The following is a 57,671-nucleotide window of genomic DNA, read 5'->3' on the forward strand; positions in this document are numbered from 1 at the left end:
GGCAGCACCGCACCCGTCGCCGCCGACTTGCGCTGATTCGCCACATCCAGCAGCGTCTTCAGGAAGTCCACCGTCGAGGCCGGGGCGTCCTTGCCTACCGCGAACCCGTTGCCGCCACCGAACGCCTCCGCCACGGACCCCTTGCCGCCGTCGACCGCCGGGAACGCGAAGAAGCCCAGCTTGTCGCCCAGACCCTTCTTGCTCGTCGAACTCGAGTTCTGCACCGCCGGAGCCCACTGGCCCATCAGCTCCATCGCCGCCCCGCCGTTGCCCATCGTCGCGGCCTGACCGTCCGGCGAGCCGTACTCCGCCCCCAGGAAACCCTTCTGGAACGGCTGCAGATCGACGAGTTCCTTCAACCGCTGACCTGCGGCGACGAAGTCCGGGGTGTCGAAGTTGTTGTCCTTGGCCGCCTGCTGAAGCGCTCCCAACCCGCCGATGCGCATGGCCAGATACGCCCAGTAGAAGTGCCCCGGCCACTTCTCCTTGCCGGCGAGGGCGACCGGCACGATCCCCTTCGACTTGATCGTGCTGACCGTGGTCAGCAGCTCGGCCCACGTCGTCGGCGGCTTGGCGATACCCGCCTTGGCGAAAAGGTCCTTGTTGTACCAGAAACCGACCATGCCCACGTCGAACGGAATCCCGTAGATCTTCCCGTCGATCGTGAACGGCTGCACCGACGCCGGCAGCAGCGTGCCGATCCACGGCTGCACCTCCGCGGTGATGTCCTTGACCAGACCGGCATCGACCTGCTGCTTGAGCACACCACCACCCCACGACTGGAACAGATCCGGCGGCGAACCCGCCTGCGTGGCCGTGGTGAGCTTGGCCTTGAACGCCTCGTTCTCCAGCGGCTGGATCACGACCTTGACGTTGGTGTGCGCGGTCTCGTACTCCTTGGCCATCGCCGCCCAGACCGGCAGCATCGGCTCGGTGTTCTGAATGTGCCACCAGTTGATGGTCTGCGGACCGTCGGGCGTGGTCGGCTCGTCGCCGCCGCAGGCGCTGAGCAGGTAGGCGCCGGCGCCCGCACCGGCGATGCCCAGCAGCGTTCTGCGGGAGAGGTGCGCTGTCATGAGGCGTCCCTTCGCGATACAAATCAGGTGCTCGGGTATGCCGAACGAGTCGGCGGGAGGTGCCCGGAGCCGGCCCGAAAGTTTCTGCCCGGGGGCCGGTATTTTCGCTTGATGGCGCGCACGTTACGACGTGTCTACGCGGTAGGTCAAGGGCTGTCGCATCTCGGTCCGAACCGTTACCGTGAGCGAGAATCCCGCCATCCTCGGACCTGATATTCCGGTCTGTTTCCGGAAGATCGGCGGGCGACCGGCCGTCAGGCGCTGCAGAGGAGAACACATGTCGACGGAGATCGCAGACGTGGCCACCGCCGCCCGGTCGATCCGCAACCCCGTCCTGCCCGGGTTCCACCCCGACCCCTCGATCCTGCGCGTCGGCGACGACTACTACCTCGCCACCTCCACCTTCGAGTGGTACCCCGGAGTCCGCGTCCACCACTCCCGCGACCTCGTCCACTGGCGCCCCATCGGCGGCATCGTCACCGAACGCCGCCTACTCGACCTACGCGGCTGCGGCGACTCCAACGGCATCTGGGCACCCGACCTCACCTGGCACGACGGACTCTTCCACCTCGTCTACAGCGACGTCGCCAGCTTCGCCAGCGGCTACTGGGACCCCCAGAACTACCTGATCACCGCCCCCGACATCACCGGCCCCTGGTCCGACCCCGTTCGGCTGCACGCCCACGGGTTCGACGCGTCCCTGTTCCACGACGAGGACGGCACGACCTGGCTGCTCAACATGAGCGCCGACTGGCGGCCGGGCCGCAATCGCTTCGGCGGCATCGAGATCCAGCAGTACGACCGCGAGCAGCGCCGGTTGGTCGGCGAGCGGCGCATCATCTTCACCGGCACCGCGGCCGGCCTGACCGAGGGCCCGCACCTGTACCGCCACGACGGCTGGTACTGGCTGGTCACCGCCGAGGGCGGCACGAGCTGGGACCACCAGGTGACGGTGGCGCGTTCGCGGGACCTGTTCGGTCCGTACGAGGTGGACCCGGTCGGGCCGCTGCTCACCTCGGTCGGACGGCCCGACCTGACGCTGCAGAAGGCCGGACACGGCAGCCTGGTGCGGACCCAGCACGGCGACTGGTACCTCGCGCACCTGGTCGGGCGGCCCTACACCCCGCTCGGCAACTGCGTGCTCGGCCGCGAGACCGCCATCCAGAAAGTCGACTGGACCCCCGGCGGCTGGCCGGCCGTCCCCGGCGGCATCCCCGCCGACGAGATCGCCGCACCCGGCCTGCCGGAGCACCCGTGGCCCGCCGAACCCGCCACCGACCACTTCGACGCGACCGAACTCGGCACCGCCTGGTCGACGCTGCGCCGTCCGGCCACGCCGGACTGGGTGGACCTGCGCGCACGCCCCTCGCACCTGCGCATCCGCGGCGGGCAGTCGCCGGTCGGCAAGCAGACCCCGAGCCTGGTCGCCCGCCGCGTCGGCGCTACCCACTGCTCCCTGGAGACCGTCGTCGAGTTCGACCCCGCCGACCACCGGCAGCTCGCCGGGATCACCGGTTACTACAACACCCAGAACTGGTACTACGCGTACCTGACCCGGGCCGACGACGGCCGCCGCCTGCTGGAGGTGCTCAGCTCGAACAGCGGCAAGCGCACCGCCCACCCGGAACTGTCCGTCGACGTGACCGGGGTGGACCGGGTCGGCCTGCGGGTGGTGTTCGACGGTCCGGCGCTGCGGTTCGCGTACCACACGGGGGTCGGCTGGCAGGAGATCCCGGCGACGTTCGACGCGACGATCCTGTCCGACGAGCACGCCGCCCGCGAGGTCGACGGCGAGCCCGCCGCGTGGGGCTTCACCGGCGCGTTCCTCGGCCTCTGGGTCCAGGACCTCGGCGCCGACGGCGCCTACGCCGACTACGACCACGCCACCTATCTGGAGCCCTGACCGCTCCCCCACCCGCAGGTGAAGGAAGGGCACCTTCATAACGCACGTCCGTGTAGAAGGTGCCCTTCCTATCAGCCGATGCGGAGGCCGAGAGCCTGCGCGAGGGTGATGGCCTGCGGGGCGTCGATGACGGCGTCGCGGAGTTCGACCTCGTTGGGGTGCAGGGCGGTGAGGTCGCTGCCGCGCAGGTCGCAGCGGTTGAGCTTGGCCTTGGCCAGGTGCGCGCCGGACAGGTCCACGGCGGTGATCGTCGCGCCGTCGCACTGGGCGGAGGTCAGGTCGGCTTCGCGCATGCGTACGCCGGCGAAGGTGACGCCGCGCAGGTCGGCGTCGGACAGGTTGACGAACGACCAGTCGCCGCCGGTCACCCGCAGCGGCCGCAGCGTGCACTGCTCGAACACGCTGCCGGTCAGCTTGCACCCGGTGAACTCGGCCTCGAACAGGTTGCAGCGCAGGAACTGGCAGCGCAGGAACGCGCTGTCGGCGTGCCGTGAGGCGTTGAACTTGACGTTGCCGAACACGCACTCCTCGAACACGGCGTTCCGGCTGGACAGTTCGGTCATGTCGACGTCGCGGAAGGTGCAGCGCACGAAGTGCCGCTCCACCAGCTCGTCGCCGTACCAGTCCTCGCCGGAGAAGCTCGCGTCCGCTGTCACCTCAGCCATCCGGCCAGCCTATGCCGCTACGGGAGCCGACGCCGCGACGGGCTGCGTGGCCGCTTCGGGGGCGCGCATACGCCGCACCGCGGGGACGGCGAGCAGCGCGAGCGCGGCGGGCACGCCGAGCAGCGTCATGCCGTACAGCGTCGGGCGCAGGCCGAACTCCTGCGCGACCGGGCCGGCGACCGCCAGGCCCAGCGGCATCAGGCCCGCGGTGAGCAGGTAGTCATAAGAGGTGACTCGTGACAGCGCCGCCTGCGGCACGTTGGCCTGCAGCGACGTCTCCCACATCGTGAACGCCAGCGACACCGCGACACCCGTGACGGCCTCCAGCGCCGCGATCACCGGGATCGTCGGCCCGGCCCCGATGATCAGCGCCTGGCAGGACGCGACGGCCAGCGCCGCCGCGGCGATCACCAGCGGCCGGCTGAACCGCACCCGCAGCGCGACCACGTCACCGACGATGGAGCCGACGCCGAACGCCGCCACCACCACCGACCAGGCCGCCGCACCGCCGAACTCCTGCTCGGACAGCACCGGCCCGAGCACGAACACCGACGGCAGCACCACCACGTGGTACGCCGACAGTGCGGCGAGCGTCGACCAGACCCAGGTCCGCGACATCACCTCCGTGAAGCCCTCGCGCAGCTGGGCGAAGAAGCCGCCCTGCGGCGCGTCCGCGGGGTCGGCGGCGCGCGGCCGGAGCCGGGCCAGGAACGCGGCGCTGACCGCGAAGCTCAGCGCGTCGAGGGCGATCGCGCCGCCCGGCCCGACCAGGAAGATCAGTACTCCGGCCAGTGCCGGACCGGCGACCAGGCCGGTCGACATCACCAGGCCGCGCAGCGCGTTGGCCTCCTGCAGCCGCTCCGGACCGACGATCAGCGGCATCAGGCCGCCGGCCGCCGGCGCGAAGAAGGCGTCGGCGGTGCCGAACACCGCCATCAGCACGACCAGGTGCCAGATCTGCGCGGTCCCGGCCAGCAGCAGCGCCGCGACCAGCGCCTGGCTCACGAAGCGGACCAGGTCGGAGACGAGCATCACCCGCTGCCGGGGCAGCCGGTCCGCCCATACGCCACCGGCCAGCGCGAACACCAGGAACGGGACGAGCGTGGCCGCGCTGACCAGGCCCACGTCGGCCGCGCCCGCGCCGTCGATGGACAGCACGGCGAACGGCATGATGACGAAGCTGATCCGGTCGCCGACCATGGACAGCGCCTGGCCGTAGAAGTAGCGGGCGAACTGGCGTTCCTCGCGCAGCACGGCCGGAAGCAGCGACCTCATGACTACCCTCTTCTCAGCTTTCGAGGACGGGCGGAAGCGGCCGCGTTCCTGCTGGTGACAGCCCAGGCTAGGAGGCCGGGCGGTCGCCCGGCAACGCATTTCCGCCGGTCGACCCCGGCCGGTGCGCGGTCTACGATGCGACGATGCCGCCCACTCGACCTGCCCCGCGCCGCCCGGTGCTCAGCGTCACGCTGGTCCTCGCCGCCGCCGTCGGCCTGGCCTGCGGGGTCAAGCCGCAGCAGTCGAACGTCACCGGTGCGGGCACGCCGGCCGCATCCGCGCCGACTGCCTCGGCGGAGTCCGCGCCGACCGCGAAACTCGGGCAGAGCATCGAGACCAGCGGCGGGCTGGGCGACAACCGGGTGGCGTACACGGTCAGCAAGCTGACCCGGCACACGGTCGCGCCGGACAGCGCGCTGGTGCGGCCCAAGAAGGGTGTGTTCGTCGCGATCACGGTCGAGGTGAAGGTGAGCGCGGGCAAGACGTACGCCTGCTTCTGCGACTTCGCGCTGGTCGCCGCGGACGGCACGCTGTTCGAGCCGGTGCTGCCGTTCGGCTTCGACACCGGCATGCAGTCGGTCACCCTCAACACCGGCGAGAAGGCGGGCGGGGTGGTCGTGTTCGATGTGCCGAAGGACGCCGCCGACGGGCTGCGGGTGCAGTTGCGGCCCGACATCACCAACGACGTACGCGGCTACTGGGCCGCCTGATCGTCTCTGCGCCGCCAGAACTGGCGCGGGGCGTAGCCGTCGCGGCGCAGCCAGTGCTCCGTGTACACGATGCGCTCCGCCTCGATGACCACCAGCGGACCCGCCGGCGGCTCGTCCAGCGGGCGGGACCGCTCGACGTGGTCGCTCTGCCAGCGGAACGCCTCCCAGTGGTGGTCGAACTCCGCGTCGCCGGACTCCAGCGTGCGCGCCTTGCCGAACAGCTGCGCGCCCCGGCTGCTGGCCTGCCCCACCAGCGGCGCGAACACGCCGATGGAGATCCGCGGGTCGGCGGCGAGGTTGCGCATCTTCGGCGAGGTCGCCATGGCCGTGAACATCACCGCGAAGTCGAGGTGGTAGTAGCGCACCGGGGTGGCCAGCGGGCCGTCCGGGCCGGTGGTGGCGAGCACGCACATGTTCTGCGAGGACAGCAGGTTGAGGATGCGTTCTTCGAGCCGTTCGCGCGGCAGCCGCCGGGTCGGCGACGGCCCGGCCAGCCAGGGGTTCGTCACAGCCATGATCGAGTCTCGCACGGCCGCGTGCTGTGCCGGGACACGGGTGCGGCCGCATTTGCTCTGCACCCAAAAGCTTGCTCTGCACCCACGGACGCAACAGCACTGACCCGTTGCGCCGATGGGTGCAGAGCAAGGGAAGGGGTGCAGAGCAAATGCGCTGCGGGAGGTATCCCCCTTCGGCCGCGCCGCGGCGGGCGGGTCGTACCGCGCCAGGAATCGAGTCAGACGCCGGAGAACAACGGCGACTCCAGGATGATCAGCAGGCCGATGGCGATGAAGACGGCCGGAACCAGCCAGTGGCCATGGCGCTCGATGAAGGCCACGACGCGGGGGTGCGCGCCGAGCCAGGCCGCGGCGGCGCACCAGACAGCGACGAGGACCAGGAAGACGGCGATGGTGACGAGGCTGTCGGTGACGCCGATGGTGCGGAACACGGGTGTGTAGACGGCGATGTTGTCGGCGCCGTTGGCGACGGTGAGCCCGGCGACGGCCGGCGCGGTGGTGGCCACGGCGGGCGGCGGGCCGCCGTCGCCGCGGGAGCGCAGCGTCTGGATCAGGGCGCGTACGCCGAGCAGCAGCGGGATGAGGCCGAGCAGGCCGATCCAGCGGTCGGGCACCACGGCCAGACCGGCGGCGGCGAGAGCCGATGCCGCGATCAGGGCGGCTATGCCGGCGTACTGGCCGGTCCAGATCTCCCAGCGGCGCGGGCGGCCGGTGGTGCGGCTGCTCAGGAACAGCACCGTCAGCACGATCAGGTCGTCGACGTTCGTGCCCGCGAACAGCGCGACGGCGGCGGCGACGGTTCCGGCCAGGTGATCCACGACCGGTAGCCTACGGCCACCGTCGGGCCGGGCCCCAGCGTGTCGGGTTCCACCTATTCAAATCTATCTACTTGACGTTCTATCCTCCTCAGGACCGGCAACCCCGGCGCACTCGACCCCGAGGAGTACGGCGTGAGAAGAAACCCCATCATCCGCGGCATTCTCGTCTTGTCCATGGCACTGGCCGGAGCCGTGGCCATCCCGGCCGCCCCGGCGCTCGCCCTGGCCCCGCCCGACATCTCGCTCACCGACATCCGCACCCACCTGCAGCAGTTCCAGACGATCGCGAGCAGCAACGGCGGCAACCGCCGCTCCACCACGGCGGGCTACACCGCGTCGGTGAACTACGTGTTCAACGCGCTGACCGCGGCCGGGTACAGCGTCGTCAAGCAGAACTGCACCTCGGGCTGCACCAGCGGCGCCGGGCCGAACATCATCGCGGACTGGCCGGGCGGCGACACCAACCAGGTGCTCATGCTGGGCGCGCACCTCGACGGCGTGTCCGCCGGTCCGGGCATCAACGACAACGCCTCGGGCTCCTCGATGCTGCTGGAGCTGGCCCTGACGCTGGCCGAGCAGAACCCGACCATGGTCAAGCACGTGCGCTTCGGCTGGTGGACCGACGAGGAGCAGGGCCTCAACGGGTCCGAGTTCTACGTCAACTCGCTGTCGTCGGCCGACCGCGCGAAGATCACCGGGTACCTGAACTTCGACATGATCGCCTCCACCAACGGCGGCTACTTCATCAACCGCATCACGTCCAGCCTGGGCCAGACCATCAAGGCCTACTACGACGCGAACTTCCCGGGCCTGGCCCCGGAGGAGAACGTCGAGGGCGCGGGGCGTTCCGACGACGCGTCGTTCAACTCGGCGGGCATCCAGACCAGCGGCATCGCGGCCGGCGCGAGCGCCAACAAGACCTCGGCGCAGGTGACCAAGTGGGGCGGCACGACCGGGGACTACGACCCCTGCTACCACGCCTCGTGCGACACGTTCCCGAGCAACATCAACGACACGGTGCTGAACCGGGCGGCCGACGCGGCCGCGTACGCGCTGTGGACGCTCGCCGTGGGCACGCCTGCGGGCAACGACTTCTCGATGGCCGCCAGCCCCGCCTCGGGCAGCACCACCGCCGGCGGTTCGGTGACCTCCACCATCGGCACCACCGTCACCAACGGCAGCGCCCAGTCGGTCGCCCTGTCCGCGTCCGGCCTGCCCAGCGGCACGACCGCGACGTTCAGCCCGTCGACGATCACCTCGGGCGGCTCGTCGACGCTGACCATCGCGACCAGCGCGAGCACGCCGGTCGGCACGTACACGGTGACCGTCACCGGCACCGGCAGCGCCGCGACCCGGACCACGACGTTCTCGCTGACGATCGCCGGGCCGCCCGGCTGCTCGGCCACCAACCCGACCGATGTCACCATCATCGACCAGGGCACCGTGGAGTCGTCGATCGCGATCACCGGCTGCACCGGCAACGCGGGCTCGGCCAGCACCGTCGAGGTGCACATCGTGCACACGTACGTCGGTGACCTGATCGTGAGCCTGGTCGCGCCCGACGGCACGCTCTACACACTGCGCAACAAGACCGGCGGCAGCGCGGACAACATCGACCAGACGTTCACCGTCAACCTGTCGAGCGAGGTCGCCAACGGCACCTGGAAGCTGCGGGTGCAGGACGCGGGCCCGTCGGATGTCGGGTACATCAACAGCTGGACGCTGAACCTGGGCGGGGCGCTCCCGCCGGGCTGCGGCGGCACCAACGCCACCGATGTGACCATCGTGGACCTGGGCACCGTCAACAGCCCGATCACCGTCTCGGGCTGCACCGGCAACGCCTCGTCGACGTCGACCGCCGAGGTGCACATCGTGCACACGTACAAGGGCGACCTGGTGGTGACCCTGGTGGCCCCGGACGGCAGCACCTACGTGCTGCACAACCGGAGCGGCGGCAGCACCGACAACATCGACCAGACGTACACCGTCAACCTGTCGACCGAGGTGCGCAACGGCACCTGGAACCTGCGGGTCCAGGACGCCGCGTCCAACGACGTCGGCTACATCAACAGCTGGACGCTGACCCTGTGAGTGCGAGGAGCGCAACGAAGTGGAGCACCGCAAGCCGCGAACCAAAGGCAGCCCTGTGACCGGCTGACCGGAACTCCGCTGCCCCGGGCCCGCACCGCCCGGGGCAGCGGCGCCCTCCGACGGGGAACGGCGTCACCCCCCAGGCGCCGCCGTCCCCCGTCACCGCGGGCGTCACGGGTGTCTGCCCGGCGCGCCGCCCCTCCTGCGGCACGGCGGGCAGCTCCCCGCGCCGTCCTAGCCCACGGCGTGTGCCCCCTGTGCCATCACCTGCTCCAGCAGGGTGACCAGGACTTCCTTGACCGACTCGCGGCGTCGCGCGTCGCACAGCCGCACCGGCACGTGCGGGTCGAGGTTGAGCGCCTGCTCGACCTCCTGCACCTGGTACACCCGCGCCCCGTCGAAGCAGTTGACCGCCACCACGAACGGGGTGCCGCGCTGCTCGAAGTAGTCGATGGAGCCGAACGCGTCCTCCAGCCGCCGGGTGTCGGCCAGCACCACCGCGCCGATCGCGCCGTACGCCAGCTCGTCCCAGACGAACATGAAACGCTCCTGCCCGGGCGTGCCGAACAGGTAGAGCACCATGTCGTCGTTGATGGTGATGCGGCCGAAGTCGAGCGCGACCGTGGTGGTGGACTTGGCCTCCACACCGGCGGTGTCGTCCACGCCGATGCTCTCGTCGGTGAGCAGCTCCTCGGTGAGCAGCGGCGAGATCTCGCTGACCGCACCGACCAGCGTGGTCTTGCCTACGCCGAACCCGCCCGCCACCAAGATCTTGAAGGCGGCCGGGATGCCGCCCTCGTCGTCATAGGGCTCGGATGCCATCGATGACCGCCTTGAGAATGTCCGCGCTGGGGAGCTGGTTGACGTTGACGGGGGCGCGCCGCCGGACGAGTCGGCGTTCGAGCAGGTCGCTGAGCAGCACACGCACCGTGCCGGCGGGCAGCCGCAGGTACGAGGCGATCTCCGCGACCGACACGGGGCGCTGGCACACCGCCATGATCTCGGCGTACACCGAGCCCAGGCCCCCGTCGGAGGGCAGCGTCGGCCGGGTGGCCACGACGACCGCGATCAGGTCGAGGTCGCCGTGGCGCGGGCGGGTCCGGCCGGAGGTCATCGCGTACGGGCGGATCAGCGGTCCGGCCTCCTCGTCGACCCACAGCAGCCCGTCGCCGGGCATGCCGTCGGACGGCAACGGCTGTGCCACGTTCACGGGTGGCTGCCGCGGGCCGGTGCGGTCAGGTACTGGCCCACCCGCACCACGAGCATCGCCATCTCGTATGCCACCAGGCCCGCGTCGGCGTCCTTGCCCGCGACCACGGCCAGGCAGGCGCCGTTGCCCGCGGCCGTGACGAACAGGAAACCGCTGTCCATCTCGATGATCGCCTGGCGGGCCTTGCCCTTGCCGAAGCGCCGTCCCGCCCCGCGGGCCAGGCCGAACAGGCTCGCCGCGACGGCGGCGAGGTGCTCGGCGTCCTCCCGGCTCAGCTCCGCGGACGCGGCCATGAGCAGGCCGTCGGCGGACAGCACGATGGCCTTCTGGGCCTGCGCCACCCGTTCGACGAAATCGTCGGCGAGCCAGGCCAGGTCGGACGCTGCTCTCGTCTTCTGCTCCACGGTCATTCCCCTCCGCCTTGCCCTTCCTCGTGCCGCGGCGCTGTGCGCGGGTTCGGCCGTCGCGGCAGTGCGGGCCGGTCCTCGGACTCCGGCTCGCCCAGGCCGGGTTCGGTGGCGATCTGTTCGGCGGCGAGCCGGCCCCGCCGGCTGCCCTGCTGGTAGGCCGCGATCAGGCTGTACACCTGGGACGCAGGGCGCTCGCCGGGTCCCGCGACGACGTCGCCGGACACCGGTTGCTGCGGTGCTCCTGCGGTCAGCCGTAACTCGACCCCCGGCGGCGACTCCGGTCGATCCCCCACCACCCGTTCGGCCTCGGCCCGCTGCTCCGCCAGCGGCACCGCGGGCACCGCCGGGCGGGCCCGCACCGGCAGGCCCGACGGGGTGTACACGGTGCCCTCGACCGGGCCGCGCGGGGCGGGCACCACGCTGTCGACGGCCAGGGCGGCATCCGACGTGGAGCCGTTGACCCGGGCGGCGGCGGTGGTGGCGGGGGCGGCGGCGGTCGCGGCGACGGCGGTCGCGGGAACGGCGGTCGGGCCGGTCGCGGGCGGCGCGGTCTCGCCCCCTGCCACCGGGTCCGCGGGAGACTTCCCCGCAGGTGCCGCGGAAACCGGCACGCCGGGCGGCACGGCCGTGGCCGGCTCGCCCGCGGCAGGGGCGGCCGCCACCGGCTCGCGCTGGGGCCGCTCGGCCGCGGGGCGGGGCGTGCGCACCGGTAGCGCGCCCGCGGGCTGCGCCGACAGGGAGGCGCGGCGGTCGCCGTCGTCGGCGCTGACCGCGAGTTCGGCCACCGGCTGCGGCGACGTGCCGGTGACGAGGCGGTGCTCGCCGCTGTCGTGGCCGGGCACGGGCGTCCAGGCGTCCGAGACCAGGCTCGACGGCAGCAGCACGATCGCGGTGGTGCCGCCGCCCGGCGAGGGCTGCAGGCGGACCTTGACGTGGTGGCGCTCGGCGAGCCGGCCGACGACGTACAGGCCGAGCCGGGGTGTGCCGGTGAGCAGGAACTCGGCGGGTTCGTGCAGCTGCGCATTGGCCTGTTCCAGGTCGGCGGCGGTCATTCCCAGGCCGTGGTCCTCGATCTCGATCACGTATCCGGCGCCCACCGCAGAGCCGCCGACGTTGACCAGGGTGTGCCGGGGCGAGAACGCCAGCGCGTTCTCCATCAGCTCGGCCAGCAGGTGCACCACGTCGCCGACGGCGTGCCCGGCGAGCCCGGCGGCCTCGCTGGACAGCACGTTGACCCGCGGATACTCCTCCACCTCGGCGACCGCGGCGCGGATCACGTCGACGACGGGGATGGTGCGCCGCCAGCCGCGGCCGGGCACCGCCCCGGCGAGCACGATCAGGTTCTCGGCGTTGCGGCGCATGCGGGTGGCCAGGTGGTCGACCCGGAACAGCTCGTCGAGTTCGGCGGCGTCGGTGGCCCGGCGCTCCATCGCGTCGAGCATGGTGAGCTGGCGGTGCACCAGGGTCTGGCTGCGCCGGGCCAGGCTCAGGAACAGGTCGCGCACACTGCGGCGCAGCTCGGCCTGCTCGACGGTGGCCCGGATCGCGGTCTCCTGCACGGCGTTGAACGCCTGGCCGACCTGGCCGATCTCGTCGTCGCCGAAGGCCAGCGGGGGCGCTTCGGCGATCACGTCGACCTCCTCGCCGGCCCGCAGCCGCTGCACCACCCGGGGCAGCCGCTGCCCGGCCAGCTCGTCGGCGGCGTCGCGCAGCCGCCGCAGCTGGGTGACGATGGCCCGCGCGGTGGTGATCGACAGCACGATGGAGGCGACGACGGCGATGAGGCCGAGGCCGGCGGCCAGCACCAGCCGCACGATGACCAGGATGGTCGGGCCCTTCGCGCGGGCGATGGTCGCCTCGGCGAGGTCGATGTCGAGCTGTGCCAGCGCGGTCAGCGCCGGGTCGAACGCGGTCCGCCAGTCGGCGGCGGTGACCGGCGGCGCCTCGTTCGGCCGGGCGCGGGCGACGATCAGGTCCTCGATCTCGGTCAGCCGGGTCAGCGCGGGACCTTCCAGCACGGGGTTGTAGATGGCGGTGTCGTCGGGCAGGCCCTCCAGGCCGGTGGCGCGGATGTTGCGCTGCGCGCCGACGAGCTGGGCGAACTCGGCCGCGTCGGTGGCCGAGAACCGGCCCGCGGCGAGCACGCCCGACATCAGGGCGTCCTCCTGCGACAGCAGCTCCCGGCCCCGGGACATGATCAGCAGGTGGCTGAGCTGGTCGTTGATGGCCTGGTCGTCGAAGCTGGCGATGGTCGCGAAGATGCGGTATCCGGCGCCGATGGTCTCGGTGTAGTAGGCGACCGCGGCACTGCGCTCGCCGGTGCGCTGGTCGACGTCGGCGCGCGCGGGGCCGAGGCCGTCGAGCATCCGGCCCAGGTCGGCGATGTTGCGCTCGGCGATGGGCGTGGCGGCCCAGCCGGCGGTAGTGCCGCGCACCGATTCGCGGAAGCGCGCCGCGGCGGCGTCGGTGGCGGCGCGGGAGGTGGCCAGCTCGGCGCGGTGGGCGCTGTCGTCGGCGGCCAGCACGACGGCGGAGATGCGGCGCTCGGCCTGCAGCGCGGCGACCAGCGAGTCGGTGGGGCGGCCCACCTCCTGGTCGAGTGTGCTGATCCAGAAGAGGTTGAGGCCCTCGCGCATGGTCACGAACGCGGCGAAGGCCCACAGCGCGGCGAGGGAGGCGAGCAGAAAGGCGATCTTCGCCCGCAGGTTCGAGGTCCGGGAGCTCATCACTTTCCCACCGACGCTAGAGGGCCGACCGCGACGGTCCGCGCCTGTCGGTGCTATGACCGCCACGCAAGGTGACTGACAACCAGCACTCAACACGACGCGGCCGCCCCGGCGTCGCACCCCCTGTGCGACACGTCCGGACAGGTGCGCAAAGCTCCTAAGCGGACGTCCTAACGCGACAGACGTCGCCAGGCGAGCTCGGCGAGCAGCACCGCCCCGTCGGGCACCACCGCGTCGTCGTAGCGGGCCTCGGGCGCGTGGTTGAGCGGCGCGGTCATCGGGTCGAGGCCGGGCGGGCACGCCCCGAGGTAGACGAACGCGCCGGGCACCCGCTCCAGCACGTACGACATGTCCTCGGCCCCCGCCACCGGGTTGGCCGTCCACGCGAAGCGGTCCTCGCCGAACAGCTCGGCGGCGGTGCGCGCGGCGAACTCGGCCTCGCCGCCGTCGTTCATCGTCACCGGGTAACCGGGCACGTATTCGGCATCGGCCGTCAGGCCGTGCGCGGCGGCGATGCCGTGCACCACGTCCAGCACGCCCTGGCGCACCCGTTCCCGGGTGGCCGGTGAGAACGAGCGCAGCGTGGCGCCGAACTCGGCCTGCGCGGGGATGACGTTCTCGACGGTGCCCGCGTGGAAGGTGCCGACCGTGATGACGGCGGGGTCGAAGATGTCGATGCCGCGGGTGACGAAGGTCTGCAGCGCGGTCACCATCTCGCACGCGGCGGGGATGGGGTCCTTGGCGAACTGGGGCGCGGACCCGTGGCCGCCCGCGCCGCGCACGGTCACCTTCAGCGTGTCCGCGGCCGCCAGCATGGGCCCGCGCCGGGTGGAGAAGCGCCCGAACGGCTCCAGCGCCGACAGCACGTGCAGGCAGTACGCCGCGACCGGGTGCTCGCCCGCGGCCTCCAGCAGGCCCTCGGCGATCATCGGCTCGGCCCCGCCGGGCCCCTCCTCGCCGGGCTGGAACATGAACACCACGCTGCCGGGCAGCCGGTCGCGCACCGCGGACAGCAGCCGGGCCGCGCCGGCCAGCATCGCCACGTGCAGGTCGTGCCCGCAGGCGTGCATGGCGCCGGGCACCTCGGAGGCGTACTCCAGCCCGGTCAGCTCGGTGACCGGCAGCGCGTCCATGTCGCCGCGCAGCAGCACCACCGGCCCGGGAAGCCCGCCGCGCAGCACCGCGACCACGGAGTTGAGCGAGCGCCCCGTGGTGATCTCCAGTGGGAGCCCGTCGAGTGCCTGGAGCACGGCGGCCTGGGTGCGCGGCAGGTGCAGCCCGATCTCGGGGTGGCGGTGCACGGCTCGGCGGAGCGCGATCAGGTCCGCGGCGTGGTCCTGCACCGCGGCCCGGAATCCGGAGTCGGCGGGGGCGGCGTCGGCGGGGGCGGGCGAGGCGAGGGTCGACATGGCGGCACGTTATCCGAACCGGGCCGCCCGCGACAGACCTCACACCCGGTCACCCGTCAAGCGGGCTTGAAGTAGACATGAACTGACCTGCGGCTATGCCGACCTCGACCTGGTAACGGGCTATCCGCCAGTAGACCAGTTACCTATCAGTTCGGTAGGGTTACCTCAGTCGATCACGCACAGGAGGTTTGAGCCTTGGACGTCGAGAAGACCGCGTTACCGGGCATCGGGCTGCGGCACGAGTTCCAGACCAAACGGGGACAGCACGCGGCCGTGGTGTCGCACGTCTCGGGACGGCGGGACATCGTGATCTACCACCCTGATGATCCTGATACCGCCGTCGCGACGTTGTCGCTCAACACCGACGAGGCCAACGGCATAGCCGAGCTGCTGGGCACCTCCCGCATCGTGGAGCGGCTGGCCGATCTGCGCCGCCAGGTCGTCGGCCTGCTGACCGTGCAGGTGCCGGTCATCGCCGGGTCGCCGTTCGACGGGCGCAGCCTCGGCGACACCCAGGCCCGCACCCGGACCGGCGCGTCCATCGTCGCGGTCATCCGCGGCGGCGAGATCCTCGCCAGCCCCCGCCCCGACTTCGTGTTCCAGCCCGGCGACCTCGCGGTCGCGGTGGGCACGGCCGAGGGCACCGCCGCCGTCACCGACATCCTCAACAACGGCTGACGCGTATGCACGGAGCCCTCGTACTGATCGAAATCGGCGCGGTCATCCTCGCCCTGGGCCTGCTCGGCGCGGTGTCGCTGCGGGTCGGCATCTCCCCCATCCCCCTCTACCTGCTCGCCGGTCTCGCCTTCGGCAAGGGCGGCCTGCTGCCCATTGACGAGGCGGGCGACTTCGCCGCGACCGGCGCCGAGATCGGCGTCATCCTGCTGCTGTTCACCATGGGCCTGGAGTACACCGCGCCCGAACTGGTCAGCACGCTGCGCCACAACGCCCCCGCGGGTCTGGTCGACCTGGTGCTGAACTCGGCGCCCGGCGTCATCATCGCGCTGATCCTCGGCTGGGGCCCGGTGGCGGCCGTCGCGCTGGGCGGCATCACGTACGTCACCTCGTCCGGCATCACCGCGAAGGTCCTGTCCGACCTGAACTGGCTGGGCAACCGCGAGGTGCCCATCGTGCTGTCGCTGCTGGTCTTCGAAGACCTGACCATGGCGATGTACCTGCCGATCCTGACCGCGATGCTGGCCGGCGCGAGCTTCGCCACCGGCCTGACCACGCTGGGCATCGCGGGCCTCACCATCACGGTCATCCTCGTCGTCGCGCTGAAGTTCGGCCGGTACGTGGAGAAGTTCGTCGCCTCGCCCAGCTCGGAGGTGCTGCTGCTCAAGGTGCTGGGCCTGACCGTGCTGGTCGCGGGCATCGCCCAGGAGCTGCAGGTCTCCGCCGCGGTGGGCGCGTTCCTGGTCGGCATCGCGCTGTCCGGGCCGCTCGCGCACACCGCCCGGGAGCTGCTCACGCCCCTGCGGGACGTGTTCGCGGCGGTGTTCTTCGTCTTCTTCGGCCTGCAGACCGACCCGACGGCGCTGCCGCCGGTCGCCGGCATCGCCATCCTGCTGGCGCTGGCGGGCATCGCGACGAAGATGGCCACCGGCTGGTGGGCCGCCAAGCGGGCGCACATCAGCGTCGCGGGCCGGCTGCGCGCGGGCGTGGCGCTGCTGCCGCGCGGCGAGTTCAACATCGTCATCGCCGGGCTGGCCGTCGCGGCGGGCATCGAACCGCAGCTCGGTCCGCTGGCCGCGGCGTACGTGCTGATGCTGGCCGTGCTCGGCCCGCTCACCGCCCGCGGCGTCGAGCCGCTGATCAACCGGATCAGCCGCCGTCGCCGCATCACCGAACCGGCCACCGCCGCGCAACCCGACCGCGTCGAACTCCCCTCCCAGCGGGGCCCCGACCCCGACGCCTCCCCCGCCCAGGCCTGACCGGCCCGGCAACCCGGCGGCGCGACCCGCCTTCCCACAGACGTCGGCCTATCTCATCGACTCCGAACCCCCCGGATCTTTCGATGAGATAGGCCAACGTCGTTCTCAAGCGCGGCGCGGCTGGGCGGCACGAGGCAGGGGCGGTCACTCCCAGAGGTAGGCGTGCCAGGGGCCGACCTCGGTGGTGTAGCGGGTGGCCAGGGCCTGGGTGACCTGGCCCAGGTGGACGTGGTCGTGGGTGGTCCAGGTGGCCAGGAGCTGGCCGAGGGTGACCCGGCCGAACGCCGGGTGGGTGCCCTCCCGGTCGAGGTCGTCGGCGGTCAGCTCGAAGCCGCGCAGCGCGGCGAGGTTCTCCGCGCGCAGGGTGCGGAAGAGGTCGAGCAGCTCGGCGGTGGAGCGGTCGGCCGCGATCGCGACGTGGCCGTCGCGGTCGAACGGGGTGAACGGCACCGACGTGCCGTGGTCGAGGATGATGCGGGCTCGCGGGATCCAGTCGGTACGCTCGCCGTGGATGAAATGGCTGAGCACGTCGTGCGCGCTCCACTCGCCCTCGGCCGGCCGCTGCCGCGTCCATCCGTCGTCCAGATCACCGAGCAGGGCGTCGAGCACATCGGGCGTACGGCTCAGCGCGGCGATCGCGTCAGGCAGCTGGAACGTCATGGTGATCAGACTAGGGCGATCGAACCCGGTCCCGCAGTTCTGCCCGGTAGGCAGGTGCGGCCGCCGCCCCGCCCTCCGCTGCCCCCGGGTCTCCCCGCCGAGCAGGGCGTGACACGCACCAAGACCACTCGACTTGCCAGGCACATGGGCGAATGCGCGCTCAAGATACGCACAGGTGCCCGGCAAGTCGGACGATCATGGGCGGTTGCCGCCAGCGGCGTCAGTCGACCGAGGCCAGCACCTTCTCGATCTTCGCGACGCGGGCCTGGAGGTCGGTCAGCTGGGCGGCGATCGCGGTCAGCTGGTCTGCGCCCGGCGACAGTGCCGCCTTGGCCTTCGCGTTCTGCTGGCGGTGCCAGAGCACCATGCCGATCACCGCGATGACCAGCATGCCGACGGTCCAGATCGTGCCCATGCTCATGGCGTACGAGTCCATCAGCTGTCTCCTTCCACGGTGGTGAGCGTGCGCGCGGCGAGCGCGATGCTCTGCGGGGTGAGCGTCACGGTGAACGGCACCGTGTCGTAGTACTTCATGGCCTTGCCGTCGGCGGACAGCTCGAACGCGGCGGTCACTAGGCCCGCCGCCTCCAGCTTGGCCAGGTGCAGCTGCAGCAGCGGCCGGCTGATGCCCAGCTCGCGGGCCAGCGCGCTCACGTAGTTGCGCCCGTGCGCCAGTGCGGCGATGACGCGCATGCGGTGCGGGTTGGCCAGTGTCGCCAGGATCCGTGCCAGTTCGTCGCCACTGTGCGACATCTCCATCGGTCCTCCCAGCTCCAACTTTCACCTGCAAGAAAAAACTAGCACGTGCCCGCAAGAGCTGTCGATCGCTTTCCTGACGGAGCAGCAGACGATCTTGGGGGGAGATCAGCGCGCGGCGCGTAGCGCTCGCGGGGACAGGCCGAACTCGCGGCGGCAGGCCTTGTTGAAGGCCTGGAGATCGGCTATGCCGACGGAGGCGGCGACGGCGGGGATGGAAAGTGTCGAGCGGCGCAGCAGGTGCTCGGCGCGGGCCAGCCGGCGGCGGCGCAGGTACGCCACCACGGTGTCGCCGGTCTCGGCCCGGAACAGCCGGGTCAGGTGGTTGTGCGACACGCCCGCGTGCCGGGCGGCGTCCGGCACCGACACCGGCTCGGCCAGCCGCGCCTCCAGGTACGCCATCGCCGCGGCTACCGCCGGGTGCGGCCCGCCGGATCGCCCGTCGGGTTCGGCGCGCGGGAGCTGGGCGACCCGCCACAGCACCGCCCACACCTCCGCCGCCGCCTGCGCGGGCCGGCGCGGCGCGGCCGCCACCGCCAGGCGCAGCATCGCCGACAGCGCCGCGGTCTGCGGCCCCGCGTCCTGCATGACCGGCACCGGCACCGGTGTCCCGGCACGCGGCAGCCGCAGGTGGGCGTACAGGTGCTCGGAGCGCCCCCGGTAGTCGAACCGCACCTCGACCCCCGGCGGGACCAGGCTGACGTGCCCCGGACGGATCGGGTGGGCGACCCCGCCGACCGTGAGCTCGCCCTGGTAGCCGTACAGGTGCAGCTGCCACAGCTCGGGCAGCAGGAACGACTCGCGGGCCACCGTGGTGCCGTGCACGCCCACCCCGATGTTCGCCACCTGCGGCGGGCCGTCCAGGCGCACGCGCACGCTCCGGCCGCCGGGCTCCAGCAACGCCGTCATGGTGAAAACGTACCAGTAATGGTGAGCAGAACCCACGCGCTGCCAGGCGATCCGGCCCTAGCCTTACCCACCGTCGACCAGAAAGACAGGAGCACCACCGTGGCCATGCAGCCGTGGTTCGCCGAGGCCAAGCTCGGCATCTTCCTCCACTGGGGGATCTACGCCGTCGACGGCACCCTGGAGTCGTGGGCCTTCTACGCCGGCGAGGTCCCGCACGAGCGGTACATGCGCCAGCAGGCCGGTTTCGCGGGCGAGAACTACGACCCGAAGGCGTGGGCGGAGCTGTTCGCCAGGGTCGGCGCCCGCTACGCGGTGCTCACCGCCCGCCACCACGACGGCATCGCGCTCTGGGACTCCGCGCAGGGCGGCCGCAACGTCGTCGAGCACACCCCGGCCGGGCGCGACCTGATCGGCCCGTACACGCAGGCGCTGCGCGAGCGCGGTCTCAAGGTGGGCCTCTACTACTCGCACTCGGACTGGAACCACCCCGACTACGCCTCGGTGCGCAGCCAGGGCGAGGCCCAGCACGTCAACGACAGCGAGTGGGTCGCGCCGCAGGACGGCAGGCCCGACGACGAGCAGGCCTGGGCCCGCTACCTGTCCTACCGCGACGGACAGGTCGGCGAGCTGATCGACCGCTACCGCCCGGACCTGCTCTGGTTCGACGGCGAGTGGGAGCGCAGCGAGCAGCAGTGGCGGATGCGGGAGCTGTCCGAGCAGATCCTGGCCGCCGAGCCGGACACCGTCCTCAACGCGCGGATGATGTCCTACGGCGACTACGCCACCCCGGAGCAGGGCATCCCGATGCGGGCGCCGGACGGGCCGTGGGAGCTGTGCCTGACCGTCAACGACTCGTGGGGCTATCGCCACGGCGACACCAACCACAAGTCCGTGGCCCAGCTGGTGCGCTACTTCACCGAGACCATCGGCATGGGCGGCAACCTGCTGCTCGACGTCGGCCCGCGAGCCGACGGCACCATCCCCGCCGAGCAGGTCGAGCGGCTGGAAGGTCTCGGCGCATGGATCGAGCGCCATGAGGCGGCCGTGTTCGGCACCGTCGCGGGCCTGCCCGCAGGCCACCACTACGGCCCGAGCACCATGTCCCCCGACCGCCGCACCGTGCACCTGGTGGTGTTCGGCTCACCGGGCGAGCACATCGCGGTCAAGGGCCTGCGCACGCCGGTCAAGCGGGCGTACGTGCTGGGCACGGGCACGGAGCTCGGCCACCGGGTGACCGGCGGGCTCGGCGAGGTGCCCGGCGTGACCTGGATCGACGCGCCGAGCACGGCCGACCTCGACCGGCACGCCACGGTCGTCACCGTCGAACTCGACGGCGAGCTGGACCTCTACCGCGGCACCGGTCGCGACTGAGGCGGCGGTGTACGCGGCGGTGCCGGTGCCAGTCGCGCCGGTACCGCCGCGCGCACGCGGCGTCGGGCACCCGCCGGGCCGGGTGGGGTGTGACGGCTGTCTCGCGGGGGGCCGGGCGGGACCCACCCGGTGCTACGGTGATCCGCCCTCGAATGTCCGACTCGCACGGAAACGAACGACGATGCTGGCTCTCCTGCACACCTCGCAGGCCCACATGCTCACCTTCGACCGGCTCCGCAACGAGGAGGCGCCGGCGCTGACGCTGTACCACATCGTCGCCGAACACCTGCTCGACGAAGCCCGCCGCCACGGCGTGCCGGCGGTCGCCGACCAGGTGGCTCAGCAGATCGGCCTCGCCGCGGAAGCCGGCGCGCGGGCCGTGCTGTGCACCTGCTCCACCATCGGCGCGCTCGCCGAGCAGGCCGCCGACCGGGCGGGCATCCCGGTGCTCCGCGTCGACCGGCCGATGGCCGCCGCGGCCGTGGCCGCCGGACCGCGGATCACGGTGCTGGCCGCGCTCGCCACCACCCTCGCGCCCACCACGGCGCTGATCGAGGAGGAGGCCGCCCGAGCGGGCCGCTCCGTCACGGTGTCCGCGCGGATGATCTGCGGTGCGTGGGACCGGTTCGAGGCCGGTGACCTCGACGGTTACCTCGACCGGGTCGCCGCCGCGCTGGCCGGGGTCACCGACGCCGACGTCGTCGTGCTCGCCCAGGCGTCGATGGCGCCGGTCACCGAACGCCGCGTGACCGACATCCCCGTGCTGGCCTCGCCACGCCTGGGCCTGCGCGCCGCTGCGGCGCTCTGAGCGGCCCCGTTCGCCTCGCAGGACTGAGCACCGGTCGGTCAGCCGGCGGTGCCGAACACCCGCGCGAAGGTCGCGTGCACCGGGGTGCCGGACAGGTTGTCGTAGATCGCGAAGATGACCCGGTCGAAGCGGTCCACGGTGCGCAGCGCGTCGGCGAAGGCCTGTGCGACCACGGCCGGGTCGTTGCGGAACACCCCGCAGCCCCACGCGCCGAGCACCAGCGTGCGGTGCCCGTGCGCGGCCGCCACGGTGAGCACCCGGGTCGCCCGGCGCAGCAGCGCCGCGGGCACGTCCGGCAGGTTCGCGGGCTGGTTTCGGGCGATCGCGCCCAGGTTGGGCGCGGCCGAGGTCAGGAACGAGGTCTGGTACGCCTCGTCGAGCAGGTTGCCCTTGTCGTCCCGGAACACCGGCACGCCCGGCGAGTAGATCACCCGGTCGCTGTAGCGCAGATCGTGCCGCGCCCGGTGGTACGCGTAGAAGTCCGGCGCGGCCAGCAGGCTCGGATAGAGGGCAGACGCCCGGGCGATGCTCTCCTCCTGCGCCTTCGCCCCACCGAGGAAGCCGCCGCCCGGGTTCTTGGCCGAGGCGAACACCAGGCAGGCTGCCGCCGGACCGGCCCGCCGCGCGGCGACGAGCGTCGACTCCCGGGTCACCTCGATCTCCGGCCGCGAATTCGGTGCGCCGGTCGGGACCAGTTGCTCATCAGGCAGGTGGTGGCGGGTGCCCGCCACGGCCGCCCGCACCGCCGCTCCGATCGTGACCTGCTCGCCCGCGGCGTTGCGGTAGTCGCCGCGCTCGGCGATCTCCACCGTCTGCCGTGCGATCTCCCGCAGCCGCCCGCTCACATCCCCCACCCCGTCCGTCTTCGACACGACGGCAACGGTGACAGGCACATCCCCTGCGCGGCAACCGTATTGTCCGGGCCCGCACGGGCCGGTGCCGCCCAGCCGAGCATGTGATCGGGTGGGTTTACATCTTTTTTGATGTGGCCACATCAAAAAAGATGTAAACCACGGACACCGCCATGCCGCCGCGGACGCCGCGCCGGGCGTGTGTCAGCCGCGCAGGTCGGCCAGCAGGGACTCGACCTCGGCGAAGGCGTCGGCGGGCAGCGGGGTGCGAGCGAGCGGGGCGAAGTTCTCCTCGGCCTGGGCGACGGTGCGGCAGCCGGGGATCGGCACGTTGTGCGGGCTGCGGGCGAGCAGCCAGCCCAGCGCGCCCTGGGTGAGGGTGCGGCCGTCGGCGGTGAGCGCCTCGCGGACCCGGTCGACCCGCGCCGCCCACTCCGGCGTGGGCACGCCGTCGGTGAACCAGCGCAGCCACTCCGGGCTCTTGCCGCGTACGTCGTCGCCGCCCAGCGCGCCGACGGCGCCGTGGTACTTGCCGGTGAGCAGGCCCATCGCGAGCGGGCCGCGGTTGAGCCCGGCCAGGTTCCAGGCGGCCAGCACGTCGACCATGGCGGCGTTGTCGTTCAGCACCGAGGTGTCGTACTGCACCGCGGCGCAGTGCGCCCCGGCCTTGGCGAACGCGGCGGCGCGCTCGGCGTCGTCCGTGCTCCAGCCGTACGCGCGGATGCGGCCCTGGGCGACCAGGCCTTCGAGGGTCTCCACCAGGTCGAGCGCCTGGTTGGCCGGCAGGTGGCCCAGGTGCAGCTGATAGAGGTCGAGGTGATCGGTGCCGAGGCGGTCGAGGATGCCGTCGAGGCAGCTCACCGCGTACGCGGCCGACGAGTCCTCACCGGTCGCCAACCGGGTCCGCTCCTGCACGGTGAAGCCGAACTTGCTGGCGAGGACCGCGCTGTCCCGCCGTCCGGCCAGGGCCCGGCCGAGCACCCGCTCACTGTGGCCCGCGCCGTAGTTGCTGGAGGTGTCGAACAGGGTGATGCCGTGGTCGAGGGCCGCGTGCACGGTGCGGACCGACTCCTCGTCGTCCACCTCGCCCCAGCCGTACGGCTGCCCGTCCTCGCCCCACAACGGGCCGCCGATCGCCCAGCAGCCCATGCCCAGCGCGCTGACCTCGATCCCGCTGCGGCCCAATGTCCGTGTCGTCGTCATGCGGGCCAGCCTGACACCTGGAGCGCGCTCCAGGTCAAGCTATCGTGGGCCGATGAGCGCGTACACCCCCTCCGAGACGTCCCGGCGCAGCGGCTTCAGCCTGGACACGCTGCGCTACTACGAGCGTATCGGCCTGCTGAGCGAGGTCGACCGCACGCCCGGCGGGCAGCGGGTCTTCTCCGATCACGACCTGGGCTGGCTCGGGCTGCTGCGCTGCCTGCGCGACACCGGCATGCCCATCAACCAGATGTGCCGCTTCGCGGAGCTGGCCCGCACCGGCGACGACAGCATCGCCGACCGCGTCGAGCTGCTGCGCGCCCACGCCGAGGCGGTCGAGGAGCAGATGGCCCTGCTGGAGCGGCAGTACGGGCACCTGCGGGAGAAGATCCGCTACTACGAGCGCGAGCTGGCCGCCCGCTCGTAGCGCTCAGCGCGGCGGCGCGCCCCACTGCACCGACACCTGGTGCACCGTGCGCTCGGCGCGGACCTGCATCAGCCCGCCCGCGAGCACGGCCCGGTCGACGACTCCGACCGCGCCGTCGCGGGTGCGGGTGACCCGGTCGCTGACCAGCACCGGGCTGTCCGCGTCCTGATGCAGCAGGGCCGCGCCCGCCTCGCCGAGCGTGGCGGCGGCGATGCGCTCGGACGCCGAGGCGATCTGCATGCCGGCGTCGGCGAGCGCCGCGTACAGGGCCGTGCCGGTGAAGTCGACGCCGCGCACCGCCTGCGCGTACGGCTGGTCCACCCAGGACACCTGGTGGATCGCGGGCACGCCGTCGAGCAGCCGGAGCCGTTCCAGCCGCAGCGCCTTGGCCGTGCCGTCGCGCTCGCCCCACAGCGACGCGACCCAGGCGGGCATGGCACGCAGCGAGCAGGACACGACCTCGGTGGTGACCTGGTGTCCCTGGTCGCGCAGGTCGTCGACGAAGCTGCGCAGCGTGTCCAGCCGGTACGCGGGCCGCGCGGGCGCGACGAAGGTGCCCCGGCCCGCCTCGACCACGATCAGCCCGTCGTCGATCAGGGCCTGCAGGGCCTGCCGCGCCGTCGCCAGCGCCACGTCGTACCGGGCGCTCAGCTCCCGCTGCGCGGGCAGCGCGGTGCCCGGCGGGTACTCCCCGGCGCGGATGCGCTCGGCGAGGTCGGCGGCGATGACCCGGTAGCGGGGCCCGGCCATGCGGTGGCTCCTGTCGGTCGGCGGCGGGATCGCTCCAGTATCGGCGATCCCGCCACCGCTCGATCAGGCGCGCCACGGCCGCCCCCGAATCCAGCCCCGGCCGTCGGCCGCGCCCGACGTTCGGTGTGCGCCGCGGCCGTCCCAGCGGCCGATGTCAGCCCTGCGCCGCGTCCAGCGCTGCGCGCAGCTCGGCGACCAGCGCGCCGACCTCGGCCGGGGTAGCCCCGTCGAGGACGCGGCGCATCAGCGCCGACGCGACCACGACACCGTCGGCGGCCTGCGCCCCGGCCACGGCGTGCTCGGGCGTGGAGACGCCGAACCCGAGCAGCACGGGCAGGTCCGCGTGGGTCTTGAGCCGGGCTGCGAACTCGCCGGCCGACGCGGGCAGCTCGGCCCGCTCCCCAGTGGTGATCATGCCGGTCATCGCGTACACGAAGCCGCGGCTGCGGGCGGCGATCTCCCGCAGCCGGGACGGCGCGCCGCTGGGCGCGGCGACCAGGATCAGTTCCACCTCCGCGTCGGCGGCGGCCTGCTCCAGCTCCGCCAGCTCCTCCAGGGGCAGGTCGGGCACGATCAGCCCGCGTACCCCGGCCTCGGCCAGCGCGGCGCAGAACCGCGCGTGCCCCTCGCGGGCCACCAGGTGGTAGTAGGTCATCACGACGAGCGGCACGTCGACGCGCACCCGGCGCAGGTCGGCGAGGATGCCGCGGACCGTCGCGCCCCGGTGCAGGGCCCGCTCGGAGGCCTCCTGCACGGTCGGGCCGTCGATCATCGGTTCGGAGAACGGCAGTCCGATCTCGACGGCGTCGGCCCCGGCATCGGCGTACGCCCGGAGGTAGTCGGTCCACTCGGCGCTGACGCCGCCGGTCACATAGGGCAGGAGCAGTTTGTGGCCGGCGTCGCGGCGTTCGCGCAGACGCGGGCCGACAGCCACGCCGGTGGCGGTGGTGGCGTTCACGGGATCTCCATCAGGGTCGTGGTGTCCTTGTCGCCGCGGCCGGACAGGGTGATCAGCACGGTCGCGCCGGGCGGCAGCTCGCCGTCGCGGGCGGCGCGCAGCACCCAGGCGATCGCGTGCGCCGACTCCAGCGCGGGCAGGATGCCCTCGCTGCGGGCCAGCCGCCGCACGGCGTCGATCACCTCGGCGTCGGTGACGGTGACGTAGCGGGCGCGGCCGAGGTCGTGCAGGTGGGCGTGCTCGGGGCCGATGCCCGGGTAGTCCAGGCCCGCGGCGACCGACTCGGCCTCCAGGATCTGGCCGTGCTCGTCCTGGATGGCGTAGGAGCGGTGCCCGTGCATGACGGCGACCTTGCCGCCCGCGATCGCCGCGCCGCCCGCGGCCTCGACGCCGACCAGCTGCGCCGAGGTGTTCGCGAACCCGGCGAAGGTGCCCGCGGCGTTGGAGCCGCCGCCGACGCAGGCGACGACGTAGTCGGGGATCGCGGCGGGCAGCTCGGTGGCGCACTGGGCGCGGGCCTCGGAGCCGATGACCCGCTGGAACTCGCGCACCATCCACGGGTACGGGTGCGGTCCCATCACCGAGCCGAGGCAGTAGTAGGCCTCGTCGGCGCAGGTCACCCAGTGCCGCATGGCCTCACTCGTGGCGTCCTTGAGGGTGCGGCTGCCGCTGGTGACCTCGACGACCTCCGCGCCGAGCAGCCGCATCCGGTGCACGTTGAGCGCCTGACGGACCATGTCCTTCTGCCCCATGAACACCGTCACCGAAAGGCCCAGCAGCGCTCCGGCGGTCGCGGTCGCCACGCCGTGCTGGCCCGCGCCGGTCTCGGCGATCAGCCGGGTGCGGCCCATCCGGCGGGCCAGCAGCGCCTGCCCGAGCACATTATTGATCTTGTGGGAGCCGGTGTGGGCCAGGTCCTCCCGCTTGAGCAGGATGTCGACGCCCAGCTCGGCGGACAGGTTCCAGGCCGGGGTCAGCGGGGTGGGCCGCCCGGCGTACACGGTCAGCAGCCGGTCGAGGTCGCGGCGGAAGCCGGCGTCGGCCCACGCCTCGCGGAACGCCTGCTCGACCTGCGCGCAGGCCGGCATGAGCGCTTCGGGCACGTAGCGCCCGCCGTAGTCGCCGAACCGGCCGGCGGCGCCCGGGTCGTGCATCAGCCCTGCGGCGGGCAGCAGCGCGGGCAGGCCCGCGGCGGTGATGGCACCCACAGTTCCTCCAACTGTTCTAGAACTGTTGCCCATAGTGGCACAGCGAAGGGCCGCCCCGCCAGTCGGCGGGACGGCCCTTCGGCACGCGGATTCCGAGTCAGCGCCTGGCCCGCTCGACGACCTCCTCCGTCGTCAGCGGGCTCTTCGGGTGGTGGCTCAGGCACAGCGAGCCGCGCATCTTGCGGAACGCGAAGCCCTCCCCCGAGGCGTAGAACTCGCCGGTCCCCAGCCGCGAGATGTCGGGCACGTCCGCGCCCTTGGCCCGCGCCATCTCCCGCGCCGCCTCGATCTGCGCCGGGGCGTTGAGCAGCCCGAAGAACTGCGTCGCGGCGTTGCCGGAGATGCGGTTGTGCAGCCCCTTGGGCGCCTGCGTGGCGAAGACCAGGCCCAGTCCGTACTTGCGCGCCTGCGAGGCCAGCGCCAGCGTGCTCTGCGTGCACGCGGTCAGCGGTCCGGACGGCGCGAACGTCTGGGCCTCGTCCATCACCAGCAGCCCGCCCAGCGGCCGGTCCCCGGCCGGGTTCTTCTTGATCCAGGCGAACAGCGCCAGCTGCAGCTGGTTGACGAAGCTCTGCCGCTGCTGCTCCGACGGCAGCCCGACCAGGCTGATCACCGACACCCGGGCGCGCTTGCCGGGCGCGGGCGTCAGCAGCAGACCCGGGTCGGCCGGTGCGCCGCCGCCGCCGAACAGGGCGTCGGTCACCATCGCCGCGGTCAGGTTCTGCGACAGCTCGAACGCGATCTTCTCGGCGTCCTCCAGCTGGCTGACCCCGTCCGGCAGCGCGCTGAGCACCCCGACGAACGCCCGGATGCCCTCGCCGCCGCTGCGCGCGAAGTGCCGCAGCGCCTCGTTGAGCACCGCCTGCCCGCGCATCGCCTTGGCGGTGCCGCCGTCCACCTTCGCCCGCGGCGCGAGGCTGGCCACCGCGGCGTCGATGGCTGCCCCGAACTCGTCGGCGTCGTCGCGGATGGTCGCGAACTCCGGCAGCGGCTGGAAGCTCAGCGGCCGCCCCGCCTCCCGCCGCGGCGTCCACACCACCACGTCGGTGTGCGCCAGGTACTCCGCCGAGCGCGCCGCGTCGCCGGCCGACCAGCCCGCGGGCGGCTCGGGCCAGGGGTCGCCCAGGCGCGCCAGGTCGTTGTTGGGGTCCAGCACGATCGTGGACACGCCCTGCAGCGCGCACTCCTCGACCAGCCGCCGGATCAGCACCGTCTTGCCGGACCCGCTGCCCGCGAAGATCGCCGTGTGCTTGCGCAGCGACTCCAGGTCCAGCCGCACCGGCTCACCATCGTCGTAACCCGCGCCCAGCGTGATCGTGTGCGCGGGCGCGACGTCACGCACGGCTGGTTCGCCCGCCGATCCGCCGGAGACGCTTGCGCTCGCCACGACGTCGGCGGCACCGCTCCGCGCCGTCGCGCCCGGCTCCGGCGCCGTTTCGACGCCGTCGGCCTGCGCGCGTACCGCATGATCCCGGCGGCGGTCGGCGGCCTCCTCGGCCGCGGCGATCTCGGCCACGATCTCGCCGAGCACCGTACGCAGCAGCATCGTGCGCCCGGCCGGGCGGCGGTCGGCCAGCCAGGCGGCCAGGCCGGAGTCCCGCTCGGCGAGCAGCTGCCGCAGCGCCGCGAAGGTGCGCAGGTCGTCCTCGCCGAGGCTCAGCCGGGTGCCGCCGTCGGCGGCGAACGCCTTCAGCACCTCCTGCGTCTTCGCGCCCTTGTTCCAGTCGATGTTGCGCAGCAGGAACAGTTTGCGCTTGCCGATGCCCCGGCTCAGGCCCGCGCTGGTGCGCGCAGCCTGCAGCCGCGACAGCGCGGCGATCGCGTTGGTGTGCGCGATCGCCCGGAACGACCAGTGCTGCTCGTCCTCGGTGGCCTCGTCCAGGCTGCGCCGCAGCCGGGCGTGCAGCGGCACCTTGCCGCCCTGCGGCGGGTCGACCCGGAACGCCCGCCCGGCCTCGCCCAGTTCCTCGATCCACGCGGACAGCCCGGCGGCCAGCAGCTCCGGCATCTCGCCGTCCTCGGTCGGCCCTGCCAGCGCCGGTCCCACGTCCGCGCTCTCGCGCAGCTCGGCGAAGCGCCGGTCCAGTTTGTCGTCGAGCACCTCGTCGGGCACGAGCACGGCGGCGCGGTCCTCGGACTCGGTGAAGCCGACCAGCTCCCGTGCCGAGCCCTCGCGCAGGCAGGCCTGCACGTGCTCGTTGATCCGGTTGATGAGCAGCCGCGGGGTGAACACGGTCGCCTCGGCGAACGCCTCCTCCCGCACCGGCCAGGTCGCGTACGGTGGCACGAAGCCCAGCTCGCCGAAGCGCACCGCGAACCGCTTGGCGACGATGTCGCGGGCGATGTCGGCGCTGGCGATGCCCTTGAGCGTGACCGGCTCGCGGAACCGGTCGGCGACCGACTTGGTGGCCCGGGTGCGGATCAGCGTCCAGGTCGAGGGCAGGCAGGCCAGCACGGTCAGCGTGCGCCGGGTGGTCTGGCGCAGCGCCATCAGTCCGTCCGCGATCTGGTTGATCAGCTGGGTCTGCTCGGCGCTCTCGGTGCCGGCCTCCTTGAGCGCGGTGCTGTTCCACAGCTGGGCGACGAGGGTGTCGATCTGGTCGATGGCGACCACCGTCGGGCCGGTCAGCGCCAGCAGCTGCGACAGCTCCTGCATGACCAGCTGCGGCGGCTTCTGCACCGGGTGGATCCCCCACTCCTGGCGCTCGCCCGGCTCCATCTCCTGCATCGACTGCAGGTACGTGTAGCCGACGTCCTGCGCGGCCGGGTCGTCGGCGGCCCCGAGCAGCGCGAGCGCCCGCGCGGTGTGGTGGCAGGCCATGCCGACGGGGCCGTCGAAGCGGCGCAGCGCCGCGGCGAACTCGTCGAGGTGGGCCCGGGTCAGCGGAGCACGGCCGGTGACCGCCGCCGCGGCCTGCTCGGGCACGCCGGCCGCGGTGCACAGCCGATCCAGGAACACCGACAGCTGGCTGCCCTGGCCGAGGTGGTCGCGCTGGAGCCCGTTGACCACGGCCAGTGTGGCGCTGGACCAGAACGCCGCCCCGTCCAGCAGCCCGACCAGGAAGAAGTAGCCGCCGCCGCGCTGGGTCTGCTCGCGCACCCAGCCGAGCAGGTGCGTCTTGCCCGAGCCGGGCTGGCCCTGCATGGCGATGCCGATCGGGCTGCCGTCGGGGCTGCGCCGGGCGTCGTCCAGGCCGTGCAGGATGTGCCGCACCACGTCGTCGTGCAGCGCCTCGACGTGGAACGGCGAGCCGCGCCAGACGTCGTCGGGCACCGGGGCGACGTCGAAGCGCAGGTTCGCCAGCGCCCTGCGCTGCTCCGGGTTCATGCCGCCTCGATCGACAGCAGGTGCTTGTCCTCACCGCCGATGTGGATCGCGGCCGCGCGGTCCTCGTCGGTGAGCGTCTTCTGGTTGTCTTCGGGCACCAGCACGATGGCTCCCCCGACCGCCATCTTCATCAATGCCGCGTCGACCTCGACGGCGGACGCCCCGGTCAGCTCCCGGCGCAGGTCGGTGAGGCTGACCCAGGCCTGCGGCGCGTCGGCGAGCTTGTCGTACGCCACGCGCACCCGCTTCTCCAGCCCGCGTTTGACGACCGGCTTCACCTTGGCCACCGGCTGCGGGGCGGGCGGCGGGGTGCTGGCGGTGAACAGGTCGGGCAGGCTCAGCTCCGCCCGGCGCAGGTAGCGGTCCACCGCGCCGAGCAGCGCGTGCAGCGCCGGGTAGGCCGGACCGGTGCCCCTGACGTACTCCGCCTCCAGCTCCCGCTTGCACTGCGCCCAGCCCTCGTCGGTCAGCTCGTGCACCAGCGCGCCCTTGGCACCCTTGCGCTTGGTGGCGAACTTGTTCTCGACCAGGGCACGGCTGTCCGCGCCGGTGATCGATACGCCGTAGCGCGCCAGCAGCTCGCTGTTGGAGACCTCGCGGGCCTCCGCCATCAGCAGCAGCAGGCACGCCTTCTCCGAGGGCTTGAGCTTGGTCATTTCTTCTCCTTGTGCGCGTCGGTGCGTCGGGATCGGAGGTACTGCTCCAGGTGTGCCAGCACCTGGCCGAGTTCGGCGAGGACCTGGTGGTTGGTGAAGCGCAGCACGGCGTAGCCGTCGAGTTGCAGCAGCACGTCGCGGCGGCGGTCGTGGGCGAACTTGCGGGGGCCGCGGTGCTCGTCGCCGTCGATCTCCACGGCACAGCGCTCGTCGTGCCACACCAGGTCGATGACGTAGTACGGGCGGGCCGCGTACCGGCGGTTCCAGATGCGGCCGGCGGCCCAGGCCGCCTCGACCAGCGCCGCCTCCAGCGCGGTCTCCGCGGCGCTGTCCGCGCGCGGGCGGCCCTCGACCGGCGGATACGTCAGCGTCGCCGGGGGCGGCCCGGCCACGGGAGCATCGTCCGCCGTCGCGACCAGCTCGGCGACGTGTTCCGGCAGTCGCACCGGCCGCACCGCGACGCGAGCCGCGTCGGGCAGGTCGGCTCCGGCCAGCCATACCGCGAATCCGCCGTGCGCGGCCAGCCACTCCCCGGCGGCGGCCAGCGCCAACTGCTGCGGCCCGGTCAGCCCCGCGGGCACGTCGACCAGCAGCGCGGCGCTCGCCCGCCGGTAGCTCTCGGCGACCACGCGGGCCAGTCCCGCGGCCCGCACCTCGGGCGCGAACCGGCCCGCGATCGGTCTCCGTCGCGCCGCGTGCGCCGGACCGGCCCGCTCACGCAGCGCCTGCTCGGCCAGATCGGCCAGAAATGGCCCGAAGTGGCGTGATCCGGCGGCCTGCTCGATCGCCAGCGCCCGGACCGCGGGCACGCCGCCGCCACCCGGCCCTTCGAGCTGTTCGGCGGTGGGCAGCCAGGCCGGGAACAGCCGCGACGCGGCGGACTCCAGCTCGGTCAGCGCGCACGCCACGACCTCGGCGGCGGAGGCCGAGGCGGGTGGGCGGAAGGTCAGCACCGCGGGCGCGTCGTCCGGCAGCGGTGTCAGCGCGAGCTCGATCACCTCCGTGGACGCGCCCCGCAGGCGGGTGACCCGACCTGCCGGTGAATGCGTCCAATGTGGTGCCATGCCCAGAGATCTCCCCAGCTGCGACTCCTGGTGATTCTGTCGCTGCACTCGGTAGACGGCAACCGGACATTCGGCCCGAGACAACGCTGTCGGGTCGGGAAGACTGCCGGTTCGTCCTATCCCGAACCGGCCCCGCCGCGCTCACTCCTCGAAGAGGTGGACGGCGCTGGGCCGGGGCTCGTCCGGCAGGTGGCGCAGCGTGGCGGTCACCTCGGCGAGCAGTTCGAGCTGCTCGGGCACCTGGATCGAGACCCATTCCGGGGCCAGCCCGGCGACGACCGGGAGCAGCCCGAACGCCACGGGAACCCACTGCTCGTACACCCGGCCGGCCTTCGCCGTGCGGTAGGAGGCCGCACGGTAGGCAGCGCCGTCGGGGAAGGCCAGCTCCAGCCACAGATCTTCGGCGAAGCGGGCCGCCGCCGACCCGGCGGGGGCGTCGTGGGCGAGGTGCACCCGCAGCCGGTACGGCGACACCGGGAAGTACTGCCCGCTGCCGAAGACCCCCAGGTGGTACCGGTCGATCTTGGCGGAGCGGGCGATCGGGTCACGGTCGTGCGCGTCGAGCAGGTATCCCTCCTCGGGGCAGAACGGCGTCACCGCCTGGTACTCCAGCACCCGGGTGAACACGTCGATCTCCACGTCGAGGGTGACCGGGCCGTCCGGTGTGCCGACCGCGACCCGCTGCGACAGGTATCGGGTGCCCTTGCCGAAGAAGCCGTACTGGAACCGCACCAGCGCGAACGGTTCGTCGAGCGCGGCCGCGGCGACGGGGTGCTCGGCGGCGCGCCGGGGTTCGGGCCGGTAGGAGCCGGTCACCTCCTCCCGCGCGGGCAGCCGCTCCGCCAGCCGTTCGGCCTGGGCACGCAGTGCCGGCAGCCGGGGCGCGAACTGCTGCCGCCGGGTCTCGTACAGGTCCTTCGGCCGCCGCTGCGACCGCTGCCAGCGCTCGCCGGTGTGCCGGCGGATGTCCTCGAACTCGGCGGTCGTGGCCGGCTCGGCGCCCATGGCTCGGGCCACCCGACGGCCGATCTCCTCGCTGACGTAGAGGTAACGGTCGTCGTCGTAGATGCTGTCCGGCTTGGACGAGCGGAACCAGCGCCGGTGCGCGTGGCTGAGGGCGACGTGCGTGGGCCAGTCGAACATGGTGTACCACTTGGCGTCGTCGTCGGAGGCGACGTAGACCCGGATGCGCTCCGGAGCCAGCCTGGCCGCCTTCGCCACCCAGCCCCGGCCCGACGCACTCACGCTGACCAGCTGGTATCCGCGCTCGCTGAGCTGCCGGTAGACCCGCTCGGCGGTGAACGGCTCGGTGTCGAACACCAGCGCGATCTCCTCGCCGAACGACACCCGGGCCACGTACCGGTAGCCGCAGAGCCGCTCGACGCGCTCGCTGAGCCGGGTGCCCGGTGGTTGGTGCAGCGTCGCGGGCCGGTGGCGGGACGGCGGCTCGCCGGGGGCCGGCTGCTCCAGGCAGAGCAGTCGGCGGCCGGTGGTGAGCAGATAGAGCCGGTGGTCGGCGGCGGTCATCGCGCGCACGCCGAAGCCCTCGTCCCCGAACGCCGCCGGATAGCGGTCGGGGCGGGTGCCGCCGTCGCCGAGCAGCTCCTCCAGCCGCACTTCCCAGCACAGCGCGCCGTCGGCGGCCACGGCCCGGACGGCGGTCCCGGCGGCGTGGTAGGTCAGCGCACCGGCGCGGCACTCGGCCTGCACCACGAGGCCGTCGTGCGAGTGCAGCGGCGCCGGCGCGGGAGCGGGGCCGGGCAGTGGGCGTCCGGACACCTCGGCGTCGGTGAGCACGTCGACCTGGAACGGCTGCCCGCCCGACTCGGCGAACACCGTGCGGGCGGCGTACCCGACGAAACGGCCGTGGCCGAGGCGGCGCTCGCGGCCGCTGTCCGGGTCGTAGGAGTGGTATCCGCGCTGCCCATCCCGCCAGACGATCAGCCCGTGCCCGTTGACGGCGATGCCCGGCGGCGGCTCGGCGGGGTTGCCGTGCGCGGTGTGCGCGACCTGCCAGCGGAGCACCGGTGCGCCGCTGATCGGCGTGAGGTCGGTGTCGCCGGCCGGCCCGCGTACGGTCTCGCCGAGCGGCCACCGGCAGGTGGCGGGGGACATGGACTGCCAGGTGGCGTCGAGCCAGTCGGCGGGCAGGCCGTGCCGGTCGCCGAGCAGCCGCAGCGCCCGCAGCCCTTCGGCCAGGTCCGGTTCGGCCGCGAAGGCGCCCTCCCATGGGTTGCCCAGCATCCGGCCGTTGACCTCGTGCAGCGCGGCGGCGGCCCGGCTCGCGGCGCGGCCGCACATCACCGCCGCGTAGGACAGCAGGTCGCCGTCTTCCTGCTGCGGATGCACGCGGCAGGCCGACTCGACCTGGTCCGGCCCGGCCGGCTCGGGCAGGGCCGCCGCGACGTCGCGGGCGATCCTGCCCAGGTGGGTGTGGTGTGGGTCGGCCTTGTCCGCGGCCGTGGTCAGCACGTCGGACAGGTAGCGGGCCAGCTGCTCCGCCGACGCCGCGTACAGCCGGCCGAGCAGGTCGCCGGAGGGCGGCGCGGTCGGCTGCCGCGGGGCGAGCACGCTGGACGCGCCGAGAGTGCGGCGACCTCCGGACGGGGGTGCCGCCGGGCCGCCCAGGGCGGCCAGCAGCCTGGCACGGTCGTGCTGGAGGTGGCGCGCTGCCACGTCCAGCACGGTGTCGTCGTCCACACCGGGGGAGAGATAGCCCAGTGCGACGCCGCCCGCCCACTGCGCGTCCACCAGTAGCCGTGCCGTCGTGAGCAGCCCGGCGTCGGTCTCCGCGTCGGCGGCATGCCCGGCGGTCGTGACGGCTCGGCACCGCGCCAGCGCCAGGTGTGCCCAGTCCAGCGCGGGTCGGCTGTCGGTGGGCCGACCGCGCCGATTGATGAGCGGCTCTGGCGCGGGTGAGGGCGCGCCCTCCACCGTGGTCCGGGCGGCCGGATCGACCAGGGCCCGCAGCTCCTGCATCCGACCCCAGAGCGTGTCGGCACGGGCGACGAGTTCTGCGCGGCGGCCTGCCCGGTGCGCCGGGGCCAGCGCGGCGACCGCCTGCGCCAGCGCCTGCTCCCAGCCCGGCTCGGCGGCCGGCGGCGGAACGGCGGGCCGGGTGTCCGTGCGCGGCGGGCCGGTGTCGACGGCGAGCACGGGCGGCTGCCCGCCCTGGCGCAGCGCGCGGATCACGGCCAGCGGCCAGGCTTCGGCGTTGGTGAGCCGACGGTGCAGAACGGGGTCGCACCCGGCGGCGGTGTACAGCTCGGCAGTGACCCGCTCCCAGCTGACGCCGGTCGTGTACCGGTCGAGGACCTTTTCTCGCAGCGCCTTCGCGACGGGCTCGAACCGGTGCCGCAGGGCGAGCCGCCGCTGCGGCACGGTCCATCCGGCCGCTTCCGCATGTTCGCGGAGCCTGCTCGCCGACGCGGCCAGCCGCAGCGCGTACTCGCGCAGGCGCAGTAGGGCGACCGTCTCCGAGCCGGGTGGTCCGGCGGCCCGCAGGATGATCGGTTCGGCCGGGTCGGTGCCCGTGTACCAGGCGCGCAGTTCGGCGGCGGCGACGGACAACGGGTGGTCCGGAGTGGACGCCGCGCCCAGGCGGAGCCGGTCGGCGCGCTCGGCGGCCGGGTGGAGTTCGGCGACGGTGTGCCGCAGCCAGCGGTCGAACTGCGCGGGGTGGAGCTCCAGCAGCAGGTTCGCGAGGTCGTCGGCGGAGGGTTCAGGCGCTCCGGGATACGGCGTGCCCGCCCGCTCGGCGATCAGCCGGTCGATGTCTTCCCACTCCCCCGCCATCCGAGGGAGTGTAGCGATCTCCGGTACGTCGTCAGCTGCCGTAGACCTCTTCGAGTTCGAGCTCGAAGTCGACGCCGTGCTTCTTGAACCAGGTCAGCGGGTCGTGCGCGACGCCGTCGACGTGGATCTCCAGGTGCAGGTGGGTGCCGTACGAGTAGCCGGTGTTGCCGGCCATCCCGATCACGTCGCCGGCCTGGACCCGGTCGCCCGGCTTGACCAGCACGCGGCTGGAGTGCCCGTACAGCGTCTGCAGGCCGTGCCCGTGGTCGACGATGATCGAGTTGCCGTAGCCGCCGTTCCAGCCGGCCTGCACCACCACGCCGCCACGCACCGCCATGTACGGCGTGCCCTCGGCGATCCCGGCCAGGTCGAGCCCGCGGTGCGGCCGGCCCCAGCGCATGCCGTAGCGGGAGCTCAGCGTGTATCCGTGCAGCGGCAGCACCCACGCGTCGGGGGCGTCCTGGCTGATGGAGGTGCTGAGCTGGCGGTCGCCCCGGTTGGGGCGGGCGGCGGTGTCGCCCCGGGCCGCGTCGGCGAATGCCGTCAGGTGCTCGCCGGAGGTCTCCGCCTTCGCGTCGGGCACGACGGCCGCGGCGCCGAAGGCCACGATGCCCGCTCCGGCGGCGGCGGTGGCCAGCACGGTGGCGTACCTGCTCCGCGACGGGGTGCCCGCGCGGCGCCGCCCGCAGTAGCGGTCGGCCTCCCTGACCAGCTCTGGCCGATAGCGCACGACCACACCCTTCGGTCACGTCGGGCACCGGTCCGTCCGGAGCCCCATTCAGGCGAGTCGCCCTCGCCAGGGATGGCACTGCAGGACAACGTAACCAAATCGGGCACTAGACACAAGTCAGTAGACATGCCAAAAATGCAACTTAAATCCTAAATCAACTCACATTCACGTTCGGCTGGTCGGCACCCGGGCCCGTGCGGCCGCCGGGAAAACTCGCCAGTGGGCAGCATCACGGGCCCGTGGCGAAGATTCTCGCCGAACTCGGCCCCGCGCCGGCTCGACGCACGTCCATCCACCGAACTTCTTCGGGATCGATCGGGCATTTCGGCGCACCTCATGCGGCACGAATCCCCTGCCGTCGGCGCGGCGGGCAGGATAACGCGCCCGCGCCACCCACCGGTTCGGCGTTCAGCGAAAGCTCAGACATCCGACGCACGATGGTCGTGCTTCACCCGAAACCGCAGGGCCCCGTTTCCGTTGTCTCGCTTGACAACGGAGGTTTGGTCGGCGGCGGCATCGGGCAGCAACGATGCACCGAGACAGTGGAGGCATGATGACAACGCTGGAAGGCACGCTCGACAACGCACAGCTCGGCGTGCTGTTGAAGGCACGTTACGAGGAGGCGGCCGAGCAGCTGCGGGTGCAGAGCGAGTCCGTCCGGCAGCTGCGCCGCTCCGGTGACCAGGGCCCCGGCGACGTCGCCGACGCGGGCACGATGGTCTCCGACACCGAGCAGCAGGACCTGCTCACGGCCGCGCTCGACGACCACATGCGCAAGCTGTCCGACGCGCTGGCCCGGTTCGAGCGCGGCTCGCTGGGCACCTGCGACGGCTGCGGGCAGCAGATCCCGCCCGCCCGCATGGAGATCATGCCCTGGTCGACGCACTGCGTGAAGTGCCAGGCGGCCGCCGAGCGCCGGCACTGACCGTCCGCTGACGCGAAGGCCCGTCCCCGCCGGCGGCGGTGGGGACGGGCCTTCGTCCTGGCGTCAGGCCGGCACGGGCGCGGCGTGGATGAGGCGGATGACCCGCTGGCTCACCGCGTCGTAGTCGTGGTCGTTGGCCAGCTCACCGCGTACGGCGGCGTCGCCCATCACCGCGATCCGGTCGGCCAGCGTGACGATCTCCGGCAGGTCCGACGAGATGAGCAGGATGGCCATGCCCTGTCCGGCCAGCCGTGCGATCAGCTCATGGAACGCGGCCTTGGTGCGCACGTCGATGCCGACCGTCGGCTCGTCCACGATGAGGATGTCGCAGCTCGCGGCAAGCCACTTGGCGAGGCTGACCTTCTGCTGGTTGCCACCGGACAGCTGCCCGGCGAGCTGGCCCGGCGACGCGGCCCGGATGCCCAGCAGCTTGGTGTACTCGGCGACCACGTCGCGCTCGGCCCGGTCCGGGATCAGGCCGAAGCGGGCCAGCCGCCGCCAGACGGTCACCCCGACGTTGCGGGTGATCGGCTGCTCCAGGAACAGGCCCTCGCCCTTGCGGTCCTCGGGCACGTAGCCGATGCGGTGGTGGCGCAGCGCCTGCCCGACGTCGCGGATGCGCACCGGCGTCCCGTGCACCCTGACCTCGCCGCCGGTGATCTCGTCCAAGCCGAGCAGCGCCTTGGCCAGCTCGGTGCGTCCCGCGCCGACCAGGCCGTACAGGCCGAGGATCTCGCCGCGGGCGACGGTGAGCGAGACGTCGCGGTGCCCGTGGCGGGTGCTGAGCCCGGCCAGCTCCAGCGCGGGGGTCGCGGTGCGGTCCACGGTGCGGGCGGTGAGTTCGACGGAGGCGTACGCCCGGCCGACCATCAGGTCCACGATCTCGTCTCGGGTGTACCCCGACAGCGGCTGGGCTTCGGCGACGCTGCGACCGTCGCGCAGCACGGTGACCGTGTCGGCGACCGCGAACACCTCTTCAAGCTTGTGGCTGACCAGCACCACGGCGTGGCCGGTGGCGGTCAGCTTGCGCACGATGGCGTACAGCCGGTCGGCCTCGTCCCCGGTCAGCGACGCCGTCGGCTCGTCGAGCAGCAGCACCCGGGTGTCCACCGACAGCGCCTTGGCGATCTCGACGAGCTGTGCCTGCGCCACCGACAGCTCCGCGACCCGGGTGTCCGGGTCGAGGTCCAGGTCGAGCAGGTCGAGGCAGCGGCGGGCCTCGGCCCGCATCCGGGTCCGGTCGACCATGCCGAGCCGGTTGGGCAGGTGCTGCAGGGCGATGTTCTCCGCGATGGAGAACTCCGGGACCAGGTTGCGCTCCTGGTGCACCACGCCGATGCCCGCGCGCAGCGCTTCGAGGGGGCTGGCGAAGTGCACGTCATCGCCGTCGAGCACGACCCGGCCCGCGTCGGGACGGTACACGCCGGTGAGGATCTTGACCAGGGTGCTCTTGCCCGCGCCGTTCTCGCCGAGCAGCGCGTGCACGCTGCCCGCGGCCAGGCGCAGCGTCGCGCCGTCCAGGGCGCGTACGCCCGGGAAGGCTTTGGTCAGGCCTTCGGCCAGCAGCATCACGACGACCTCCGGGACAGCTTGGTCCGGATCGCGCCGGACAGCACCACACCGAGCACGACCGCGCCGACGATGAGGTCGACCCAGCGGCGGTTGATGGCGAACTGGGCCTGCGCCACGTCGACCAGCCGCACGATGAACGCGGCCAGGCTGGTGCCCAGCACGCTGACCACGCCGCCGGCCAGTGCGACGCCGCCGATGATGGGCGCGGCGAAGCTGGGCAGCAGCAGGTCGTCGCCGATGGTGGCGTTGACCGAGCCGGACTGGGCCAGGGTGAGCACCGCGGCGACTCCGGCCAGCAGCCCGGACAGCGCGTGCGCGAGCACGATGGACCGGTCGTTGGACACTCCGGACAGCCGGGCGGCGAACGGGCTGCCGCCGCTGGCCAGCAGGTGCCGGCCGGGCACGGTGCGGGCGAAGAAGAACCACACCATGGCCGCGACCGCGCACGCGATGAGGAACACGACCGGCAGCCCGAGCAGCGAGGCCTGCCCGAGTTCTTCTAGTCCGGCGGAGTAGTCCTGATAGGTGCCGGGGCCGTTCACGCCGTACCGCAGGCCGTCGATGATCGTCATGGTGGCGAGGGTGACGATGAACGCGTTGATCCTGGTGAACACGACCAGCAGCCCGTTGCCCAGACCGACGGCCGCGCCGAGCAGCATCGCGACGAGCACCGCCAGCGGTGCGGGCAGCCCGGCCTCCAGCATGGCCCAGGCGGCGACCATGGCGCAGAAGCCGGTGAGCACGCCGACGGACAGGTTCATCTGGCCGATGGCCAGCACCACCATCTGGGCCAACCCGATGATCATCGGTACGGCGAGGAAACGGAAGAACGCCGCGAGGGTGCCCGCGGACAGCATGTTGCCGTCGGTGGTCAGCGTCAGCGCGACGAAGCCGATGACGGCGAGCGTCACCAGTGTGAACTCCGACGTGCGCACGGTGCGCCGCAGCCGGCTCGGGGCCGCCGCGGCCGGGGCCTTCGCCCGGGGCGCGGTCTTCTCGACGGTGCTGGTCATGCCGGGACCCCCCGCCGCTCGGCGAGCACGTGGCGCAGCCGGTCCAGGGACAGGGCGGCCAGCAGCACCAGGCCGATGTAGAGCTTCAGCTCGTCGACCTGGAACTGCAGCAGGTTAAGGCCCTTGTAGATGACCTGGGTGATGGCGGTGCCGAGCACCGTGCCGAGCACGCTGACCGCGCCGCCGACCAGCAGCGTGCCGCCGAGCACCGGGGCGAGGAAGGACGGCAGCAGGAAGCCGTCGCCGACCCCGGCCGAGAACGAGCCGTTGTTGGCCGACAGCAGGAACCCGGCGAGCCCGGCCAGCAGCCCCGACAGGGCGTGGGCCTGCACGACCCGCCAGCCGACTCCGATGCCGGACAGCTCCGCGGCCTTGGCGTTGGCCCCGGTCATCAGCACCTCGCGGCCGACCCGCGACCACCGGAACAGCAGTCCCACGCCGAGCACGGCAATGAGCGCGATCGGGGCGAGCAGCGGGATCTCCGGCCCGCACACGTCCCCGGCGCAGTAGTCGGCGAAGGTGTCGGTGCGCAGCGCGGACATGCCCGCGGGCAGTCCGTTGAAGGCCACGCCGTCGGTGAAGGTGGCGTACAGCAGCGACACCAGGCCGATCAGCGCGAAGTCCAGGGCCAGCGTGACCACGAACGAGTTGACGCCGGTACGCGAGATGATGAGCCCGGCCAGCGCGCCGAGCAGCGCGCCCACCGCCAGGCCGCCGGCCAGCGCCACCAGCAGCGGCGCGTCGAGCCGGTCGTGCAGCAGGCCGGAGGCGAACGCGCTCATCGCGGCCATCCGGCCGACGGCCATGTTCATGTGGCCCAGGGAGAGCACGGCGAGCTGGGACAGCCCGACGACGGCGTACACGCTGATGTCGGCCTGCATGGGCACCAGCGTGAGCTGGGTGTTCAGGAACGCGGGCCGCAGCGTGGTGAACAGCGCGATCAGCGCGATCAGCAGCACGACGAGCCCGATCCGGGGGTTGGCCCACAGCGGCAGGCGCGCGGGCGGCCGCTGCTCGGGGGTGGTTTCCTCTTGCTTCACTGCACTCTCCGGGTGGTGGGGCACGGCGGCGACGAACGCGCCCCGGCCGCGTGGGGGGTGAGGCCGGGGCGCGTCCGTCGCCGGCCGGGGCCCGCTCGCCCCGGCCGTCAGCGGATCACTTGGCGCAGGTGAGGTACTTGCTGTCGAAGTCGGACTTGAGCGAGTCGGTCTTGGCGGCGCGGTCGTTGTCGTAGGTCGCGACGTTGGCCGTGGTGACCACGAAGGAACCGGAGTCGATGATGACACCGGGGGTGGCCATGGTGCAGCCCTCGGACAGCTTCACCAGCGCGTACGAGCCGACGTACGCCTGGCCGACCGGGTTCTGCAGGACGGTCGCGGCGACCTCGCCGGCCTTGATGCCCGCGATGATGGTCGGGTCGTCGTCGATGGCGATCACCTTGATCGGCAGTTTGGCCTGCTTCACGCCGCCGGCCGCGGCCACGGCCGGGTTGTAGGCGGTGGTGACGATCGCATTGACCTGGCTGCCCTTGGCGGCGAGCAGGTCGGCGACGGCCTTCTGCGCGGTTTGCAGGTCCTTGTCGATGTCGGTGATGGTGTCCAGCAGCTTGACCTTGCCGCCGGTCTCGTCGACGGCCTTGCTCACGCCCGCGATGCGGCGCTGGGTGTTGGAGTCGACCTTGTTGCCGGTGAGGTGGACCAGGTTGCCCGCGCCGCCCATGGCGTCCACGGCCGCCTTGGCCGCCTTGTACGCCGCCTCCTGCACGTCGGTGGACAGGCAGAAGTCGGCGAGGTTCTTGTCGCCCGCCGGGCAGGAGGCCAGCGAGCCGACGTGGAAGCCCTGCTTCTTGAGGTTCTCGAAGGTGGAGTTGATGCTCTCCGGCGCGACGCCGAAGATGCCGAACGCGTTGTAGCCCTGCGCGGCCAGCGAGGTGAGCACGTCGTTCTGCTTGGTCTGGTCCCAGCCGGCGGTCTCGTTGAACGTCACGTCGCCGAACGCGAAGTCGGTCTTGGCCTTGCCGCCGGCGTCCTTCCACGGCTGGAAGTACGGGTGCGCGCCACCGGGGACCAGCGCCACCTTCACCTGGGCGGCGGTCAGCGCGGTCGCGCCGCCGTCGGGGGTTTCTTCCTTCTTGGTGCAGGCCGCCGCCGCGATCACCAAAGCGAGCACGCCGACGGTGGAGCCCAGTCGAACAAGCGGCCTCATGCCGAGTTCCTTCCCTAGTCAGGCACTTCGAGTCGTCAAAATCCTATAGGATATTTCCTAGATGTTTACTCGGTCACGTAGCGGCAGTCAAGCCCTGCGCCGTAACGACCTGATCGGACATGGAAATACGAAAACGCTCTCCAGGCAACAGTTCGCCGCCCCCGCGAAACAATCGCGAGGGCGGCGAGCTGCGGTGCGGTGGGTGACGCGGGACGAGGCCTCCACGCCACCCACCCGGTCAGCCGGGGACGATGTCGAACTTCTCCCATCCCCCGATGGCGGTGCGGTTGGCGACCAGCGCCGCCGCGCCCGCGTTCTCGGCGGCGACGTAGCGGTTGTTGGCCGTGGCCAGCAGGCTGACGCTGCCGTCGCTGTTGCCCACCACGCGGTAGGTCTCCCAACCTCCGGCCGCCGTCGCGTTCGCTATCAGCGGCGCGGTGTTGTCGGCGTGCACGAACCGGGTGTTGACCCGGGCCCGCAGCGCGATGAGGCCGCCGCCCAGGTCGACGCGGTCGAACTGCTCCCACGGGCCGACCGAGGTGCGGTTGGCGATGAGCGGGGCCGCGCCCGCGCTCTCCGCGGCCACGTACCGGTTGTTGACCCGGGCCCGCAGGCTCACCACGGACGAGGGCGCGGGCGGGTTGTAGCGGTCCACCCAGTACTTGGTGCGGGTGAGGTAGGCCGTCTCGGCGGCCGTACCGGTGAGGCCGTACGCGCCCGAGAAGGTCTGGTAGTTGTTGCCCGCGGGCGGGGTGGCGTGCGCCGGTTCGATGGACGAGCCCTCGTGCCACTCGTTGAACGAGGTGATCGACACCCAGCTCGGCGGGCCGCCGTTGGCCGCGGCCAGGGCGTTGCCCCACTCGCGGTCGTAGGTCGCGCCGTTGTCGCGCCCGAGCGTGGGCGTGGTGTTGCCGGGCACGGCCCGGTCGTCGATGTAGCCGGGCCCGACGGACGGGGCCCAGACCAGGCCGTTGGCCTTGCAGAAGGCGCTGGCGTCGGCCCAGCCGGGCGCGGTCGTCCCGGCGATGGCGTCATAGGTGTACATGCCGCCGAAGTGCGCCACCTTCGAGGTGTCGGTGGTCTGCGCCAGGATGATGTTGGCGCTGCGCAGCGGCGCGATCGGGGCCCAGTCGGCGGTGCGCAGGCTCTCGAACACGTAGAACGCGGGCCGGTTGCCGTTGGCGGCGTCGCGGTGGTACGCCGGGTGCGAGCCGTACCGGCTGTTGAGGTAGTTGACGTCGGCGACCGTGGACGCGGCGGTGCGCCCGGCGTAGGGCTCCAGGTGCCACGCGACCTTGATGCCGTGCTCATCGGCCGCGTTGAGCACCCCGGGAACGAGGCGGTCCTCGTAGGAATTCTGGCCCCACCAGCTGTAGACGATGACACCCACCCCGGCCTGGGCGATCCAGGCCATGTGCTGGTTGACGGCCCCGGCGTGGTCGCCGGAGTCGTACGCGCCGAGCTTCGGGTACAGGTTGGCCCCGATCGCGTTGGGCGGGGTGAAGCCGCCCTGCTGCCAGTGCCGGTAGGAGCCGTTCACGGCGGGGCTGCCGTACCAGGAGTAGTAGAAGATGTGCACGTTGGACGCGAGCGGGGCGGCGGCCGCCTGGGCCGCCGCGATGACCGGTGCCGCCACCGGCGGGGGCGCCGACGCCGCGGGTGTCCCCGACAGCGCCAGCGCCAGCCCGACGGCCGGCAGCAGGACGGACCAGGTCCGCCTGATGCGTTCCATGACCTCTCCCCTTCCGGGAGCTGGATCTACTGCGTGATCAGGTCGAACTTCTCCCAGGGGCCGATCGCGGTCCGGTTGGCGATCAGCGACCCCGCGCCGCTGTTCTCGGCCACGACGTACATGCCGTTGACCGTCGCGCGCAGGCTGACGCTGCCGTCGGAGTTGTTGACCAGGGTGAACGTCTCCCACGAGCCGGCCGCCGCCCGGTTGGCGAGCAACGGGTTCGCGCCCGCGTTCTCCGCGCAGACGAACATGTTGTTGGCCTTGGAACGCAGGGCGTAGTTGCCGCCGCCCAGGCTGACCAGGTCGTACAGCTGCGTGGTGCCGACGGTGGTGGAGTTGGCGATCAGCGCCGTGGTGGCGTTGGCCGCGGTGACGTACTGGCTGTTGACCCGGGCCCGCCACGCGACCACCGGGTTGGCCGGCGGTGTGCCGGTGGTGAAGGTGAACGAGTCGACGTCGAACAGGTTGCCCGAGCCGCCCTTGAACACCAGGTACAGCGTCGTCGTGCCGGACGGCGCGCCGGACAGGTTGGCGGTGACGTTGGTGAACGTCTCCCAGCTGCCGGTCACCGGCACGGTGACGGTGCCGAGCAGGGTGCCGGTGGCCGAGCCGGTGCGCACCTCGATGGTGCCGCCCGCGCCCGCCGAGGAGACCCGCGCGGTGAACTGGGTCGCGTTGCCCACGATGTACGGGTTGTACGAGATCCAGTCGTTGTTCTCGATGAACCCGGCGGTGCGCCCGCCCTCGGCCGCCGCGTGGTCGGCCGGCTGCACGCCCGAGGTCGCGCCGTAGTGCTCGCCCTGGCGCTTCTTGGGCTGCAGGGTGCGGGTGCTGCGCGAGGTCAGCCCGCCGTTGTCGGTGTAGGCCGCGTCGATGACGCCGAAGATGTTCGCCGCGGCGTCGTGCTCGCCGTCGACCGGGATGGTGATGGTGCCCGAGCAGCCCGTCTTCGAGGTGATCTGGTGGGCGTGGCTGTCGTGGCCGAGCGAGTACGTCACCGTCACCCGGGAACAGTTGATCGTGCCGTCCTCCGGGTCGCTGACGGTGACGTTGAACGACACCGTGTCGCCGAAGGTGAACAGCTGGCCGTTGCCCGGAGTGGTCAGGTTGATCGTCGGGGCGGTGTTGCCGACCGTGACGACCAGGCTGGCCGTGCCGGTCAGGCCGCCCGGGTCGGTGACCCGCAGGGTCGGGCTGTACGTGCCGTTGGCCGTGTACGTCTTCGTCGGGTTGGCCGCCGTCGACGTCGTGCCGTCGCCGAACGTCCACAGGTAGCTCAGCGCCCCGCCCTCGGGGTCGGAGCTGCCCGCCGAGGAGAAGTTCACGGTCAGCGGGGCGGCCCCGGAGGTCTTGTCCGCGGCGGCCTTGGCGACCGGGTTGCGGTTGGCCCCGCCGATGTACTCGATGCGGAACAGGCCCTGGTTGTTGGAGCCGGTGCCGTAGTCGAGCACGTACAGCGCCCCGTCCGGGCCGAAGGCCATGTCCATGACCTGGGTGCCGGTCCACGGGAACGCCGAGATCTCGCCGGGCGTGCCGTCGGCGTTCAGCGCGATCGCCTTGATCCAGCGGCGGCCGTACTCACCGGCGAAGTAGCGCCCGTCCATGGACTGCGGGAACTTCACCGTCGAGGTGGAGGAGGCGTTGTAGCGGTACACCGGGCCGCCCATCGGCGACTCGGAGCCGCTGCCGAACTCCGGCGGGCTGCCGGCGTCACCGCCGTAGCGGATCCAGCTGGGCCGGGCCGCGGGCAGGGTGGCCTGGCCGGTGTTGCGGAACGAGTTGTTGGCCGGGCCGCTCGCGCAGTTGTACTTCGCGCCGGTGCTGTTGGTGGCGAAGTTCCACTCGTTGTACGTCTCGCTGGTGGTGTTCGTGCCCGTGCAGTACGGCCAGCCGTAGTTGCCCGCCGAGGTGATCCGGTTGAACTCGACCTGCCCGCTCGGGCCCCGGTTGGCGTCCGTGGTGCCCGAGTCGGGGCCGTAGTCGCCGAGGTAGACGATGCCGGTGGCCTTGTCCACGCTCATCCGGAACGGGTTGCGGAAGCCCATCGCGTAGATCTCGGGCCGGGTGTTGGCGGTGCCGGGCGCGAACAGGTTGCCCGACGGGATGGTGTAGCTGCCGTCGGCCTGCGGCTTGATGCGCAGCAGCTTGCCGCGCAGGTCGTTGGTGTTGGACGAGGAGCGCTGCGCGTCGAACTGCGGGTTGCGGTTGGTGCGCTCGTCGATCGGGCTGTAACCGGCCGACTCGAACGGGTTCGTGTCGTCGCCGGTGGTCAGGTACAGGTTGCCCGCGGCGTCGAAGTCGATGTCGCCGCCGACGTGGCAGCACTGGCCGCGGTCGTTGTCGACCTGCAGGGTGATCCGCTCGCTGCCGGTGTTGACGGTGTCGTCGGCGTTGAGGGTGAACCGGGACAGCCGCAGGTGGCCCTTCCACGGCGCGAAGTCCGCGGCGGTGCCGGTGACCGGGGCGTCGCCGCCCGGGGTGCTCAGCGGCGGCGAGTAATAGATCCAGATGTAGCGGTTGGTCGCGAAGTTCGGGTCGACCGCGATGCCCTGCAGACCCTCCTCGTCATGGGTGTACACCGACAGCTTCGCGGCCTGCTTGGTGTTGCCGTTGACGTCGGTGACCCGGATCGTGCCGTCCCGGGCGGTGTGGATCACCGACCGGTTCGGCAGCACCGCCAGCGACATCGGCTCGCCCAGCTCGGCCGAGCCGGTGGCCAGCGACACCTGCTGGTAGTCGGCCGCCGGGATCGGCGCGGCCTGCGCGGCGGGCGCGCCCGCCGTCACCGACACCGCGGCGCTCGCGGCGAGGGTGGCGGCGGCGGTGAGCCACAACCGCCACCGGGGGATCTTTCTCATGGGGTTCCTTCCGAGGGGTGGGGTGCCCCGGCGCGCGGGGACGTGCGCGCCGGGGGTGGGACGGGGAAGGTGTCTGGTCAGCTGCCGTAGACGTCCAGCTCCCAGATCGAGTAGCCGTACTGGGTGAGGCCGCGCTGGGTGCCGTTGACGCGCACGTAGCGGCCGGTGCCGGTGACCGTCAGGTCGTCCACGCCGCCGTCGCCTGCGGTGGTGGAGTAGACCGTGGTCCACGTGCTGTTGTCCGGCGAGGTCTGCACCTGGTAGGCCCGCCCGTAGGCCGCCTCCCAGCTGATCCGGACGCGGCTGATGCTCTTGCTCGCGCCGAGGTCCACCGAGATCCACTGCGGGTCGGCGTAGGCGCTGCCCCAGCGGGTGCCGGTGTTGCCGTCCACGGCGTTCGCGCCGTTGTGCGCGCTGCCGGGCTCCACGCTGGACACGGTCACCGGGCGGTTGCGCGACAGCAGGACCGGGCCGGTCCCGGCGGGGGTGCCGTAGACGTTGAAGTCCCACAGCGAGTAGCCCCACTGGGTGGCCCGCTGCGTGCCGTACATGCGCACGTAGCGGCCGGTGCCGGTCAGGGTCACGTCGTCCACGCCGCCGTCGCCGGCGGTCGTGGAGTAGACCGTGGTCCAGGTGCTGTTGTCCGGCGAGGTCTGCAGCTGGTACGCCCGGCCGTAGGCCGTCTCCCAGTTCAGCCGGACCCGGGTCAGGTTGTACGACTGCCCGAGGTCCACGGTGATCCAGGACGGGTCGGTGTAGAGGCTGCTCCAGCGGGAGGCCGCGTTGCCGTCCACGGCGTTGCCCGCGACGTTGCCGCCCGCCTCGGTGCTGGACGCGGTCACCGGCTTGCCCTGGGCGACGTCGGTGGCCGGCGGCTGGGTGCCGTCGGTCTTGATCCGGATGTTGCGGTAGTTGATGTCCGCGCCCGTGCCGTCGTTCTGCACGCCGATGTAGCCGGTCGCGATGGCCCGGGCGCTGGTGTAGTCGTTGATCTTCACGCCGTTGAGCCAGATCTCGACCCGCTGCCCGTGCAGCCCGATCTCGTAGGTGTTCCACTGCCCGGGCGGGTTGAGCGCGGCCGCGCGGGCGGTGGTGTTGGGCGCCTGGAAGCTGTACACGCTGCCGGTGGTGCGGCTCGGGTCGGCGTCGGTGGCGTCGATCTGGATCTCGTGCCCGGCGTTGACCGGCCCCCACGGGTCGTTGCCGGGGTCCGGGAAGCCGATGAACACGCCGCCGTTGTCGTCGCCCGGCATCATCCAGTCGACCTTCAGCGAGTAGTTGCTGTACGTGCGCACCGGGAACCACAGCAGGCCCATGCCGCCGAACGAGGTCAGCGTCTCGTTGGCCAGCGTGAACCCGCCCGGCCCGGCCATCCGCCACTGGTTGAGGCTCGCCTGCGTGCCGTCGAAGATCGCGGTGTAGCCGGTCTCCGGGCGGCAGTCGGCGGGCTTGGCCCCGGCCGCGACCTGGATGCCGCCGAGCAGCATGGTGCGGAAGTTCGCGTCGGCGTACGTCTCCTCGGTGTGGCCGAGGCCGGTGTACCAGGAGCGCCCGCCGCCGTAGTTCTGGCACCAGGTGATCGGGTGGTCGCCCATGCTGCCGCCGCTGTACGACGACTCGTTGAGGCTGGCCAGCACCTTGACGTTGGCGCGCGGGTTGGCGCGGTAGTTGTACCACTCGTCGGTGCGCGTCCACGTCGGCGGCAGGTGCGAGGTGGAGATGTTGGACCGGTCCTCGACCCGGATGGTGGCCTGCTGGGTCGCCGGGTGCGAGGCGAAGTACGCCCCGACCAGGCCGCCGTACCAGGCCCAGTCGTACTCGGTGTCGGCCGCGGCGTGCACGCCGACGTAGCCGCCGCCCGCGGCGATGTAGCTCTGGAACGCGGCCTCCTGCGTCGCGTTGAGCACGTCGCCGGTCGTCGACAGCCAGATGACCGCCTGATACTGGGCCAGGTTGGCGGTGGTGAACTGGGCGGCGTCCTCGGTGGCGGTGACCGTGAAGCCGTTGGCCGTGCCGAGCGCCTGGATGGCGGCGATGCCGTTGGGGATGGACGAGTGGCGGAAGCCGGCCGTCTTGGAGAAGACCAGCACCTTGGTCAGCGGCGCGGCCTGCGCCGTGGCAGGCAGCGCCAGCGCCGCCGACCCGACCGCCAGGGCCAGGCCGGTGAGCAGGGACAGAAACCTTCTGCGCATCGTTGCTCCTTGTCGAAGAAGCGCCGGAGGCGACGGACGGCCGCCTCCGGCGCGAGAGGGTCAGGACCCGTAGACGTCGAACTCCCACAGCGAGTAGCCCCACTGGGTGGCCCTGGCCGTGCCGTTGACGCGCACGTAGCGGCCGGAGCCGGAGACCGCCAGGTCGTCCACTGCCCCGTTGCCGGTGGTGGTGGACGAGATCGTGGTCCAGGTGCTGTTGTCGTTGGAGACCTGCACCTGGTAGGCGGTCGCGTAGGCCGTCTCCCAGTTCAGGACCACCCGGCTGACGTTGCGGGTCTGGCCGAGGTCGACGGTGATCCACTGCGGGTCGGCGTACAGGCTGCTCCACCGGGTGGTGGTGCTGCCGTCGACCGCGTTGGCCGCGACGTTGGCCCCGGCCTCGGTGCTGGACACCGTGACCGGGCGGTTGCGCGACAGCAGGGTCGTGCCGCTCGCCGGGGACCCGTAGACGTTCAGGTCCCACAGTGAGTAGCCGTACTGGGTCAGGCCGCGCTGCGTGCCGTAGACGCGCACGTAGCGGCCGGTGCCGGTGACCGCCAGGTCGTCGACGCCGCCGTCGCCGGTGGCCGTCGAGAAGATCGACGTCCAGGAGCTGTTGTCCGGTGAGACCTCGACCCGGTACGCCCGGCCGAATGCGGCCTCCCAGTTGATCCGGACCCGGTTGACGTCGTACGACCCGCCCAGGTCCACGGTGATCCACTGCGGGTCGGCGTAGAGGCTGCTCCAGCGGGTGGCGGCGTTGCCGTCGACCGCGTTCGCGGCCACGTTCGCGCCGGCCTCGGTGCTGGACACGGTCACCGGGCGGCCCTGCGCCAGGTCCTGGCCGCCGCCCGGCGGGGTGCTGCCGACGCCGGAGCCGATGAACGTGTAGCTGTCCACGTCGTAGAGCGCGCCGGTGCCCGAGCCGGTGAACACGAGGTACAGGTCGTGCGTGCCGTCGTCGGGCCTGGTGACCGGGGCGGTGACCTCGGTGTAGTTGTCCCAGCCGCCGGTGCCGGGCACCGTGATCCTGGCCACCTCGGGGCCGGTCGTGGAGTCGTACCGGAAGGACAGCACGCCGCCCGCCCCGGCCGAGGAGACCCGGGCCTTGACGCTGGTGATGCCCTTCAGGCTGACCCCGTGGTGGCGGACGTACTCGCCGTTCTGGATGTCGCCCAGCCGCTTGCCGCCCTCGGCCGCGGCCTGGTCGACGACCTTGGGCCCGTTGAGGGTCACGTAGTGCTCGGCCTGCCACTGCTTGGGCCACAGGGTGAGCTGCTGTTCGCCGGTCAGCGGGACCGTGCCGGACGCGCCGCTGTCGGTGTAGCTGCCCCGGACGACGAAGAACTGCACCGCGTCCAGCCCGGCATGGATCGGGCCGGTGTTGAAGGTGAAGCCGCAGCCGGTGCCCTGGCCCTCCTCGTGCGCGTGCTCCTGGTGCCCGAGCGCCACCCGGACGACCACGTTGCCGCAGGCGATGGTGCCGTCCTGGGCATCGGTGGAGGCCGCGGTCGCCGTGACGTTGTCACCCCAGCCGTAGATGCCGCCGTTGGGAATGGACCCGACGGTGGTTGTCGGCCGGTTGTTGCCGACGACGATCGGAATGACGGTGGTGCCGGAGCGGCCGGTGCCGTCGTTGACGGTCAGCCGGGCCCGCTTGTCGCCGACCGTGGTGTACGTGTAGCTCGGGTTGGCGGCGGTCGAGTCGGTGGTGCCGTTGTTGTCGAAGTCCCAGGCATAGGTGAGCGGGTCGCCGTCGGGGTCGCTGCTGCCCGCGCTGGAGAAGGCCACCGCGAGCGGCGCCAGGCCGTTGTCCCGGTTGACGGTGGCCACGGCGGTCGGCGAGCGCCCGCCCGCCACGTAGTTGATTTTGTACAGGCCCGCTGCGGCATCGCCGGAGAAGTAGCCGTTGCCGTACTCCAGCAGGTAGAGCGACCCGTCCGGGCCGAACTCCATGTCGATCGGGTGCACCAGCTGCATGCCGGACACCACGGGCTCGATGATGGTCGGCGTGCCGGTCACCGGGTTGCCGTTGTTGAACTGGACCTCCTTGATCCAGTTACGGCAGTACTCGGTGATGATCAGCTTGTTGTCGTAGTAGGCGGGCCACTTCACGTCCGAGACCAGGTTCGGGTTGTAGTGGTAGACCTCGGCGTGGTTGGGCGAGCCGCAGCCGCCCGGGTTGTCCAGCGCGGGCCAGTCGACGCTGCCGCCGTGCTGCTCCCAGACCAGCGCGCCCTTGGTGGGCGGGAGCTGCTGCAGGCCGGTGTTGCGCGGCGAGTTGTTGACCGGGCCGGTGGACCCGCCGCACGGGAACCAGCCGCGCGGGGCGTTGGCCGCGAAGTCCCAGTCGTTGTAGGCGACATTCGGGCCGCCGCAGTACGGCCAGCCGTAGTTGCCGGGGCCGGTGGCCCGGTTGTACTCGTCGTAGGCGGCAGGTCCCCGGTTCGGGATCGTCGCGCCCGCGTCGGGGCCGACCTCGCCCCAGTACAGGGTGTTGCCCGCCTGCTTGTCGACCCAGATCCGGTACGGGTTCCGGTTGCCCATGGTGTAGATCTCGGGCCGGGTGTTGGCCGTGCCGACCGGGAACAGGTTGCCCGACGGGATGGTGTAGGTCCCGTTGTTCTCCGGGTGGATCCGGTTGATCTTCCCGCGCAGGTCGTTGGTGTTGCCCGAGGTGCGCTGCGCGTCGTACTGGGCGTCGCGCGAGGTGCGCTCGTCGATCGGGGCCATGCCGGCGGAGTCGCCGCCGGAGTTGGTGTTGTCGCCGACCGCGAAGTACAGGTTGCCGTTGCTGTCCCAGGTCATCGAGCCCGCGCTGTGGCAGCACAGCCGCCGCTCGGTGGGCCACTCGATGAGTTTGGTCTCGCTGGCCGCGTCCAGCACGTTGGTCGACGTGTTGAAGGTGAACCGGGAGATCCGGTTGACCAGCGGCGTGACCACCGGGGAGTAGAACAGGTACACCCAGCGGTTCGTGGCGAACTGCGGGTGCAGCGTGATGCCGATCAGGCCGTCCTCGAACCGGGCGTCGAGCTGCAGCGTCAGCGCCACGGTGGTGGTGCCGGTGGCCGGGTTGTAGAGCCGGACCTGCCCGCCGCCGGAGCTGGTCCCCCGGTTGATGTAGAGGACCTTGCCGTCGGGCAGCACGGACAGTTCGATCGGCTCGCCCATGGACAGGCCGCCGTCGAGTTTGACCTTCTCGAAACTGCTGGTGGGGGGCGGTGCGGCGGCCGCGGGGGCGCCCGCGGCGAGGTTGACGGCCACGGCCGTCAGGCTCGCCAGCAGCGTGAGGACCAGGCCCGCGGCCAGGCGCGGGCGGGGACTTCGGGGCATGGCTTCGCTCCGGGATCGGTGGGGGTCGGACGGTGCGGGTGTGCGGACCTCGGGGCGCGCACGGTCCGCCCGGCCACCGGCCACGACAGGCTCGGAGCTGCGGGGTGTCTCGGCGACGGGTGTGCCCATGACGCGTTCCCTCGGGGTGGGACCCGGCCGGGTGCGGAGCGCCGCCCGTGGAGGCGGGTGTGCCCGTGCCCTGCCGGGCCGCCGGGCCGCACGTGAGGTGGGCCCGGACGGTCGGCGCGGAGCCGGGTCGCCGAATGACCGGCTCCGCTGGGGTGGTCGGGTGGGGCCGGTCTCCCGGCCCCACCGGTGGTCAGAGTGTGATGAGTTCGAACTTCTCCCACGGGCCGATGGCCGCACGGTTGGCGATGAGCGCGGCCGCACCCGCGTTCTCCGCCACCACGTACTGGTTGTTGACCGTGGCGCGCAGGCTGACGGTGTTGTCGGAGTTGCGGACCAGGGCGAAGGTCTCCCAGGAGCCCGCCGAGGCCCGGTTGGCCAGCAGCGGGTTGGCTCCGGCGTTCTCCGCGCAGACGAACTGGCTGTTCGACCGCGCGCGCAGGGCGATGTTGCCGTTGCCGAGGTCGGTCACCTGGAACTGCTGCGCCGTGCCCACCGTGGTGGAGTTGGCGATCAGCGCCGTGGTGGCGTTGGCCGCGGTGACGTACTGCCCATTGGCCTGCGCCTTGAGGGCGACATAACCGGTGGGCTGCGGTGTGCCGCCGGTGGTGATGCGCAGCGCGTCCACGATCGCCACCGACGTGGTCTTGTTGACGATCCGGATGGTGTGCTGGCCGTTGCTCAGGCCGGTCTTGGACCACACGACCACCTGCGCCTGCCGCGGCCCGGACACGTTCAGGTTGACGTTGGCCTGGAACACGTTGTCCAGGTACACGTCGACGTTGCCCATGTCGCTGAACCGCTCGGACAGGTACTCGATCCCGGTGCCGGTGAAGGTGTAGCTGGCCGCGGCGTTGACGGTGTTGGTGTGGTGGGTGTCGTCGTTGTAGTCGCCGTAGCCCCGGGCCGTGGTGTGGTACCAGCCCGCGTCGTAGGTCAGGTCGGTGTTGTTGACCAGGCCGCCGCCGGTGCCGGTGCCCAGTCCCAGCGTCGAGGCGGTGTTGCGCAGCGACTTGGCGTCGTTGTTCTGCGTGCCCGTCAGCGTGGTCGCCGAGTAGTTGCTCAGCGGCTTGGCGGTGCGCTCGACCACGTACACCGTGTTCGCGGCCGTGGCGAAGCTGATCTCCGCTGCCGTCGAGGTGGTGATGATCGCGTTGTCGGACGTGCGGCGCACCTGGACCTGCTGGGTGCCCCACGGGTTGACCACGGTGGTGTTCTTGCCGAACTGGCTGCGCAGGCCGACGTACTTGATCTCACCGGCCTCGCGCTCCGAACTGACCAAGAAGCCGTCCTTGGCCAGCAGGGTGAACTTGCCGACGAACGAGGAGTCGGTCGGCACCGCCGGGAACACCCGGATCTTGTCGTTGTAGCTCTGCAGCAGCGCCTCGTTCATGGCGACGAGGTGGATGCCCAGGTACTCGAACACCCCGTTGGTGTTGTTGGTCATGCCGTTGGGGTAGTTCTGGTACTTCTGCAGCATGGTGCGCATGCCGTTGAAGGTCTGGTCGCCCAGGCCCAGGCGGGCCGCCTGCGCGTGGTCGTTGGCCCACACGTTGCCGTACGGGTGCGGGCGCACGTTCCACGTGTTCAGCGCCGTGCTGTAGTCGGGGTAGCCGATGCCGGTGCGGTCGTAGGGCCAGATCAGCTCGGCCGACACGTTCTCACCGTTGCGCACCTGCGACGACGGCGGGTCGTGCGGCAGGTAGGCGTTGTTGCTGACCTGGTACGCCCACAGGTTGTCGACCAGGCTCTGCCAGCCGGCGCGCAGCCCGCTGTCCAGCCCGAGCTGCGTGCTGACCTGGATGGTCAGCGGGGCGAGCAGCCGCACCGCGGCCAGGTCGGTGATCGCGTTGCGCACGTCCCAGTAGGTCTCGTGCGCGTTGCTGTTGACCATCTGGTACTTGCCGTTGATCAGCTGGAACCGGTTCTGGTAGAAGCGCAGCGCGTCCTTCATGTACGGGTACACGGTGTTCTGCAGGTACGCGGTGTCGTTGGTGTACCGGTACTGCAGGTACATGTTGTACGCGGCCTCGGTGCCGGTGGAGTAGATGTCGTTGACGTAGTCGCTGTTGATGGTTCCCCGGGCGTTGCCGTCCCAGCCCATCGTCTCGGGCACCCACAGCGAGTCCGTACCGTACCTGGTCTGCGTGTACGCCTTCAGCGCGGCGTAGTTGCGGCTGTAGAGCCGGTTGAACCCCGCGAACAGGTCGGCATGGTTGCTGGCCAGGAACGAGTTGTAGACGTCGCGCTGGTTCCAGTACCAGTAGCCGTTGCTCCACTTGGTCTGGTCGCCGGTGGCCCGGAACACGCCGTTGATGAAGTGCACCGGGTAGTTGCCGAACCCGCCCGCCGCGATCATGTACGTGGACAGGTAGTACACGTTCTCCAGGTAGTCGGCGTCGCCGGCGGAGTTCGAGTACTGCACGAACGACTTGCCCCAGAAGTTGTGCCACCAGTTCTTGTAGTTCGTGAACGTGGTGCTGTAACCCGTCGACTTCGCCGAGGCGAGCTGGTTCTTGGCCTGGGCGACCGAGTCGAGGTTGGGCGAGTTGATCCGGCTGGCCGCGGTGAACCAGATGGTGTAGCTCGACGTCGGGGTGATGCTCAGCCGCACTCGGGTGCCGTTGACCACCGAGGCGCTGTAGGACGCGCCCTCGACGGTGGCGGCGAAGGTGTAGCCGAAGTTGTTCGGGTCGGCCTGGCCGCGGCTGAACCAGGCGGCCGAGCTGTCGCTGCCGGTCGACACCGTGCGCCAGGTCGTCAGGTTGGGCACGTCGGCGCTGTTGGAGACCCCGTTCGGGTCCCACAGGCTCAGCTCCAGCGTCGCGGCCGACACCCCGCCGCGGGTGTCGTCGACGTGGATGCCCATCACCTCGGAGTTGGGCGAACCCATGATCGTGACGGTGCGGTTGCTGTCGTACTTCGTGGTCAGCGTGCCCTCGTAGAGCGACAGCCGCTGCTGGAACGTGCTCGACCCGCTGTCCAGCGCCGGGCTGGTGTTGAAGTTGAGCAAACCCGCCGCGAACGCCGACTGCTGCGACAGGTCGACGCCGGAAACCTGGGCGGTGATCCCGTTCTGGGACCAGACCATGGCGCCGGTGCGGCCGTTGCCGACGGTCAGGCCGTGCAGCGGGTTGGTGTTCTGGCGGTTGTAGACGATGTCGTGCTTGGACAGGTAGCCGGCGTAGTTGACGTTGAGGGCGCCGGTGGCGGAGTTGAACGCCGCATCGGTGGGTGATGCCAGGGCGGGCGCGGTGGGGACGGCCGCGCTCAGGCCCGCGGCGACGAACGCCGCCAGGGCCAGGCGCAACGACTTGCTGAGGTTCATGGGGGAAAACCTCCGCGAATGTGGGGGCAGAGTTTCCGGCCTGTTACCGGACCGTGTATGAAATATCCTATAGGATAGATGAAGATCAGGTTAAGGCATGTCTCTGCTTATATCGAAATTGATGTCCTCAGTGGAAATGTGATCGATCCTGTTGGTTCACACCGATCTGCTCGCGACGAAGTCGGCCAGCGCCCCCAGCGCCTGCCGCGACTCCTCCGCCACATCCAGGAACTCCAGCGCCCGCAGCGCCTCGGCGCGAGCCGCCGCGATCCGCTCCTCCACCACGGCCAGCGCCCCCGACTCGGCCAGCACCGCCCGCACCCGGGCCGCGCCCGCCTCGTCCAGCACCGGATCCCCCACGTGCGCCGACAGCACCGCACGCGATCGCCCATCGCCGCGCGCGAACGCCTCCGCCAGCAGCGTCGTCGGCTTGGCCTGGCGCAGGTCGTCGAGCACCGACTTGCCGGTGCGCGCCGGGTCGCCGAACACCCCCAGCACGTCGTCCCGCAGCTGGAACGCCTCCCCCAGCGGCTCCCCGAACGCCGCCAGCCCGTCCAGCACCGCGTCCGACGCCCCGGCCAGCACCGCCCCGATCTGCAGCGGGCGCACCACCGAGTACCGGGCCGTCTTCAGCTGCACCACCCGGGCCGCCCGCTGCCGCGCGCCGTCCCCGAAGTCGCCCATCGCCTGCGCGACGACCTCCAGGTACTCCCCCGCCACCGCCTCGGCCCGCATCACCGCGAACAGCCGCTGCGCCTGCGCCAGCCGCACCGGCGTCGTCGGGCACCCGGTCAGCAGCTCCTCCGCCCACATCGCGCACAGATCCCCGCACAGCAGCGCGGTGTTGCGCCCGAACGAGCGCGCGTCCCCGCGCCAGCCGTGCCGGGCGTGCGCCGCGGCGAACTCCTCGTGCATCGACGCCTGGCCCCGGCGGCGGCTGCCCGCGTCGATGATGTCGTCGTGGATCAGCGCGAAGCAGTGGAACAGCTCCAGCGCCGCGCCCGCGGTCACCGCAGCCTGGTCCTCCCCGCGCTCCTCGGGCGCGGCCACCCCGCGCCAGGCCCAGTAGCAGAACGCCGGCCGCAGCCGCTTGCCACCGGTGAGGATGAACCGCCGCACCGTGTCCAGCATCGGCCGCAGCTCGTCGTCCGGCCACAGCAGCCGCTGCCCGTCCACGAACCCGGCCAGCACCGCGTCGATCCGCGCCGCCAACGGTGTGGGCGCAGGCGCGAGCGTCACGGCGCACCTCCCGCCAAACGCAGGAGCAGGGACTTCACGTCGGTGGCGGCGATGCGGTCCACGGCGGGCCCGGCATCGGTGCACAGCAGCAGCGGGGCGTCGTCGGCACCGGGCGGGAGCAGGCCGTGCGAGCCGCGGATCGCGTCGGCGCCGGCGTCGAGGCCGACGACGTTCATCCGGTATCGCATGCCGAGCTTCTTGCGCACCAGCGCCTTGGCCGCGCGGCCCTTCGCCGCACCCGGCCCGGCCGGGTCGAACAGCAGCTCCGCCGGGTCGTAGCCGGGCTTGCGGTGGATCTCGACGTGGGTCGCGAAGTCCGGCGCGTGCTTGTCGTCGAGCCAGTAGTAGTAGGTGAACCACGAGTCCGGCTCGGCGAGCAGCACCAGCTCACCGCTGCGCTCGTGGTCCAGGCCCTGCCCGGCCTTGCCGGTCTCGTCGAGCACCTGCCCGACACCCGGCAGCTCGGCGCAGATCTTCGCGACCGCGGCGACGTCGGCCGGGTCGCGCACGTACAGGTGGGCGATCTGGTGGTCGGCGACCGCGAAGGCGCGGGAGGTGAACGGGTCCAGGTATTCCATGCCGTCCTGGGTGTGCACGGTCAGCAGCCCGGCGGCGCGCAGCGCCCGGTTGACGTGCACGGGGCGGGACACGTCGGTGATGCCGTACTCCGACAGCGCGACCACCGTCGCGCCCCGGGCGGCGGCCGCGTCCAGCAGCGGGGCCAGCGTGGAGTCCAGCTCGGCGGCGGCGGCCGCGGCCTGCGGCGCGGACGGGCCGAAGCGCTGCAGGTCGTAGTCGAGGTGCGGGACGTAGACCAGGGTCAGGTCCGGGCTGCGGGTGCTCATCACGTGCACCGCGGCCGCGGCGATCCAGGCCGAGGAGGCGATGCCCGCGCCGGGTCCCCAGTAGCTGAACAGCGGGAACACGGGCAG

General features: G+C 72.0%; 44 protein-coding genes (1 of these 44 running past the window's edge). 9 read left to right on the top strand and 35 right to left on the bottom strand.

Going from position 1 to position 57,671, the window contains the following annotated elements; translation table 11 throughout:
* A partial coding sequence (locus AB0B35_RS21855) for an extracellular solute-binding protein (protein WP_361048345.1) occupies positions 1 to 1,076 on the bottom strand: 1,076 nt, incomplete at its 3' end.
* A 277-nt stretch (positions 1,077 to 1,353) separates the two neighbouring features.
* Between AB0B35_RS21855 and AB0B35_RS21860 the strand changes: the two genes are divergently transcribed.
* A complete protein-coding gene (locus tag AB0B35_RS21860; RefSeq protein ID WP_361048347.1) occupies positions 1,354 to 2,979 on the top strand; it encodes a glycoside hydrolase family 43 protein in 1,626 nt (541 codons plus the stop codon).
* Between the two features lie 71 nt (positions 2,980 to 3,050).
* Here the strand turns inward: AB0B35_RS21860 and AB0B35_RS21865 are convergent, their stop codons facing one another.
* Together AB0B35_RS21865 and AB0B35_RS21870 are read right to left on the bottom strand one after the other, a co-directional pair.
* On the bottom strand, positions 3,051 to 3,644 hold the full coding sequence (locus tag AB0B35_RS21865) for a pentapeptide repeat-containing protein (protein WP_361048349.1): 594 nt from the start codon (positions 3,642 to 3,644) through the stop codon (positions 3,051 to 3,053).
* 9 nt (positions 3,645 to 3,653) lie between these two features.
* Positions 3,654 to 4,919, bottom strand: a complete 1,266-nt coding sequence (locus AB0B35_RS21870) for an MFS transporter (RefSeq protein ID WP_361048351.1) — start codon at positions 4,917 to 4,919, stop codon at positions 3,654 to 3,656.
* Positions 4,920 to 5,062: 143 nt separating this feature from the next.
* On the opposite strand from AB0B35_RS21870, the gene AB0B35_RS21875 reads away from it, so the two are divergent.
* A complete protein-coding gene (locus AB0B35_RS21875; RefSeq protein ID WP_361048353.1) occupies positions 5,063 to 5,629 on the top strand; it encodes a DUF4352 domain-containing protein in 567 nt (188 codons plus the stop codon).
* On the opposite strand, the gene AB0B35_RS21880 is transcribed toward AB0B35_RS21875, so the two are convergent.
* A complete protein-coding gene (locus AB0B35_RS21880) occupies positions 5,614 to 6,144 on the bottom strand; it encodes a pyridoxamine 5'-phosphate oxidase family protein (protein ID WP_361048355.1) in 531 nt (176 codons plus the stop codon). The genes AB0B35_RS21875 and AB0B35_RS21880 overlap by 16 nt on opposite strands.
* 218 nt (positions 6,145 to 6,362) lie before the next feature.
* Positions 6,363 to 6,962: a cadmium resistance transporter gene (locus AB0B35_RS21885; RefSeq protein WP_361048357.1), complete on the bottom strand. Its 600-nt coding sequence runs from the start codon at positions 6,960 to 6,962 to the stop codon at positions 6,363 to 6,365.
* Positions 6,963 to 7,136: 174 nt separating this feature from the next.
* Between AB0B35_RS21885 and AB0B35_RS21890 the strand changes: the two genes are divergently transcribed.
* The gene (locus AB0B35_RS21890) at positions 7,137 to 9,053 is read left to right on the top strand and encodes a proprotein convertase P-domain-containing protein (RefSeq protein ID WP_361048592.1); all 1,917 of its coding nucleotides are present in this window, start codon (positions 7,137 to 7,139) and stop codon (positions 9,051 to 9,053) included.
* A gap of 234 nt (positions 9,054 to 9,287) precedes the next feature.
* Here AB0B35_RS21890 and AB0B35_RS21895 read toward each other — a convergent pair whose 3' ends face one another.
* From AB0B35_RS21895 to AB0B35_RS21915, 5 genes are all read right to left on the bottom strand, one after another.
* On the bottom strand, positions 9,288 to 9,875 hold the full coding sequence (locus tag AB0B35_RS21895; protein WP_361048359.1) for an ATP/GTP-binding protein: 588 nt from the start codon (positions 9,873 to 9,875) through the stop codon (positions 9,288 to 9,290).
* Entirely contained in the window at positions 9,856 to 10,263 is a 408-nt protein-coding gene (locus AB0B35_RS21900) for a DUF742 domain-containing protein (RefSeq protein WP_361048361.1), read from the bottom strand. Before AB0B35_RS21900 ends, AB0B35_RS21895 begins: the two co-directional genes overlap by 20 nt.
* A complete protein-coding gene (locus tag AB0B35_RS21905) occupies positions 10,260 to 10,667 on the bottom strand; it encodes a roadblock/LC7 domain-containing protein (protein ID WP_203692483.1) in 408 nt (135 codons plus the stop codon). Before AB0B35_RS21905 ends, AB0B35_RS21900 begins: the two co-directional genes overlap by 4 nt.
* Before the next feature lie 2 nt (positions 10,668 to 10,669).
* Complete coding sequence (locus AB0B35_RS21910) at positions 10,670 to 13,399, bottom strand: nitrate- and nitrite sensing domain-containing protein (RefSeq protein WP_361048363.1); 2,730 nt, start codon at positions 13,397 to 13,399, stop codon at positions 10,670 to 10,672.
* Positions 13,400 to 13,569: 170 nt separating this feature from the next.
* On the bottom strand, positions 13,570 to 14,808 hold the full coding sequence (locus AB0B35_RS21915; RefSeq protein ID WP_361048365.1) for a M20 family metallopeptidase: 1,239 nt from the start codon (positions 14,806 to 14,808) through the stop codon (positions 13,570 to 13,572).
* A gap of 195 nt (positions 14,809 to 15,003) precedes the next feature.
* On the opposite strand from AB0B35_RS21915, the gene AB0B35_RS21920 reads away from it, so the two are divergent.
* Positions 15,004 to 15,486 carry a cation:proton antiporter regulatory subunit gene (locus AB0B35_RS21920; protein ID WP_120319891.1) on the top strand — a complete coding sequence of 161 codons (483 nt, stop codon included), beginning with the start codon at positions 15,004 to 15,006 and terminating at the stop codon, positions 15,484 to 15,486.
* Between the two features lie 5 nt (positions 15,487 to 15,491).
* Positions 15,492 to 16,742 carry a cation:proton antiporter gene (locus AB0B35_RS21925; protein ID WP_361048367.1) on the top strand — a complete coding sequence of 417 codons (1,251 nt, stop codon included), beginning with the start codon at positions 15,492 to 15,494 and terminating at the stop codon, positions 16,740 to 16,742.
* Positions 16,743 to 16,886: 144 nt separating this feature from the next.
* Here the strand turns inward: AB0B35_RS21925 and AB0B35_RS21930 are convergent, their stop codons facing one another.
* The 4 genes from AB0B35_RS21930 to AB0B35_RS21945 all read right to left on the bottom strand — a co-directional run bounded on the left by AB0B35_RS21930 (position 16,887) and on the right by AB0B35_RS21945 (position 19,067).
* Positions 16,887 to 17,402, bottom strand: a complete 516-nt coding sequence (locus tag AB0B35_RS21930; protein WP_361048369.1) for a DinB family protein — start codon at positions 17,400 to 17,402, stop codon at positions 16,887 to 16,889.
* 220 nt (positions 17,403 to 17,622) lie between these two features.
* Entirely contained in the window at positions 17,623 to 17,838 is a 216-nt protein-coding gene (locus tag AB0B35_RS21935; RefSeq protein ID WP_360531468.1) for a hypothetical protein, read from the bottom strand.
* On the bottom strand, positions 17,838 to 18,155 hold the full coding sequence (locus tag AB0B35_RS21940) for a helix-turn-helix domain-containing protein (RefSeq protein ID WP_360531885.1): 318 nt from the start codon (positions 18,153 to 18,155) through the stop codon (positions 17,838 to 17,840). Before AB0B35_RS21940 ends, AB0B35_RS21935 begins: the two co-directional genes overlap by 1 nt.
* A gap of 111 nt (positions 18,156 to 18,266) precedes the next feature.
* Positions 18,267 to 19,067, bottom strand: coding sequence for a helix-turn-helix domain-containing protein (locus tag AB0B35_RS21945; protein WP_361048371.1), 801 nt, complete (start codon positions 19,065 to 19,067; stop codon positions 18,267 to 18,269).
* 105 nt (positions 19,068 to 19,172) lie between these two features.
* Here AB0B35_RS21945 and AB0B35_RS21950 point away from each other — a divergent pair, with 105 nt between their 5' ends.
* Positions 19,173 to 20,438: an alpha-L-fucosidase gene (locus tag AB0B35_RS21950; RefSeq protein WP_361048594.1), complete on the top strand. Its 1,266-nt coding sequence runs from the start codon at positions 19,173 to 19,175 to the stop codon at positions 20,436 to 20,438.
* 181 nt (positions 20,439 to 20,619) lie between these two features.
* The gene (locus AB0B35_RS21955; protein WP_361048373.1) at positions 20,620 to 21,246 is read left to right on the top strand and encodes an aspartate/glutamate racemase family protein; all 627 of its coding nucleotides are present in this window, start codon (positions 20,620 to 20,622) and stop codon (positions 21,244 to 21,246) included.
* A 38-nt stretch (positions 21,247 to 21,284) separates the two neighbouring features.
* Here AB0B35_RS21955 and AB0B35_RS21960 read toward each other — a convergent pair whose 3' ends face one another.
* Both AB0B35_RS21960 and AB0B35_RS21965 read right to left on the bottom strand, forming a co-directional pair.
* Positions 21,285 to 22,091: a TIGR02452 family protein gene (locus AB0B35_RS21960; RefSeq protein ID WP_361048596.1), complete on the bottom strand. Its 807-nt coding sequence runs from the start codon at positions 22,089 to 22,091 to the stop codon at positions 21,285 to 21,287.
* Between the two features lie 210 nt (positions 22,092 to 22,301).
* The gene (locus tag AB0B35_RS21965) at positions 22,302 to 23,300 is read right to left on the bottom strand and encodes an aldo/keto reductase (protein ID WP_361048375.1); all 999 of its coding nucleotides are present in this window, start codon (positions 23,298 to 23,300) and stop codon (positions 22,302 to 22,304) included.
* 52 nt (positions 23,301 to 23,352) lie between these two features.
* Between AB0B35_RS21965 and AB0B35_RS21970 the strand changes: the two genes are divergently transcribed.
* Positions 23,353 to 23,724 (top strand): MerR family transcriptional regulator, encoded by a 372-nt coding sequence (locus AB0B35_RS21970; protein ID WP_360531483.1) that lies wholly within the window; start codon positions 23,353 to 23,355, stop codon positions 23,722 to 23,724.
* 3 nt (positions 23,725 to 23,727) lie between these two features.
* On the opposite strand, the gene AB0B35_RS21975 is transcribed toward AB0B35_RS21970, so the two are convergent.
* The 8 genes from AB0B35_RS21975 to AB0B35_RS22010 form a co-directional block, all read right to left on the bottom strand.
* On the bottom strand, positions 23,728 to 24,474 hold the full coding sequence (locus tag AB0B35_RS21975; protein WP_361048377.1) for a GntR family transcriptional regulator: 747 nt from the start codon (positions 24,472 to 24,474) through the stop codon (positions 23,728 to 23,730).
* 154 nt (positions 24,475 to 24,628) lie between these two features.
* A complete protein-coding gene (gene trpA / locus AB0B35_RS21980; protein ID WP_361048379.1) occupies positions 24,629 to 25,432 on the bottom strand; it encodes a tryptophan synthase subunit alpha in 804 nt (267 codons plus the stop codon).
* The gene (trpB, locus tag AB0B35_RS21985) at positions 25,429 to 26,586 is read right to left on the bottom strand and encodes a tryptophan synthase subunit beta (RefSeq protein ID WP_361048598.1); all 1,158 of its coding nucleotides are present in this window, start codon (positions 26,584 to 26,586) and stop codon (positions 25,429 to 25,431) included. The genes trpA and trpB overlap by 4 nt, the downstream gene beginning before the upstream one ends.
* A gap of 151 nt (positions 26,587 to 26,737) precedes the next feature.
* Positions 26,738 to 29,968: a DUF87 domain-containing protein gene (locus tag AB0B35_RS21990; protein ID WP_361048381.1), complete on the bottom strand. Its 3,231-nt coding sequence runs from the start codon at positions 29,966 to 29,968 to the stop codon at positions 26,738 to 26,740.
* Complete coding sequence (locus AB0B35_RS21995; protein WP_361048384.1) at positions 29,965 to 30,624, bottom strand: hypothetical protein; 660 nt, start codon at positions 30,622 to 30,624, stop codon at positions 29,965 to 29,967. Before AB0B35_RS21995 ends, AB0B35_RS21990 begins: the two co-directional genes overlap by 4 nt.
* The gene (locus AB0B35_RS22000) at positions 30,621 to 31,622 is read right to left on the bottom strand and encodes a DUF559 domain-containing protein (RefSeq protein WP_361048386.1); all 1,002 of its coding nucleotides are present in this window, start codon (positions 31,620 to 31,622) and stop codon (positions 30,621 to 30,623) included. Before AB0B35_RS22000 ends, AB0B35_RS21995 begins: the two co-directional genes overlap by 4 nt.
* A 207-nt stretch (positions 31,623 to 31,829) precedes the next feature.
* The gene (locus AB0B35_RS22005; protein WP_361048388.1) at positions 31,830 to 35,483 is read right to left on the bottom strand and encodes a hypothetical protein; all 3,654 of its coding nucleotides are present in this window, start codon (positions 35,481 to 35,483) and stop codon (positions 31,830 to 31,832) included.
* Positions 35,484 to 35,514: 31 nt separating this feature from the next.
* Positions 35,515 to 36,213, bottom strand: coding sequence for a M23 family metallopeptidase (locus tag AB0B35_RS22010; RefSeq protein ID WP_361048390.1), 699 nt, complete (start codon positions 36,211 to 36,213; stop codon positions 35,515 to 35,517).
* A 553-nt stretch (positions 36,214 to 36,766) separates the two neighbouring features.
* Here AB0B35_RS22010 and AB0B35_RS22015 point away from each other — a divergent pair.
* A complete protein-coding gene (locus tag AB0B35_RS22015; RefSeq protein ID WP_360531507.1) occupies positions 36,767 to 37,138 on the top strand; it encodes a TraR/DksA C4-type zinc finger protein in 372 nt (123 codons plus the stop codon).
* Positions 37,139 to 37,201: 63 nt separating this feature from the next.
* Here AB0B35_RS22015 and AB0B35_RS22020 read toward each other — a convergent pair whose 3' ends face one another.
* The 11 genes from AB0B35_RS22020 to AB0B35_RS22070 form a co-directional block, all read right to left on the bottom strand.
* Positions 37,202 to 38,707 carry a sugar ABC transporter ATP-binding protein gene (locus AB0B35_RS22020; protein ID WP_361048392.1) on the bottom strand — a complete coding sequence of 502 codons (1,506 nt, stop codon included), beginning with the start codon at positions 38,705 to 38,707 and terminating at the stop codon, positions 37,202 to 37,204.
* Entirely contained in the window at positions 38,707 to 39,723 is a 1,017-nt protein-coding gene (locus AB0B35_RS22025; RefSeq protein ID WP_361048394.1) for an ABC transporter permease, read from the bottom strand. The genes AB0B35_RS22020 and AB0B35_RS22025 overlap by 1 nt, the downstream gene beginning before the upstream one ends.
* A complete protein-coding gene (locus AB0B35_RS22030) occupies positions 39,720 to 40,763 on the bottom strand; it encodes an ABC transporter permease (protein ID WP_360531516.1) in 1,044 nt (347 codons plus the stop codon). The genes AB0B35_RS22025 and AB0B35_RS22030 overlap by 4 nt, the downstream gene beginning before the upstream one ends.
* A 115-nt stretch (positions 40,764 to 40,878) precedes the next feature.
* Complete coding sequence (locus tag AB0B35_RS22035; protein ID WP_360531519.1) at positions 40,879 to 41,928, bottom strand: substrate-binding domain-containing protein; 1,050 nt, start codon at positions 41,926 to 41,928, stop codon at positions 40,879 to 40,881.
* A gap of 238 nt (positions 41,929 to 42,166) precedes the next feature.
* The gene (locus AB0B35_RS22040; protein ID WP_361048396.1) at positions 42,167 to 43,660 is read right to left on the bottom strand and encodes a glycoside hydrolase family 99 protein; all 1,494 of its coding nucleotides are present in this window, start codon (positions 43,658 to 43,660) and stop codon (positions 42,167 to 42,169) included.
* Positions 43,661 to 43,686: 26 nt separating this feature from the next.
* Positions 43,687 to 46,521: a PQQ-dependent sugar dehydrogenase gene (locus AB0B35_RS22045; RefSeq protein WP_361048398.1), complete on the bottom strand. Its 2,835-nt coding sequence runs from the start codon at positions 46,519 to 46,521 to the stop codon at positions 43,687 to 43,689.
* Positions 46,522 to 46,598: 77 nt separating this feature from the next.
* Positions 46,599 to 48,713 carry a ThuA domain-containing protein gene (locus tag AB0B35_RS22050; protein ID WP_361048400.1) on the bottom strand — a complete coding sequence of 705 codons (2,115 nt, stop codon included), beginning with the start codon at positions 48,711 to 48,713 and terminating at the stop codon, positions 46,599 to 46,601.
* Positions 48,714 to 48,773: 60 nt separating this feature from the next.
* Positions 48,774 to 52,046, bottom strand: coding sequence for a discoidin domain-containing protein (locus tag AB0B35_RS22055; RefSeq protein WP_361048402.1), 3,273 nt, complete (start codon positions 52,044 to 52,046; stop codon positions 48,774 to 48,776).
* Positions 52,047 to 52,365: 319 nt separating this feature from the next.
* Positions 52,366 to 55,500, bottom strand: coding sequence for a carbohydrate-binding protein (locus AB0B35_RS22060; protein ID WP_361048404.1), 3,135 nt, complete (start codon positions 55,498 to 55,500; stop codon positions 52,366 to 52,368).
* A 156-nt stretch (positions 55,501 to 55,656) separates the two neighbouring features.
* The gene (locus tag AB0B35_RS22065) at positions 55,657 to 56,739 is read right to left on the bottom strand and encodes a polyprenyl synthetase family protein (RefSeq protein ID WP_361048406.1); all 1,083 of its coding nucleotides are present in this window, start codon (positions 56,737 to 56,739) and stop codon (positions 55,657 to 55,659) included.
* Positions 56,736 to 57,671, bottom strand: the 3' portion of a protein-coding gene (locus AB0B35_RS22070; RefSeq protein WP_361048408.1) for a nucleotide pyrophosphatase/phosphodiesterase family protein. The gene runs 438 nt beyond the window's last position; only the last 936 of its 1,374 coding nucleotides appear in the window; the start codon falls outside the window, past its right edge; its stop codon occupies positions 56,736 to 56,738. The genes AB0B35_RS22065 and AB0B35_RS22070 overlap by 4 nt, the downstream gene beginning before the upstream one ends.

It is taken from the genome of Catellatospora sp. NPDC049133 (assembly GCF_040648455.1).
Classification (GTDB): Bacteria; Actinomycetota; Actinomycetes; order Mycobacteriales; family Micromonosporaceae; genus Catellatospora; species Catellatospora aurea.

Excerpts from the sequence above, each read along its gene's own strand:
- AB0B35_RS21860 (WP_361048347.1), top strand. The coding sequence starts at position 1,354 with ATGTCGACGGAGATCGCAGACGTGGCCACCGCCGCCCGGTCGATCCGC.
- AB0B35_RS21865 (WP_361048349.1), bottom strand. The coding sequence starts at position 3,644 with ATGGCTGAGGTGACAGCGGACGCGAGCTTCTCCGGCGAGGACTGGTAC.
- AB0B35_RS21870 (WP_361048351.1), bottom strand. The coding sequence starts at position 4,919 with ATGAGGTCGCTGCTTCCGGCCGTGCTGCGCGAGGAACGCCAGTTCGCC.
- AB0B35_RS21875 (WP_361048353.1), top strand. The coding sequence starts at position 5,063 with ATGCCGCCCACTCGACCTGCCCCGCGCCGCCCGGTGCTCAGCGTCACG.
- AB0B35_RS21880 (WP_361048355.1), bottom strand. The coding sequence starts at position 6,144 with ATGGCTGTGACGAACCCCTGGCTGGCCGGGCCGTCGCCGACCCGGCGG.
- AB0B35_RS21890 (WP_361048592.1), top strand. The coding sequence starts at position 7,137 with ATGGCACTGGCCGGAGCCGTGGCCATCCCGGCCGCCCCGGCGCTCGCC.
- AB0B35_RS21895 (WP_361048359.1), bottom strand. The coding sequence starts at position 9,875 with ATGGCATCCGAGCCCTATGACGACGAGGGCGGCATCCCGGCCGCCTTC.
- AB0B35_RS21910 (WP_361048363.1), bottom strand. The coding sequence starts at position 13,399 with ATGAGCTCCCGGACCTCGAACCTGCGGGCGAAGATCGCCTTTCTGCTC.
- AB0B35_RS21915 (WP_361048365.1), bottom strand. The coding sequence starts at position 14,808 with ATGTCGACCCTCGCCTCGCCCGCCCCCGCCGACGCCGCCCCCGCCGAC.
- AB0B35_RS21925 (WP_361048367.1), top strand. The coding sequence starts at position 15,492 with ATGCACGGAGCCCTCGTACTGATCGAAATCGGCGCGGTCATCCTCGCC.
- AB0B35_RS21930 (WP_361048369.1), bottom strand. The coding sequence starts at position 17,402 with ATGACGTTCCAGCTGCCTGACGCGATCGCCGCGCTGAGCCGTACGCCC.
- AB0B35_RS21935 (WP_360531468.1), bottom strand. The coding sequence starts at position 17,838 with ATGGACTCGTACGCCATGAGCATGGGCACGATCTGGACCGTCGGCATG.
- AB0B35_RS21940 (WP_360531885.1), bottom strand. The coding sequence starts at position 18,155 with ATGTCGCACAGTGGCGACGAACTGGCACGGATCCTGGCGACACTGGCC.
- AB0B35_RS21945 (WP_361048371.1), bottom strand. The coding sequence starts at position 19,067 with ATGACGGCGTTGCTGGAGCCCGGCGGCCGGAGCGTGCGCGTGCGCCTG.
- AB0B35_RS21950 (WP_361048594.1), top strand. The coding sequence starts at position 19,173 with ATGCAGCCGTGGTTCGCCGAGGCCAAGCTCGGCATCTTCCTCCACTGG.
- AB0B35_RS21955 (WP_361048373.1), top strand. The coding sequence starts at position 20,620 with ATGCTGGCTCTCCTGCACACCTCGCAGGCCCACATGCTCACCTTCGAC.
- AB0B35_RS21965 (WP_361048375.1), bottom strand. The coding sequence starts at position 23,300 with ATGACGACGACACGGACATTGGGCCGCAGCGGGATCGAGGTCAGCGCG.
- AB0B35_RS21970 (WP_360531483.1), top strand. The coding sequence starts at position 23,353 with ATGAGCGCGTACACCCCCTCCGAGACGTCCCGGCGCAGCGGCTTCAGC.
- AB0B35_RS21975 (WP_361048377.1), bottom strand. The coding sequence starts at position 24,474 with ATGGCCGGGCCCCGCTACCGGGTCATCGCCGCCGACCTCGCCGAGCGC.
- trpB (WP_361048598.1), bottom strand. The coding sequence starts at position 26,586 with ATGCACGACCCGGGCGCCGCCGGCCGGTTCGGCGACTACGGCGGGCGC.
- AB0B35_RS21990 (WP_361048381.1), bottom strand. The coding sequence starts at position 29,968 with ATGAACCCGGAGCAGCGCAGGGCGCTGGCGAACCTGCGCTTCGACGTC.
- AB0B35_RS21995 (WP_361048384.1), bottom strand. The coding sequence starts at position 30,624 with ATGACCAAGCTCAAGCCCTCGGAGAAGGCGTGCCTGCTGCTGCTGATG.
- AB0B35_RS22005 (WP_361048388.1), bottom strand. The coding sequence starts at position 35,483 with ATGGCGGGGGAGTGGGAAGACATCGACCGGCTGATCGCCGAGCGGGCG.
- AB0B35_RS22015 (WP_360531507.1), top strand. The coding sequence starts at position 36,767 with ATGACAACGCTGGAAGGCACGCTCGACAACGCACAGCTCGGCGTGCTG.
- AB0B35_RS22020 (WP_361048392.1), bottom strand. The coding sequence starts at position 38,707 with ATGCTGCTGGCCGAAGGCCTGACCAAAGCCTTCCCGGGCGTACGCGCC.
- AB0B35_RS22025 (WP_361048394.1), bottom strand. The coding sequence starts at position 39,723 with ATGACCAGCACCGTCGAGAAGACCGCGCCCCGGGCGAAGGCCCCGGCC.
- AB0B35_RS22035 (WP_360531519.1), bottom strand. The coding sequence starts at position 41,928 with ATGAGGCCGCTTGTTCGACTGGGCTCCACCGTCGGCGTGCTCGCTTTG.
- AB0B35_RS22040 (WP_361048396.1), bottom strand. The coding sequence starts at position 43,660 with ATGGAACGCATCAGGCGGACCTGGTCCGTCCTGCTGCCGGCCGTCGGG.
- AB0B35_RS22045 (WP_361048398.1), bottom strand. The coding sequence starts at position 46,521 with ATGAGAAAGATCCCCCGGTGGCGGTTGTGGCTCACCGCCGCCGCCACC.
- AB0B35_RS22050 (WP_361048400.1), bottom strand. The coding sequence starts at position 48,713 with ATGCGCAGAAGGTTTCTGTCCCTGCTCACCGGCCTGGCCCTGGCGGTC.
- AB0B35_RS22055 (WP_361048402.1), bottom strand. The coding sequence starts at position 52,046 with ATGCCCCGAAGTCCCCGCCCGCGCCTGGCCGCGGGCCTGGTCCTCACG.
- AB0B35_RS22060 (WP_361048404.1), bottom strand. The coding sequence starts at position 55,500 with ATGAACCTCAGCAAGTCGTTGCGCCTGGCCCTGGCGGCGTTCGTCGCC.